55 protein-coding genes, 1 other RNA gene and 1 pseudogene are annotated in these 55854 nt (G+C 62.0%); 35 read left to right on the plus strand and 22 right to left on the minus strand.

Translation table 11 applies throughout. The features are described 5' to 3' along the window. Window positions 1-89: 89 nt before the first annotated feature. Genes ABID19_RS11860 through ABID19_RS11875 form a run of 4 tightly spaced genes read right to left on the minus strand, consistent with a single transcriptional unit; the run spans window position 90 to window position 4806 of the window. Window positions 90-656 (minus strand): hypothetical protein, encoded by a 567-nt coding sequence (locus ABID19_RS11860; protein WP_354490682.1) that lies wholly within the window; start codon window positions 654-656, stop codon window positions 90-92. Further along, window positions 653-1459, minus strand: a complete 807-nt coding sequence (locus ABID19_RS11865; RefSeq protein ID WP_354491579.1) for an HD domain-containing protein — start codon at window positions 1457-1459, stop codon at window positions 653-655. Before ABID19_RS11865 ends, ABID19_RS11860 begins: the two co-directional genes overlap by 4 nt. Continuing rightward, window positions 1387-2091 (minus strand): HD domain-containing protein, encoded by a 705-nt coding sequence (locus tag ABID19_RS11870; RefSeq protein ID WP_354490684.1) that lies wholly within the window; start codon window positions 2089-2091, stop codon window positions 1387-1389. The genes ABID19_RS11865 and ABID19_RS11870 overlap by 73 nt, the downstream gene beginning before the upstream one ends. 9 nt (window positions 2092-2100) lie before the next feature. Then, the gene (locus ABID19_RS11875) at window positions 2101-4806 is read right to left on the minus strand and encodes an ATP-dependent helicase (RefSeq protein WP_354490686.1); all 2706 of its coding nucleotides are present in this window, start codon (window positions 4804-4806) and stop codon (window positions 2101-2103) included. A gap of 248 nt (window positions 4807-5054) precedes the next feature. Here ABID19_RS11875 and ABID19_RS11880 point away from each other — a divergent pair, with 248 nt between their 5' ends. Beyond that, window positions 5055-7367, plus strand: a complete 2313-nt coding sequence (locus ABID19_RS11880; RefSeq protein WP_354490687.1) for a glucose/quinate/shikimate family membrane-bound PQQ-dependent dehydrogenase — start codon at window positions 5055-5057, stop codon at window positions 7365-7367. A gap of 9 nt (window positions 7368-7376) precedes the next feature. On the opposite strand, the gene ABID19_RS11885 is transcribed toward ABID19_RS11880, so the two are convergent. Further along, window positions 7377-7808 carry a hypothetical protein gene (locus ABID19_RS11885; protein WP_354490689.1) on the minus strand — a complete coding sequence of 144 codons (432 nt, stop codon included), beginning with the start codon at window positions 7806-7808 and terminating at the stop codon, window positions 7377-7379. A gap of 22 nt (window positions 7809-7830) precedes the next feature. After that, window positions 7831-7989 carry a hypothetical protein gene (locus ABID19_RS11890; RefSeq protein WP_354490691.1) on the minus strand — a complete coding sequence of 53 codons (159 nt, stop codon included), beginning with the start codon at window positions 7987-7989 and terminating at the stop codon, window positions 7831-7833. A 275-nt stretch (window positions 7990-8264) separates the two neighbouring features. Here ABID19_RS11890 and ABID19_RS11895 point away from each other — a divergent pair, with 275 nt between their 5' ends. After that, window positions 8265-9170, plus strand: a complete 906-nt coding sequence (locus tag ABID19_RS11895) for a dienelactone hydrolase family protein (RefSeq protein ID WP_354490693.1) — start codon at window positions 8265-8267, stop codon at window positions 9168-9170. Here ABID19_RS11895 and ABID19_RS11900 read toward each other — a convergent pair whose 3' ends face one another. Further along, window positions 9171-10076: an EamA family transporter gene (locus ABID19_RS11900; RefSeq protein WP_354490695.1), complete on the minus strand. Its 906-nt coding sequence runs from the start codon at window positions 10074-10076 to the stop codon at window positions 9171-9173. It abuts the gene before it with no gap. Between the two features lie 89 nt (window positions 10077-10165). Here ABID19_RS11900 and ABID19_RS11905 point away from each other — a divergent pair, with 89 nt between their 5' ends. Beyond that, a complete protein-coding gene (locus ABID19_RS11905) occupies window positions 10166-10639 on the plus strand; it encodes an Lrp/AsnC family transcriptional regulator (protein WP_354490697.1) in 474 nt (157 codons plus the stop codon). Here the strand turns inward: ABID19_RS11905 and ABID19_RS11910 are convergent. Next, entirely contained in the window at window positions 10636-10833 is a 198-nt protein-coding gene (locus tag ABID19_RS11910; RefSeq protein ID WP_008876617.1) for a hypothetical protein, read from the minus strand. The genes ABID19_RS11905 and ABID19_RS11910 overlap by 4 nt on opposite strands. Before the next feature lie 254 nt (window positions 10834-11087). After that, window positions 11088-11573, minus strand: a complete 486-nt coding sequence (locus tag ABID19_RS11915) for a thioesterase family protein (protein ID WP_354490700.1) — start codon at window positions 11571-11573, stop codon at window positions 11088-11090. Window positions 11574-11671: 98 nt separating this feature from the next. Between ABID19_RS11915 and ABID19_RS11920 the strand changes: the two genes are divergently transcribed. The 3 genes from ABID19_RS11920 to ABID19_RS11930 all read left to right on the plus strand — a co-directional run bounded on the left by ABID19_RS11920 (window position 11672) and on the right by ABID19_RS11930 (window position 17748). Next, window positions 11672-13084 carry an FAD-binding oxidoreductase gene (locus tag ABID19_RS11920; protein WP_354490702.1) on the plus strand — a complete coding sequence of 471 codons (1413 nt, stop codon included), beginning with the start codon at window positions 11672-11674 and terminating at the stop codon, window positions 13082-13084. A gap of 106 nt (window positions 13085-13190) precedes the next feature. After that, the gene (locus ABID19_RS11925) at window positions 13191-13712 is read left to right on the plus strand and encodes a hypothetical protein (protein ID WP_354490704.1); all 522 of its coding nucleotides are present in this window, start codon (window positions 13191-13193) and stop codon (window positions 13710-13712) included. A gap of 103 nt (window positions 13713-13815) precedes the next feature. Next, window positions 13816-17748 (plus strand): AsmA family protein, encoded by a 3933-nt coding sequence (locus ABID19_RS11930; RefSeq protein WP_354490706.1) that lies wholly within the window; start codon window positions 13816-13818, stop codon window positions 17746-17748. 76 nt (window positions 17749-17824) lie between these two features. On the opposite strand, the gene ABID19_RS11935 is transcribed toward ABID19_RS11930, so the two are convergent. The 4 genes from ABID19_RS11935 to ABID19_RS11950 all read right to left on the minus strand — a co-directional run bounded on the left by ABID19_RS11935 (window position 17825) and on the right by ABID19_RS11950 (window position 19675). After that, complete coding sequence (locus tag ABID19_RS11935) at window positions 17825-18055, minus strand: ribbon-helix-helix domain-containing protein (RefSeq protein ID WP_352932268.1); 231 nt, start codon at window positions 18053-18055, stop codon at window positions 17825-17827. A 20-nt stretch (window positions 18056-18075) separates the two neighbouring features. Next, window positions 18076-18321, minus strand: a complete 246-nt coding sequence (locus tag ABID19_RS11940) for a DUF4169 family protein (RefSeq protein ID WP_354490708.1) — start codon at window positions 18319-18321, stop codon at window positions 18076-18078. An 18-nt stretch (window positions 18322-18339) separates the two neighbouring features. Continuing rightward, window positions 18340-18870, minus strand: coding sequence for an SspB family protein (locus ABID19_RS11945; protein WP_354490710.1), 531 nt, complete (start codon window positions 18868-18870; stop codon window positions 18340-18342). Between the two features lie 118 nt (window positions 18871-18988). Next, entirely contained in the window at window positions 18989-19675 is a 687-nt protein-coding gene (locus ABID19_RS11950) for a TetR/AcrR family transcriptional regulator (RefSeq protein ID WP_354490712.1), read from the minus strand. Between the two features lie 164 nt (window positions 19676-19839). On the opposite strand from ABID19_RS11950, the gene ABID19_RS11955 reads away from it, so the two are divergent. Beyond that, window positions 19840-21045: a multidrug effflux MFS transporter gene (locus tag ABID19_RS11955; protein WP_354490714.1), complete on the plus strand. Its 1206-nt coding sequence runs from the start codon at window positions 19840-19842 to the stop codon at window positions 21043-21045. Window positions 21046-21075: 30 nt separating this feature from the next. Here ABID19_RS11955 and ABID19_RS11960 read toward each other — a convergent pair whose 3' ends face one another. Then, window positions 21076-21657, minus strand: a complete 582-nt coding sequence (locus ABID19_RS11960; RefSeq protein WP_354490716.1) for an AAA family ATPase — start codon at window positions 21655-21657, stop codon at window positions 21076-21078. Window positions 21658-21798: 141 nt separating this feature from the next. Beyond that, window positions 21799-22157, minus strand: a transfer-messenger RNA (tmRNA) gene (gene ssrA / locus ABID19_RS11965). A gap of 168 nt (window positions 22158-22325) precedes the next feature. On the opposite strand from ssrA, the gene ABID19_RS11970 reads away from it, so the two are divergent. The 6 genes from ABID19_RS11970 (at window position 22326) to ABID19_RS11995 (ending at window position 26908) form a co-directional block, all read left to right on the plus strand. Beyond that, window positions 22326-22637: a DUF2853 family protein gene (locus tag ABID19_RS11970; RefSeq protein WP_352932198.1), complete on the plus strand. Its 312-nt coding sequence runs from the start codon at window positions 22326-22328 to the stop codon at window positions 22635-22637. Window positions 22638-22785: 148 nt separating this feature from the next. Next, the gene (locus ABID19_RS11975) at window positions 22786-23580 is read left to right on the plus strand and encodes a thymidylate synthase (protein WP_354490718.1); all 795 of its coding nucleotides are present in this window, start codon (window positions 22786-22788) and stop codon (window positions 23578-23580) included. Between the two features lie 269 nt (window positions 23581-23849). After that, window positions 23850-24647 (plus strand): molybdate ABC transporter substrate-binding protein, encoded by a 798-nt coding sequence (gene modA / locus ABID19_RS11980; RefSeq protein ID WP_435528716.1) that lies wholly within the window; start codon window positions 23850-23852, stop codon window positions 24645-24647. Window positions 24648-24663: 16 nt separating this feature from the next. Next, window positions 24664-25368, plus strand: a complete 705-nt coding sequence (gene modB / locus ABID19_RS11985; RefSeq protein WP_354490720.1) for a molybdate ABC transporter permease subunit — start codon at window positions 24664-24666, stop codon at window positions 25366-25368. Further along, window positions 25365-26477, plus strand: coding sequence for a molybdenum ABC transporter ATP-binding protein (modC, locus tag ABID19_RS11990; RefSeq protein ID WP_354490722.1), 1113 nt, complete (start codon window positions 25365-25367; stop codon window positions 26475-26477). Before modB ends, modC begins: the two co-directional genes overlap by 4 nt. 89 nt (window positions 26478-26566) lie before the next feature. Beyond that, entirely contained in the window at window positions 26567-26908 is a 342-nt protein-coding gene (locus ABID19_RS11995) for a winged helix-turn-helix domain-containing protein (protein ID WP_352932193.1), read from the plus strand. A 35-nt stretch (window positions 26909-26943) separates the two neighbouring features. Here the strand turns inward: ABID19_RS11995 and cobF are convergent, their stop codons facing one another. Beyond that, window positions 26944-27720 carry a precorrin-6A synthase (deacetylating) gene (cobF, locus tag ABID19_RS12000; protein WP_354490724.1) on the minus strand — a complete coding sequence of 259 codons (777 nt, stop codon included), beginning with the start codon at window positions 27718-27720 and terminating at the stop codon, window positions 26944-26946. Between the two features lie 129 nt (window positions 27721-27849). On the opposite strand from cobF, the gene ABID19_RS12005 reads away from it, so the two are divergent. From ABID19_RS12005 to ABID19_RS12030, 6 genes are all read left to right on the plus strand, one after another. Continuing rightward, window positions 27850-28863: a DUF4424 domain-containing protein gene (locus ABID19_RS12005; RefSeq protein WP_354490726.1), complete on the plus strand. Its 1014-nt coding sequence runs from the start codon at window positions 27850-27852 to the stop codon at window positions 28861-28863. Beyond that, on the plus strand, window positions 28863-29381 hold the full coding sequence (locus tag ABID19_RS12010; protein ID WP_354490728.1) for a dihydrofolate reductase: 519 nt from the start codon (window positions 28863-28865) through the stop codon (window positions 29379-29381). Before ABID19_RS12005 ends, ABID19_RS12010 begins: the two co-directional genes overlap by 1 nt. Before the next feature lie 143 nt (window positions 29382-29524). Next, complete coding sequence (gene hflK, locus ABID19_RS12015; protein WP_354490730.1) at window positions 29525-30628, plus strand: FtsH protease activity modulator HflK; 1104 nt, start codon at window positions 29525-29527, stop codon at window positions 30626-30628. Next, entirely contained in the window at window positions 30628-31572 is a 945-nt protein-coding gene (gene hflC / locus ABID19_RS12020) for a protease modulator HflC (protein ID WP_354490732.1), read from the plus strand. The genes hflK and hflC overlap by 1 nt, the downstream gene beginning before the upstream one ends. Before the next feature lie 6 nt (window positions 31573-31578). Then, entirely contained in the window at window positions 31579-31767 is a 189-nt protein-coding gene (locus ABID19_RS12025; protein WP_352932178.1) for a DUF2065 domain-containing protein, read from the plus strand. 149 nt (window positions 31768-31916) lie between these two features. After that, window positions 31917-33431 carry a DegQ family serine endoprotease gene (locus tag ABID19_RS12030; protein ID WP_354490734.1) on the plus strand — a complete coding sequence of 505 codons (1515 nt, stop codon included), beginning with the start codon at window positions 31917-31919 and terminating at the stop codon, window positions 33429-33431. 45 nt (window positions 33432-33476) lie between these two features. Here the strand turns inward: ABID19_RS12030 and ABID19_RS12035 are convergent, their stop codons facing one another. Both ABID19_RS12035 and serB read right to left on the minus strand, forming a co-directional pair. Beyond that, window positions 33477-34049: a GNAT family N-acetyltransferase gene (locus tag ABID19_RS12035; RefSeq protein ID WP_354490736.1), complete on the minus strand. Its 573-nt coding sequence runs from the start codon at window positions 34047-34049 to the stop codon at window positions 33477-33479. Further along, window positions 34046-34948, minus strand: a complete 903-nt coding sequence (serB, locus tag ABID19_RS12040; RefSeq protein ID WP_354490738.1) for a phosphoserine phosphatase SerB — start codon at window positions 34946-34948, stop codon at window positions 34046-34048. Before serB ends, ABID19_RS12035 begins: the two co-directional genes overlap by 4 nt. On the opposite strand from serB, the gene miaA reads away from it, so the two are divergent. Continuing rightward, a complete protein-coding gene (miaA, locus tag ABID19_RS12045; RefSeq protein ID WP_354491583.1) occupies window positions 34938-35906 on the plus strand; it encodes a tRNA (adenosine(37)-N6)-dimethylallyltransferase MiaA in 969 nt (322 codons plus the stop codon). The two genes, serB and miaA, sit on opposite strands and share 11 nt — an antisense overlap. A gap of 104 nt (window positions 35907-36010) precedes the next feature. After that, window positions 36011-36802: a GGDEF domain-containing protein gene (locus ABID19_RS12050; protein WP_354490740.1), complete on the plus strand. Its 792-nt coding sequence runs from the start codon at window positions 36011-36013 to the stop codon at window positions 36800-36802. A 75-nt stretch (window positions 36803-36877) separates the two neighbouring features. On the opposite strand, the gene ABID19_RS12055 is transcribed toward ABID19_RS12050, so the two are convergent. Next, window positions 36878-38716 carry an ATP-binding protein gene (locus ABID19_RS12055; protein WP_354490742.1) on the minus strand — a complete coding sequence of 613 codons (1839 nt, stop codon included), beginning with the start codon at window positions 38714-38716 and terminating at the stop codon, window positions 36878-36880. Between the two features lie 154 nt (window positions 38717-38870). Between ABID19_RS12055 and ABID19_RS12060 the strand changes: the two genes are divergently transcribed. The 4 genes from ABID19_RS12060 to ABID19_RS12075 all read left to right on the plus strand — a co-directional run bounded on the left by ABID19_RS12060 (window position 38871) and on the right by ABID19_RS12075 (window position 41120). Beyond that, the gene (locus ABID19_RS12060; RefSeq protein WP_354490744.1) at window positions 38871-39437 is read left to right on the plus strand and encodes a helix-turn-helix domain-containing protein; all 567 of its coding nucleotides are present in this window, start codon (window positions 38871-38873) and stop codon (window positions 39435-39437) included. 4 nt (window positions 39438-39441) lie between these two features. After that, window positions 39442-39750, plus strand: a complete 309-nt coding sequence (locus tag ABID19_RS12065) for a hypothetical protein (RefSeq protein ID WP_354490746.1) — start codon at window positions 39442-39444, stop codon at window positions 39748-39750. A gap of 49 nt (window positions 39751-39799) precedes the next feature. Continuing rightward, window positions 39800-40327, plus strand: coding sequence for a GNAT family N-acetyltransferase (locus ABID19_RS12070; protein WP_354490748.1), 528 nt, complete (start codon window positions 39800-39802; stop codon window positions 40325-40327). Window positions 40328-40595: 268 nt separating this feature from the next. Then, a complete protein-coding gene (locus ABID19_RS12075) occupies window positions 40596-41120 on the plus strand; it encodes a DUF1269 domain-containing protein (protein WP_354490749.1) in 525 nt (174 codons plus the stop codon). A 45-nt stretch (window positions 41121-41165) separates the two neighbouring features. Here ABID19_RS12075 and ABID19_RS12080 read toward each other — a convergent pair whose 3' ends face one another. After that, window positions 41166-42968 (minus strand): NAD(P)/FAD-dependent oxidoreductase, encoded by a 1803-nt coding sequence (locus ABID19_RS12080; RefSeq protein ID WP_354490751.1) that lies wholly within the window; start codon window positions 42966-42968, stop codon window positions 41166-41168. A 489-nt stretch (window positions 42969-43457) separates the two neighbouring features. Here ABID19_RS12080 and ABID19_RS12085 point away from each other — a divergent pair, with 489 nt between their 5' ends. From ABID19_RS12085 to ABID19_RS12125, 9 genes and pseudogenes are all read left to right on the plus strand, one after another. After that, window positions 43458-45239, plus strand: coding sequence for an acetolactate synthase 3 large subunit (locus ABID19_RS12085; protein WP_435528717.1), 1782 nt, complete (start codon window positions 43458-43460; stop codon window positions 45237-45239). An 84-nt stretch (window positions 45240-45323) separates the two neighbouring features. Beyond that, window positions 45324-45896 carry an acetolactate synthase small subunit gene (ilvN, locus tag ABID19_RS12090; protein ID WP_095483396.1) on the plus strand — a complete coding sequence of 191 codons (573 nt, stop codon included), beginning with the start codon at window positions 45324-45326 and terminating at the stop codon, window positions 45894-45896. A 150-nt stretch (window positions 45897-46046) separates the two neighbouring features. After that, window positions 46047-46643, plus strand: a complete 597-nt coding sequence (locus ABID19_RS12095; RefSeq protein WP_354490754.1) for a LysE family translocator — start codon at window positions 46047-46049, stop codon at window positions 46641-46643. A gap of 166 nt (window positions 46644-46809) precedes the next feature. Next, on the plus strand, window positions 46810-48036 hold the full coding sequence (locus ABID19_RS12100; RefSeq protein ID WP_354491587.1) for an efflux RND transporter periplasmic adaptor subunit: 1227 nt from the start codon (window positions 46810-46812) through the stop codon (window positions 48034-48036). Then, a complete protein-coding gene (locus ABID19_RS12105; RefSeq protein WP_354490756.1) occupies window positions 48033-51194 on the plus strand; it encodes an efflux RND transporter permease subunit in 3162 nt (1053 codons plus the stop codon). Before ABID19_RS12100 ends, ABID19_RS12105 begins: the two co-directional genes overlap by 4 nt. 65 nt (window positions 51195-51259) lie before the next feature. Beyond that, complete coding sequence (gene nthA, locus ABID19_RS12110; protein WP_354490758.1) at window positions 51260-51865, plus strand: nitrile hydratase subunit alpha; 606 nt, start codon at window positions 51260-51262, stop codon at window positions 51863-51865. Further along, window positions 51862-52521: a nitrile hydratase subunit beta gene (nthB, locus tag ABID19_RS12115; RefSeq protein WP_354490759.1), complete on the plus strand. Its 660-nt coding sequence runs from the start codon at window positions 51862-51864 to the stop codon at window positions 52519-52521. Before nthA ends, nthB begins: the two co-directional genes overlap by 4 nt. Before the next feature lie 19 nt (window positions 52522-52540). Next, a complete protein-coding gene (locus tag ABID19_RS12120; protein WP_354491589.1) occupies window positions 52541-52894 on the plus strand; it encodes a nitrile hydratase accessory protein in 354 nt (117 codons plus the stop codon). Between the two features lie 223 nt (window positions 52895-53117). Then, window positions 53118-53216, plus strand: a pseudogene (locus tag ABID19_RS12125) (IS481 family transposase); the annotation flags it as partial. Between the two features lie 122 nt (window positions 53217-53338). Here ABID19_RS12125 and ABID19_RS12130 read toward each other — a convergent pair. Continuing rightward, entirely contained in the window at window positions 53339-54028 is a 690-nt protein-coding gene (locus ABID19_RS12130) for a hypothetical protein (protein WP_354490761.1), read from the minus strand. A 256-nt stretch (window positions 54029-54284) separates the two neighbouring features. On the opposite strand from ABID19_RS12130, the gene ABID19_RS12135 reads away from it, so the two are divergent. After that, window positions 54285-55412 carry an ATP-dependent DNA helicase gene (locus ABID19_RS12135; protein WP_354490762.1) on the plus strand — a complete coding sequence of 376 codons (1128 nt, stop codon included), beginning with the start codon at window positions 54285-54287 and terminating at the stop codon, window positions 55410-55412. Window positions 55413-55427: 15 nt separating this feature from the next. Here ABID19_RS12135 and ABID19_RS12140 read toward each other — a convergent pair whose 3' ends face one another. Continuing rightward, window positions 55428-55832, minus strand: a complete 405-nt coding sequence (locus tag ABID19_RS12140) for a SpoIIAA family protein (RefSeq protein ID WP_354490763.1) — start codon at window positions 55830-55832, stop codon at window positions 55428-55430. Between the last annotated feature and the right edge of the window lie 22 nt (window positions 55833-55854).

Below are 55854 nucleotides of genomic sequence, written 5' to 3' on the forward strand. Positions count from 1 at the left end.
AGAGCTGCTTCCGCATCAATGCCTCCACTCGATTCGGAAGCCTTGAATCACAACTCTGCGCTGGCGGGAATCCTAATTGAGTACAGACCCTAGTCAGCAAGGATTTTTTTCTTCCTTGCTTCCTCCAACTTAAAATCAACCTGCTTTGTCGCGTTTTCCGCCTCTGTGATGGTAATATGAGGCTTAAGCTTATTGAGAAGCAGGGCACGGCTATCGACCGGTTGTGACGGGTTATCTCTAGCAATCATCAAAGCTGTCGAAATTCGTTCGAGAGATTTCACGTCTCGATCCCCAACCCACTCAACTACAAAATCGATCTGTTTCTTATTCTTTCTAATTCTTTCTTGATGTTTTTCAAGGAAGCGTTTTCCCCATATTTCTGTTACCTCAAAAGAAGGCCCATATCGATCCTGCAAAACAACAAGAGAAATTAAATTAGCGTTACGCACTATCGCCAGTTCGCTATGAAGATCGAAAGAATAAGGTCCGTGCTTATACAGAATGAATTCATAATCGAGATCATCCACACCAAAATTTCTCAAGATGAAGGCCGTTTTTTGGATATGGGTTTCCCCACACCAGCTACCTCTCGACTTTAGTCGATTTGTTAGCTCTAGTATGATCGATACCCTGTCATCTTGGCCATTGTGCTTCATAGCAGTTCCGTCTGTTTGACTAAATCTAGAGCTTCAGCGCGAGTTTCATCGCGCCACTTTAAGGCATCCCGCAAGATTGATTTACAACAAAAGAGAGAATCCACCTCGATAGAGGGAAGCCCAATAAGGACTGGTGACACTTTCAACGAGGACTGAATGGAATTATCATACATCTTTACAGGAAAATCGGGGGCGGCTGCCTTGGGCGGTATGTAGTCATGTCTAATTAAATTTGAATCAAACTTATTTTTGGCAAGATCATATAGTTTTTCACCTGGGCGAAGAACCCCGCCTATCTTGTCGCCAGGGCTAGTTGCATAAAAAAGTCGAAAATGCTCCCGCTTCTCAATCCTGCAGGCATGTAGGTGAGATGGGTTCGACGCATCGATCGAAGCTTTTCGAATCGCTGAAATTACCTCAGCATCGCACATTGCAAGGTGATCCTCCAAGGCGGTGGAAAAAAGGCCGCCTTCCAACCAGGAGTTTAGAAAATCAATCAGATGAAGATCATAAACTCGCCGAATTGGATGGAGATAGACCTGCTTATACATAAAATGCCGCGCGAGCATTAGCGCTTCCGACGATTCCAGGCCTCCGTTTTCCAGTCCTAGGGCTGGCTCGTCTGACCCTTGATCTTGTCTCGGCAATATTCTTAGCGTGTTAATAAGTCTATTGTGGTCAAAATTGCCGTACTTTACCCCTGCATGATAGGAATCTCTAAGGAGATAATCTATCCGGTCAGCCCCAAAAGCGTCGCCGATGATAATTTCTGATATAGTATAGTTTCCCAGGTTGAGAAGGATAAGTCTTTGGCCTTCTTTGGGCCGACTGCCAACCTAACGATATCGTCGGCACGGAGGGGAGGGGTCATTCTTTCCCAAATGGCTTGCATCTCAGCAGACCTAATCAATGAAACAGTTATCTGCTCATGGTCAAAGCCCTTTGGTAGAAGTTTGTGTTCTGCCGCATGTGAAAAAGGGAGATGACCTACATCATGACAGAGCGCTGCCATGCGCAGAACAGACCGCCAATAGCGAAGAGCATCCGTGTCGGGCACGATGTCTCTCACTACGGAATGAACAATGTTTTCAGAACTTGTCACAATATCGAATATTCTTGACGCCAAATCCATGACGCCGAGCGAATGCTCGAATCGGCGATGGGTAGCTCCCGGGTAAACCAAATATGTAAGAGCGAGCTGATGAATGTTGCGCAGGCGTTGGAATGGCCGTGAATCTATGACGCTCCGCTCATCTGTGCGAACGCTGATAAAAGTATGAATAGGATCGCGAAACTCGTGGTGATGTTTCATTGTTTGCCGACGCGGATGTGCGAGAGAATCGCACAAGTTCGTATGATAGCCGCGTTCATGGTTTGTTTCACTAAGCAAATCAAGATGGTGAAAAAACCGTTCTAAACTGTTGCTGAAACGCAACCATGCGGGTCACACCGCCGCGACAAACCCATCCAGCACGCGTTTTTGGCCGGCCTTGTCGAAGTCGATGGTCAGCTTGTTGCCTTCGATGGCCGAGATGTTGCCGTTGCCGAATTTTTGGTGGAAGACGCGGTCGCCGACGCTGAAGGCGGACGGCGTGTCGGCGACGGATTTGGCGACCAGTTCGCCGTCGATGGTACGGCCTTTGACGCTAGTGCGGCCGGCGCCATAGCCGGAGTCGGTTTCGCCATAGCCGATGCGCTCGACCTGGTGGCCGGAACGCGAGCCCCAGTTGCGGTCGGTCGCCTCGGTGCGGTTCTTTTGTGCGCGCTGCCAGCCCGGCGTCGCATAGGTGTTGGAGAAGGCGCCGGATTTTTCTGCGCCGACATTGTCGAAACGCGAGGCGCCATAGGGGTTCTGCCTTCCTGCTCCTTGGCCGCCACGGCCCGATGCGAACGAGCCGCCGCCATAGGGATTGCCGTAACCGCCGTAGCTGTTGCCGCCCTCGGCGACCTCGACATGGGCTTCCGGCAGTTCATCGAGGAAGCGCGATGGGATCGTCGACTGCCACAGGCCGTGGATGCGGCGGTTGGAGACGAACCACAAATGCAGGTTCTTCTTGGCGCGGGTCAGGCCGACATAGGCCAGGCGGCGCTCTTCCTCGAGCCCCGAGCGGCCGCCCTCGTCGAGCGCGCGCTGGTGCGGGAACAGGCCTTCCTCCCAGCCAGGCAGAAAAACGGTCTCGAATTCGAGGCCCTTGGCCGAATGCAGCGTCATGATGTTGACGGCATCGAGTTCGGCGTTCTGCTCGGCGTCCATCACCAGTGCTACATGTTCGAGGAAGGAGCGCAGCGACTCATACTCCTCCATGGAGCGGATCAGCTCTTTCAGGTTTTCCAGCCGGCCGGGAGCTTCCACCGAGCGGTCGTTCTTCCACATGTCGGTGTAGCCGCTCTCCTCGAGGATGGTCTCGGCCAACTCGGTGTGCGGCGTGGTCTCCAGTGCTTTCTGCCAGCGCTCGAAATTGGCTGATACCTCGCGCAGTGCGGCGCGCGGCTTCGGCTTCAGCTCGTCGCTCTCGGCAAGTTTGGAGGCGGCCTCCAGCATTGGGATGCGGAGCGCGCGCGCGGTGTCGTGGATCTGGCGGATGGTGGCTTCGCCAAGGCCGCGCTTCGGCACATTGACGATGCGCTCGAAGGCGAGGTCGTCTGCGCCTTGCGCGACGACGCGGAAGAAGGCCAGCGCATCGCGGATTTCGAGGCGCTCGTAGAAGCGCGGGCCACCGATGACGCGGTAGTTGAGGCCGAGCGTGACGAAACGATCCTCGAACTCGCGCATCTGGAAGGACGCGCGGACAAGAATGGCCATGTCGTTGAGATTGTGCTTCTGGCGCTGATAGGCTTCGATGGTCTCGCCGACTGCACGGGCCTCTTCCTCGGAATCCCAGGCGGCGTGGACATGCACCTTCTCGTCGTCCTCAGCGACCCTTTCGGTGAACAGCGTCTTGCCGAAGCGGCCTTCATTGTGGGCGATGAGGTGGGAGGCGGTGCCGAGGATGTGGGCGGTGGAGCGGTAGTTGCGCTCCAGCCGGATGATCGCAGCGCCGGGGAAATCCTTGTCGAAGCGCAGGATGTTGTCGACCTCGGCCCCGCGCCAGCCATAGATGGATTGATCGTCGTCACCGACGCAGCAGATATTTACGGTGGCCGGGCGCAGGTTTCCCTCCCCCTTGAGGGGAGGGTGGCCGGGCGAAGCCCGGCCGGGTGGGGTCCGTGCGGCAGTGCTCGACGCCAAGGTCTTTGATGATTGGGCGGTTCCTTCTGCGGCGACCCCCTCCGCCCGCTTCGCGGGCACCTCCCCCTCAAGGGGGGAGGATTGCGGCCGCTGCGCAAGCAGCCGCAGCCACATGTACTGCGCGGTGTTGGTGTCCTGGTACTCGTCGACGAGGATGTATTTGAAGCGCTTGTGGTATTCCTTAAGCACGTCCGGATTGGCGCGGAAGATGCGGATCGGGTGGCACAGAAGATCGCCGAAGTCGCAGGCGTTCAGCGTCTTCAGCCGCTCCTGATAGGCCTTGTAGAGCTCACGGCCCTTGCCGTTGGCGAAGGCGCGGGCATCGCCCTCGGGAATGTCGGCGGGACCAAGCCCCTTGTTCTTCCAGCCGTCGATCATCTGGGCGAATTGCTTGGCCGGCCAGCGCTTGTCGTCCAGCCCTTCGGCCTGGATGAGCTGCTTGATCAGTCGAACGACGTCGTCGGTGTCGAGAATGGTGAAATCGGATTTCAGTCCGGCAAGCTCGGCGTGTCTGCGAAGCAGCTTCACGCCAATCGAATGGAAGGTGCCGAGCCACGGCATGCCCTCGACATTGCCTTCACCGATCAGGATGCCGATGCGCTGCTTCATTTCGCGCGCGGCTTTGTTGGTGAAGGTGACGGCGAGGATCTGCGAGGGGAAGGCCTTGCCGGTGGCAAGGATGTGGGCGATGCGGGTGGTCAAGACGCGCGTCTTACCGGTGCCGGCGCCGGCCAGCACCAGAACCGGGCCCTCGGTGGTTTCCACCGCCAGGCGCTGCTCGGGGTTGAGGCCGTTCAGATAATCGGGCGCGTTGTTGTGGCCGCTGCGGGCAGCCATGGCGCGCGCAGCAATTCCCGACGGGGCCGAGGGCCGCGCGTTCGGTTCGTCAAAAAAAGGCATATCTTCCGAAAAGCCGGACATCTCCCCCGAATGTAGTGATTCGGCGGCGAAACGCCAGAAGTGTCTCCGTTTTGTTCTCTCTCCAGTCCGTAGACCCACAATCTGGATGAGTGCGCGACCCAAAACGTGAGCCTGCTGTGGGTCCACGCCTAAAACGAGGAGCTTGCTTGACAGAGGAGGCGGGCCGGAGAAAGTTGTGCCCGGGGCAGGAGCGCAATGCCGGGTTGCCCATTGACGCTGCGAAGCGCACCAGTCGAAGGAGTATCATCTTGGCTGTCGTCATCACCTCCCTCATCCTTCTTCTTATCGGCCTGGCGCTCGGCGGCGGCGGCATCTGGTTAGCTTCGCTGGGCGGCAGTTGGTATTATGTCATTGCCGGCATCGCCTTCCTCCTCGCCGGCTGGCTGCTCTACAGGCGCAAATCGATGGCGCTGTGGCTTTACGCGGCGATCGTCATCGGCACGCTCTGCTGGGCGGTCTGGGAAATCGGCTTCGACTGGTGGGAACTCGGTCCGCGCGGCGGCATCATCGTGCTTCTGGCGTTGTGGCTGCTGACGCCGTGGGCGCGGCGCGGGCTCACCGGCCCGGACGGTCGCGCGCCGCTGATACTCGCGGTGCTGGCATCGATCGGCGTTGCCGGCTATTCGATGACGACCGATCCAAAGGATATTGCCGGCCAACTCAACACCGACATGGTGACGCCGACGGCCGACCTCGGCGGCAATGTGCCAGCCGGCGAATGGCATTTTTACGGCCGCACCCAGTATGGCCAGCGCTATTCGCCGCTCGACCAGATCACTCCCGAAAACGTTGCCAATTTGCAGCCGGCCTGGACCTATCGCACCGGCGATGTGAAAGGGCCCGACGACATCGGTGAGACGACCTATCAGGTGACGCCGCTGAAGGTTGCCGACACGCTCTACATCTGCACGCCGCACAATTTCGCCATTGCCATAGATGCAGCGAGCGGCAAGGAGAAATGGCGCTTCGATCCCAAGGTCGGGTTGGACAAGGACCGCCAGCACCAGACGTGCCGCGGCGTGGCCTATTATGCCGATGCCAAAATCGCCGCCGGCCAGCCTTGTGCAGCACGCGTCTATCTGCCGACATCCGACGCCCGGCTGATCGCGCTCGACGCCGCGAGTGGCCAGGTCTGTCCCACATTCGCCGAGGGCGGCACGTTGAACCTGCTCGCCAACATGCCGTATCCGAAGCCGGGCTATTATTATTCGACTTCGGCGCCGCTGATCATCGCCAACAAGATCATCGTCGGCGGCGCGGTCAACGACAATTATTCAACGGAGGAGCCGTCCGGCGTCATCCGCGCCTTCGACGTCGACACCGGCGCCCTGATTTGGAACTGGGATTCCGGCAATCCGGACCAGACGACGCCACTGGCACCTGACCAGACCTATACCCACAACTCGCCCAACATGTGGTCGACGGCGAGCGCCGACGAGAAGCTCGGCTTGCTCTACGTGCCGCTCGGCAACAAGACGCCGGATCAGCTCGGCGCCGGGCGGAGCGCCAATGACGAGAAATTCTCCTCTTCGATCACTGCGCTCGATCTCAACACCGGCCAATTGCGTTGGGTGCGGCAGACCGTGCATCACGATCTCTGGGACATGGACGTGCCGGCGCAGCCGACGCTGGTCGACATCACCACGGCCAGCGGCGTGGTGCCGGCGCTAGTTGGGCCGACCAAACAGGGCGACCTCTATGTGCTCGACCGGCGCAGCGGCGAGCCGATCGTTCCGATCAGCGAAGTGCCGGCGCCGGGCGGCGCGATCGAGGGCGATCATACCTCGCCGACGCAGCCGGTCTCGGATCTGAGCTTCAATCCGAAACCGCTGACCGGCGCGGACATGTGGGGCATTACCATGTTCGACCAGCTGGCCTGCCGGATCGATTTCCTGAAACTGCGCTATGAGGGTCGCTACACGCCGCCGTCGCTGCAGGGCTCACTGGTCTATCCCGGGAATTTCGGCACATTCAACTGGGGCGGCGTGGCGGTCGATCCGGTCCGGCAAGTGATGTTCGGCATGCCGACATACCTGGCGTTCATCTCCAAGCTGGTGCCGCGCGCGGACGTGCCGCCGCCGGGCGATACCAAAGGCAGCGAACAGGGCCTCAACCGCAATGAAGGTGCGCCTTATGCAGTGATATTGAAGCCGTTTCTGTCGCCGCTCGGCATCCCCTGCCAGGCACCGCCCTGGGGCTATGTCGCGGGCGCCGATCTCAGGACCGGCAAGATCGTCTACAAGCATCGCAACGGCACCGTCTACGACATGACGCCGCTGCCGCTGCCGTTCAAGGTTGGCGTGCCGGGCATCGGTGGGCCGATGATCACCGCTGGCGGCGTCGCCTTCCTCGGTGCTGCGGTCGACGACTTCTTCCGCGCCTATGATCTGACGACTGGCAGGCAGCTTTGGCAGACCCGGCTGCCGGCCGGCGGGCAGTCGACGCCGATGACCTACACGGTCGCCGACGGACGCCAGTTCGTGGTCATCGTCGCCGGCGGCCATGGCTCGGTCGGCACCAAGGCGGGGGACTATGTGATGGCCTATACGCTGCCGAAGTAGAGAGTTCTTTCAGAGGCCGAGATGGCCTTTCAGGCTGGGCACCGAGTTGAGCACCTCATTGGTCAGCTCGGGGCCGGCGGCGGTTTCGGCCTGCTGGACCAGCGTCGTGCCGGCCTGGCGGATCTGCGCCATGCTAAGGCCGGACGCTTCGAGCGCCGCGACGCCGTTGACCAACGCGCCGGTCTTGGCGCCGAGAACACCGCCCAGCGCGCCCTGCAGCGATGACAGCAGGCCTCCACCGGAGGCCGCGCCGGGAGCCATGACATCATATTTCTGGGCCAGCCCATCGGCTCCCGGGATCTTGGCGAAGAAGCTGGACAGGGTCGTGCCTTCCGCCTCGTGCTCGAGCACCGAAAAAATGATGCCAACGACCTTTTCCGTCGTTGCCTGGTCGAGGCCGGCTTTCTGTGAGACGGCGTCGACGATATTCTGGACGTCCATGATTTCCCCTCAACCTCGGGTTTCAGTCACTGGTCTTCGAGCGGCCATCGGCAGGCTGACGTCGGTCGCTGCGGACCTTGACCATCGATCGCCTGGTGGCAGCGAAGGCGGCGAAACGCAGCGCCAGCACGGCGGCGGCAAGCACGAACACGCTTGCGAGGATCGGGGTGGGGAAGGTCATGAGTGTTTTCCTTCTTGTCAAAGCCGGCAAAGGCAGGCGAGGTCACCACCTGCAGCTTTCCCTTATATTGTGTCAGGATCGTCAAGATTTACCACCAATTACAAGAAAGTGATGACGGCCTGCGCGTTCGTGTCACGGCTTTCGTGCCGAATGGCCGCCATGGCCAATGCGAGCCAACCGGCGTTGTGAACACCGCATAGCCTCACTCATCCGTGACTGGACCACGCGGGCTTCTAGCCTATCTTGCGCGTGTTGCCGAAGCAGAGGAGAGCGCCATGACAAAACCGGTCCCTGCCAGCTCAGCCGTCACACGGCCTGCCATTACCCAGGCAATGATCGACGCCTATGACGAATACACGCATTTGACGCTCGACCGGCGGCGCTTCATGGAACAGCTGACCAGGCTTGCCGGATCAGGCGCGGCAGCCGCCGCAATCGCGCCGCTGCTGGCAGCGAATTCAGCCCGGGCGGCAATCATTGCCGAGGACGATTCACGCGTGACCGGCGAGGACATCAGCTACCCCGGCAGCGGTGGCGAGATGAAGGGCTATCTGGTCAAACCGGCCGGCCAGTCCGGCAAGCTCGGCACCGTCATCGTCGTGCATGAGAACAGAGGGCTCAACCCGCATATACGCGATGTGGCGCGACGCGTGGCGCTTGAAGGATTTGTGGCGCTGGCTCCTGACTTTCTGTCGCCGCTTGGCGGCACGCCGGCCGACGAAGACAAGGCGCGCGACCAATTTTCCAAGCTCGATCCGGCGCAGACCGTCGCCAATGCGGTCGCAACGGTCGCTTTCCTCAAGGGATACGAGGGTGGCAACGGCAAGGTCGGCGCGGTCGGCTTCTGCTGGGGCGGCGGTACAGTGAACACATTGGCTGCCAACGCGCCGGATCTGGCCGCCGCCGTCGCCTATTACGGCATGCAGCCGAAGGCCGAGGATGTGCCGAAGATCAAGGCGGCGCTGCTGCTGCACTATGCCGGACTCGACACCCGCATCAATGCCGGTATCGACGCCTTCAAGAAAGAACTCGATGCAGCCAAGGTCGAATACACGGTCTATGTTTATGAAGGTGCCAATCATGCCTTCAACAACGACACGTCAGCGGCCCGCTACGACAAGAACACGGCGGACCTCGCCTGGGGCCGGACGAGCACCTTCCTCAGAGAAAAGCTTGCCTGATCAGGCGTTTGCCGGTTTGTGGAAAGCGACGCCGGCCACCACCAGGGCGATGCCGAGGCAATCGGTGGAGCTGGGTATCTGGCGGAGCACAATGACGCCGATCAGCGTGGCGGTGACCGGCAGCAACGACAGCATCAGCGCGAAGCTCGATCGCGGCAGCCGCGACATGGCGAGCTGGTCGCAGATATAGGGGATGACCGACGAGCAGATGCCGACGCCGATGGCGGCGATGAGCAGCGGCGGCGCCGAGAAAGCCGGCAGCGCATCGGTGAAGCCGATCGGCAGCACGATGAGCAAGGCGACCGCCATGGCGGCACCCAGGCCGGCGATGCCGCCGCCGGCGCCGGCGCGGGCGACGCGGTGGCCAAGCACGATATAGCCAACGAACAGCGCGCCGTTGAGGAAGGCCCAGAACAGGCCGATCGGGTCGCTTGACCATTTGACGTCGATCAGCAGCAGGGTGCCGATGACCGCGACGGCGAGGGCGGCGAGATTGCGCGGGCTTCTGACGCCGACCAGCGCGACGCCGATGGTGCCGACGAATTCGATCGCCGCGACCAGCGAGATTGGCAAGCGGTCGAGCGCCAAGTAGAACGAGCAATTCATCACGCCGAGGCAGGCACCAAAGGCGACAAGCAGCAATCGTGTCGGCCGGTCGGCGCGGGCGAAGATCGTCCAGGGCCGGGTCAGCGGCGCAAAGACCAGGGCGGCCGTGACGATGCGCAGCCAGGCCATGCCGAGCACGCCGACATGCGGGAAAAGCAGCACGGCGAAAGCCGGCCCGAGATAATGGAACACGGCGCTGACGCCGAACCAGACATGCGGCGGCAGCGAGGTCGCCAGCTTGCCAAAGGCCGGGCCAGCAAGGGAAGGCATTGCTGCGGGGGCTTGCGTTCGATCTTCCATGCCATAATTATCGCAGGCGATCTTTCCGGTTTATATGGGTAATGATCGGCCAAGGAGGCGATTACTTTTCCGATGCCTAGGAGCTTTCGTTGAAACGCCTTCGAAACGAAAATGCCGACCTGGATGCGGCGGATCTGAAAATCCTGCGCCTGCTGGAAAAGGATGCGCGCACCAGCACCGCTGAACTGGCTCGCTCGGTCGGCCTGTCGGCGCCGAGCGTGGCCGAGCGCATCAAGCGGCTGCAGGAGAGCGGCGTGATCGGAGCCTATACGGTGCGGATCAACCCGGCGGCGCTCGGCATGAAGCTGTCGGCATGGCTGCGGATCAGGCCGGTGCCCGGGCAACTGGCTGTGGTGGCCGAGATCATCCGCGACTTGCCGGAAATCGCGCAATGCGACCGGGTGACCGGCGAGGACTGTTTCATCGCGCTGGCGCATGTCGGCTCGGTGGCCGAACTCGAAAGGGTGATCGACCGCATCATTCCGTTTGCGATGACCAACACCGCGATTATCCAGTCGTCACCGGTGGTGGCGCGTTCGCCGCTGGATGCGCTGAAGCGCTAGGCATGCCCGCGCTTCGAGCGCGCCTGTTTCAGGATGGCGCGCCAGCGGATCATGGCGAAGGGGATCGGCTCGTTGTTGTTGGCGATGTGAAAGATCTCGTTGTTGAGGTTCTTCAGCGAGCGCCAGAAATCATAGTCGCTGATGCGTGGATCAGCTGCCAGCCTGTCCGCCTCGACCTTGATGTCGGTTTTCATGCACGTTCCCCGAACCGCTTCCGCCCAGCCGCCCGTATCACAACTCGATAGGGACGGTTTTCAACCGCCGTGCTGAGTCGTTCAACGACTCAATTCGGCTTGTTCACGTTAAAACCTCGGTAAGGTTAACGGCGGCCGGGTCGCGGTTCAAGCCGGCTTGCGGGCTAGTGCCAATGGCTTATCAGGGCATAGTGGCTTTGGGGTAACGGTATAAATGAAAACAAGGGCTTAAAGCGGACGCCGAAAAAACCTCTTCAAACGCGGCGCGCCTTGATGCCGATGGAACGGCCGGCGCGCTCCGGCATCGGCAGCGCAGCATGAGCGGCGCGCATGGCCTCGATCTTGGTCAGCACGTCGGCCGGGAAGGGCGCCACTTTCGGCCCTGACATGTCGACATGCAGCGACAATGATTCGGAAGTGGCGGCGAGCCAGCCGTCGACATGGCGGATTTCTTGGTAGGCTCTCAGCCGCTTTTCGTCATGATCGAGGAGCTGGAACGAGACATTGACCTTGTGGTCGAGATGCAGCTCCCTGACATAGCAGACATGGACCTCGGCCGTGTAGATGGTCAACCGCCGCTGCTTCACATAATCCAGCCCCATCCCCATCGTTTCGAACGCTTCGTCGGAGCAGCGGTCGAACAGCACATTGTAATAGGCCATGTTGAGATGGCCGTTGTAGTCGATCCAGTCGTCCTCGATGCCCATGGCACGAGAGACGAAGGGGGTGGGGATGGACATCGAAAACTTCCTTCTCGCTGGACAGAGCGTGGTCGGTGAGACTACGCATCCATAAACGAATAACGAGAGTGGGCGCTGGTCCATTCGCGGAGGAATCGATGGCTCTGAGCGACCTCAATCCGGTCGAGCGCAACGAAGAAGGGATCGCCGCCGTGCTTGGCATCCTCAAGCAGCGGCTCGGCGAGCGGTTCCAGACCGGCGAGGCGATCCGCACCCAGCACGCGCATACCACCACGTACATTCCGACCCAGGCGCCGGATGGCGTGGCATTTCCGGGGACGACGGCGGAGGTGCAGGAGATTGTGACGGCCTGCGCCGCGCACCGCGTGCCGGTGATCGCCTTCGGCGTCGGTTCCTCGCTGGAAGGCCACACCAACGCGCCGGGTGGCGGCATCTCGTTGGACACGTCGCGGATGAACCGCATCCTCGCGGTCAACCCGCAGGATCTCGACTGCACCGTCGAGCCCGGCGTGACGCGCGAGGATCTCAACCGGCACCTGCGCGACACCGGCCTGTTCTTTCCGATCGATCCGGGCGCCAATGCGTCGCTCGGCGGCATGGCGGCGACGCGAGCGTCGGGCACCAATGCGGTGCGCTACGGCACGATGCGCGAGAATGTGTTGTCGCTGACGGCGGTGATGGCCGATGGTGAGACGGTGGCGACCGGCAAGCGCGCAAAAAAGAGTTCGGCCGGCTATGATTTGACGCGGCTCCTGATCGGCTCTGAAGGCACGCTCGGCATCATCACCCAGCTGACCCTGAAGCTGCAGGGCATTCCGCAGGCGATCTCCGGCGGCGTCTGTCCGTTTCCCAGCGTCGAAGCGGCCTGCAATGCGGTAATCGCGACGATCCAGATGGGCATTCCGGTGGCCCGCATCGAACTGGTCAATGCGCTGCAGATGCGGGCGATGAAAAGCTATTCGAAGCTCGACTATCCGGAGAGCCCATGCCTGTTCGTCGAATTTCATGGCAGCGACGCCGGCGTAGCCGAACAGGCCGAAACCTTCGGCGCCATCGCGAAGGAGTATGGCGGCGGCCCGTTCCTGTGGACCAGCGTCGCCGAGGAGCGGACAAAACTGTGGAAGGCCAGGCACGACGCCTATTGGTCGTCGCTGACGCTCAGGCCCGGCGCCAAGGGCCTGTCGACCGACGTCTGCGTGCCGATCTCGCGCTTTGCCGAATGCGTCACGCAAACCGAGGCCGATATTGCCGAAATGGGGCTGATCGCGCCGATCGTCGGTCATGCCGGCGACGGCAATTTCCATGTGCTGGTGCTGATGGACGCCGAGGATCCGAAGGAAATCGCGGCGACGGAAGAGTTTGTGGCGCGGCTGAACATGCGGGCGATCGGCATGGATGGAACCTGCACTGGCGAGCACGGCATCGGCCAAGGCAAGGTCGGCTTCCTGCGCCACGAACTTGGCCACGGCGTCGACATCATGCGCACGATCAAGCAGGCGCTCGATCCGCAAAACATCATGAACCCGGGAAAGATCTTGCCTGCCGACTAGTGGACGAAGATCGAAATGGTGCTCGGCTTGACCGCACCACCATTTGGACCGAGACTCCAAAGGACATGAGGTTTGAGGCAGGCGTCGCAGACGGAGGAATGGTGTCATGGCGATTTCACGCAAGGAAGAGGCTCGGGCGCTGAGCGCCGACGAACACGGTCTCGTCGAGAAGTCGCACCATCCGGCAGTGCAGGGCCTTGCCGACGCCGAGCTTGCCGGTCTGGTCAAGCTGTTGCGGGAGCGGCGCGATAAGGCGCAGGGCGAGGCGCATCGGCGCCGCCGCGAGATACGCGGCAAGGGTGCGCCAAAAGGAGCCGTCGCCTCGAAAGCCGACGGCGGCTCGCAGTTGAAACTCGAGGTTTTGGCGATGGCCATGCGGAGGCTTAATGGCGAGGCCGAACGCCGCCGCCAGTTGGGGGCGCGTGTTTCGCTGGTCGACAATGCACGCAAGGCGCTGTCCATGAAGCAAGGTGCGGCGGCAGACGGTCCCGAGTTCAACACGCGTACCGCGCACAAAGGCATGCGGGCGGTGGTGAACGAGAGGGCGCCGAACCTGGTTCGGCCGATGGAACTCGGCCGACAGCGCAAGGCGGCCAAAGTAGCGCAGGCAAAGCGCGACGCACGCTGAGTTTCCGCGCGCCGGAAGCCGGCCGGTTTGAGAAATTGCCACTTTATCGACACGCGGATGCGGGTAGAGTGCGGCTGATTTTCAATCAACCGTTTTGGAGCTGATGCTCGCACGCCTGTTCGTGATCTTCGGTGGCCTTTTCGTGCTGGTGCTGTGTGCGGCGCTGGTGGTGCCGTATTTTATCGACTGGACGGGCTATCGTGCCGATTTCGAGCGTGAGGCGAGCGCCATTCTAGGCCGCAAGGTAACCGTTCAGGGCGATGCGACGGCAAGGCTGCTGCCGTTTCCCTCGCTGACTTTCTCGAACGTCACCGTTGCCGGTGGCCCGGCCGGCCGGCCGGCAATGACCGTCGAGACCTTTTCGATGGATGCGGAACTGGCGCCCTTCCTGAGCGGCGAAGTGTTGATCTTCGACATGCGGCTGGTGCGGCCGAAGGCGACGATCGACATTGCCGCCGACGGCACGGTCGACTGGGCGATACGGCCATCATCGCCCTTCGATCCCGGCCAGATCTCGATCGAGAAGCTGACGGTGACGGACGGAGAGATCGCGCTGCGCCATGCCGCCGGCGGGCGCAGCCACCTCATGTCCGAGATCAACTCGACGCTCTCTGCTAAATCGTTGGCCGGACCTTGGCGGCTGGATGGGTCGCTGCGGCTCGACGGCCTGCGCAGCACCGTCATCGCGTCCACCGGCAGGGCTAGCGGCGATGGGCAGATGCGGCTCAGGCTCAAAGCCAATCCGGATGCTTATCCGCTGGTCATCGAGGCCGACGGCAATGCCGGTATCGTCGATGGCGCCGCGATCTATTCGGGTCAGTTCAAGGTCGCAAATTTCGATAGGAATGTCGCCGACAAGAGTTCGGCGCAGGTTGATGGCATGGGCGGCGAGACGATGAAGCCCGGCGCCGGCAAGCCGGACCCGGGGTTCAGGCTGAACGGCAAGTTCTCGCTCGACCACCGGAAACTTGGTGTCGACGAATTCCGCTTCGAGACCGGCCCGCTCGACAATCCCTACACCGCCGACGGCAACGCTGCCGTCGACCTTGGGCCGAACCCTCGCTTTTCGATCGAGGCCGATGGCGCTCAGGTGCAGTTCGATGAGGCCGTCGGCGCAGCGGCCGGCACTGGGTTGACGCTGTCGGCGCGTGTCGCGGCGCTGGAGCAGGCGCTGCTCGATTTGCCGAAGCCGACCATACCCGGCACCGTCGAGGTGAACCTGCCGGCGGTGGTGGCCGGCGACACGACGGTTCGCGACGTGCGCCTTTCAGCCGAGCCGGCCGCTGACGGCTGGTCGGTGAAGTCGCTGGCCGCGACGCTGCCTGGCCGCGCCAAGCTGGAAGCAAACGGTATGCTCAGCGTCGGAGATCATTTCGGCTTCACCGGTTCGCTGCTTCTGGCTGTGGCGCAGCCTTCGGGCTTTGCTGCCTGGCTGTCGAAGGATGTCGACGAAGCGATCCGCCGACTGCCGGCCGCCGGCTTCAAGGCCAAGGTCGAATTGAGCGACAATCGCCAGGCTTTCAGCGACCTTGAGCTCGTTCTTGGCAAGGCGAAATTTTCGGGCCGTATGGATTCCAGCCAGCCCGACGACGCCAGGCCGTCCGTGCTGATGCGGCTCGAAGGCGGCGAGCTCGATGTCGACGGGCTCGCTGCCTTCGCCTCCATCTTCATCAGCGACAAGGGCGCCAACCGTTTTTCCGACCGCGACCTCGATTTCCAGATCAAGGCCGGGCCGGTCAGTGCCGGCGGGCTGACCGCCGATACGGTCGATACGGCGCTCAGATTGCGCGACGGGCTGCTCGAAATCGACCGGCTTTCGCTCAGTGGGCTTGCCGGCGCCTCGATCAGCGCCACCGGCCGGATCAAGGATTTCCCGGTGAGCCCCACCGGCAAGCTCGACGCCTCCGTTGTCGCCGTCGACCTCAAGCCGTTGGTCGAGGTCGCGGCGCGGCACTATCCGGACAATGCGGTGCTGAAGGGATTGGCGCGGCGTGTGGCGGCCTATCCCGAGCTGTTCCAGGACGCGCGCGTCGATCTGGTGACGAGTGCCGCCGCCAATGGCGACGGCACGACGGGACTAGCATTGAGCGCGCAAGGCAAGGCAGGCGGTTCGGCGTTTTCGGCATCGCTGTCCGGCAAGGGGACGACCGATCGGCTGCTCGAAGCGCCCGTGTCGCTGACCTTCAACGCCAGGAATACCGACGCCACCGCGCTTCTGGCGCTTTACGGCCTGCCGGCGCTGCCGCTCGGCATGCTTGGCGAGGCGACCACCGACGTCGCGGCGAAAGGCACGCTCGGCGGCGGCATGGCGACGAGCTTCGACCTCACCGGCAACGACTTCAAAGCCGGTTTCTCTGGGACGGTCGCCGGCACGCCACAGGGACCCACCGCCAAGGGCAAGGTCAGCCTGGAAGCGGCCGACATCGAGCCGTGGTTGATGACGACAGGCGTCGGCCTGCCGGGCATGGGGACAGGCAAGTCGACGTGGATTGCGGCCGACGCCGACTTTGGCAACAGCCTTCTGGTGCTGTCCGGCGTCAGCGGCTCCATCAACGAAGCGGCGATTTCCGGTGACGTCAATGTCGACGTCAAGGACGGGCTGCCGCATCTTACCGGTGCGCTGGCGCTCGATGAGCTGGATTTCGACCCGATGGCGGTGATGCTGTTTGGCGACCAGGCTTTACTGGGTTCCGGCGGGGCTTGGCCAACCACCCCATTCAGCCAGAAGCCGAGCCTGCCGTTCACCGCCGAACTCGACCTGACCGCAGCATCGCTGGTCGCCGGCGCTTTTGCTACGGCCTATGACGCGGCGTTTTCGCTGAAGCTCGACCAGGAAGGTATCCGCGTGTCGGACCTCACGGCAAAGTTCTCCGGCGGTGCGCTTTCCGGTCTGTTCGAGCTGAAGAACAATGACGGCACCGGGCTTTTCTCCGGCCAGATGAAACTTGCCGGCGCCGATCTGGCCACCGTGCTGCCAGAGGCCGGCATCAGCGGTCGCGGTGACTTCTCGGCGACGCTCTCGACCAGCGGCAAATCGGCCGATGCGATGGTTGCGGCGCTGTCCGGTTCCGGCACGGCGGCGCTGAGGGGCTTGACCATTGCCGGCGTCAATCCGAACGCGTTTGGCGCTTTCATCGCCAAGGCCGACACGATCGGACGCGATATCGATGCGGCCAAGACCGCCGGCTTCGCGCCGCAGATCGCCGCAGACGGCAGTTTTCCGGGTGGGGATACCGACATCGCATTCACGATTGCCGGCGGTAGACTGAGAGCACCGCCGGTCAATCTTGAAAATCCGGCGGCGACGCTGTCCGCCGACATCACGGCGGACCTGAACGCCAGCACGGTCGTAGCCAGCGGTTCGATCACTTATCGGCCTGGCGACGAAGCGCTGGTCGGCTCCGATCCGACTGTCAATTTTAACGTCGCCGGGCCGTTCGGCGCCGCGAAGCGGGAATTCGACAGTGAGCCGCTGGCGCAGTTCCTGACCCAGCGTGCACTGGAAAAGGAGCAGCAGCGGGTCGAGGCCATGCAGGCGGCACTGCTTGAAAAACAGCGATTGCGGCGCGAGGCGCGTTACTACGCCGCCCTGCAGGCCGAGCGCGATAGAGCAGCCGAGGAATTGCGCAAGCAGCAGGAAGCGGCACGGCTGCAAGCCGAGGCAGATGCCAAGGCGAAGGCTGAAGCCGAGGCAAAGACCCAAGCCGAAGCGGAGGCGAGGGCTGAGGCCGAGGCGGACGCAAAGGCCAAAGCGGATGCCGAAGCGAGGGCCAAGGCGGCTCAAAGGGCCGCCGAAGAGGTGGTGAAGGCCGAAGAACAGCAACGCCGGAAGGCGGAAGAGGCGATGCGGATCGCTTCAGAAGAAAAGGCAAAGCTCGAGGCCGAACGCAGGGCCGCCGCGGCGCGAGCCCAGAAAACGGAGCGCGCGCCTCAGCCGCCGGCCAATGACAACCCGCAGCCAGCAGAATCCGCACCAAAGCCCAAGCTTGAACCTTCGTCGATCGACAATCTGCTGAAGTCGCTGGGCGGGGGGTAGATCTACCTGTAGCTACTAAGAGCCCATGCCGATAGGGTCGGGACGCTGACGCTGACCTTCGGTTCGGGATCATGATCTACAAAGAACCTTTTATCCCTTGCTTCGCCCATTCCAGGACGTAGAGCCTGAGCGCCGATGACAGGTTGGCATCGCGCGGCCGGGCCCCGTCAATTTCGGCGACGAGGGCGGCGAGCGTCAGTTTGCGAGCAGCGGCGATGGCGACGAGATCGTCGAAAAACGGTTTTTCGAGCGAATAGCTGGTGCGATGGCCGCGAATGGTCACCGAGCGTTTCTCGACCGGGCTCACCGGACCTGACTCATTCCATCTCAACCATCGGATTTATCCGGAAACCGTGGCGCAGTTTTCGGTCCGATGCTCGGGGAATCCGCATCGCCCGAGACTTCGCGGCGATGGCCGGCGACGAATTTTTCTGCCTTGTCGGCGATCAGACGCTCACGCTCCCGGTCGGCCTTGGAACGGCCGTGCAGCGTCCGGTTCTGTTCGGCCAGGCGCTCCTTTTCCGTCCGTGCCTTCTGCTTGCGGGCCTGGCGGAGATTGACGATATCGGCCATGTCGCGCGGCCCGTCGGATCACTTCTTGCGGAAGGCGTCGAGCGACACCACTTCGGCGCCCTTGGCGGCGGCGTCGGCCACGGCAGGCTTCTTTTCGGCCTCAGCGGTCTTCTTCTTCTCCGGCTTTTTCTCGGCGACAATGGCCAGCGGCTCGGAAGCCGGCTGGTCAGGCTGTTCGTCTGCCGAGGTCTCCGTCTTCACGTCGAATTCGAGTTCGAAATTGACGGACGGATCGTAAAAGCCGCGCACGGCCGAGAACGGGATTTCCAGCTTTTCCGGCACGTCGGAGAAGGACAGCCCGACCTCGAAGCCGGTGTCGGTCACCTTCAGGTCCCAATACTGGAACTGGATGACGATGGTCATCTGTTCGGGATAGCGCTCGCGCAAGCGCGAAGACACGCGCACGCCCGGGGCGCCGGTCAGGAACGTGATAAAGAAATGATGGTTGCCAGGGAGGCCGGTGCGCGCGACCTCGGCCAGGACCTTGCGCATCACGCCGCGCAACGCCTCCTGGGCCAGAATGTCGTAGCGGATATGGTCGTCGGCCATGTAGCTGTCGGGTTCCGTTGAATCGTCCGCATAGCTGTAATCAAGCTTGAGCGCGGCGTAAACCGGATATAGACGCCGGCAGCGCAGATGCGAGAGGTCACACCTCAGATTTGATCACTCAGGCGCTGGTGACCGCGCCTTGTTTGCTCGCATCCGCCGGCTGCCGCTTGCCGAAGGCGCGCAGGAAGGTGCGCACGCCATGGGTCGCCGATTGCAGCACCTCGTCGTCATCAGGCGTGCCGCCGAGCATGAAGGTCGTCTGCAATTCGGCATTGGCAAGGGCCAGGAACTGGCGAGCCGCGACATCGGGATCATCGATGTCGAGGAAACCGGCGTGAGCGAGGCGGGCAAAACGGGCGGCGATCGCCGGCCATGTCCTGCCCGGTCCCTGTTCGCGCCATTCCGCGAAGAGTTCGGGATAGCGTTCGCCCTCGGTCTGGATCAGCTTGCGCAGGAATTTTCCGTCGCGGCTACAGACACAGTTGTGGTTCATCCGCACGGCGAAGGCGATCAGATCGGCTTCAAGATCCTTCGGCTGGTCGGGAAAGGTGGAAATCGTAGCGAAGATGCCGGTATTGCAACGCTCGGTGAGGTCGCGGACGATGGCGACGAAGAGTTTCTCCTTGTCGCCATGGTGGTTGTAGATCGTCTGGCGCGAAACGCCGGCTTCGGCGGCGATCATGTCGATGTTGGCGCCGGCGAAGCTTTCGCGGCAGAACACCTCGCCGGCAGCATCCATGATGGAGACGCGCTTGGCCTCGTGGCCGCGTGGCGGGATGGTGTCAGGAGAAACGTTGACTTTCATAAAAACTATATAGAGGTGATTGACGAATTGGACAAGAGTGTCTAAATTTATGGACTTAGATTGAAGAGGTTCCCGCCGCAGAAGAAGTCGGAATTCCAGGGGATGGAACGTCCTAGGATTACACGCCGGTCGGCGGCAAACCAGATTTGAAAGAACCTGCTACCATGAATCCCCAATTCCTCCGCATCGCGGTCGTGCTCGGCCTGTTGTCCGCGATCGGCCCGTTCGCCATCGACATGTATCTTCCGGCGCTGCCTTCGATCGGCGAGGATCTGCAGGCCAGCACCGCTGCCGTGCAGATGAGCCTGCTGATCTTCTTTCTGTCCATGGGTTTTGGACAGATCGTCGTCGGACCGATCTCCGACATGGTCGGGCGCAAGCTGCCGCTCTATGGCGGCCTCGCGCTGTTCATGGTCGGCGGCATCGGCTCGGCGCTGGCGCCCTCTGTCGAATGGCTGATCGCCTTCCGTTTCCTGCAAGGGCTCGGCGCTAGCGCGGGCATGGCGGTGCCGCGCGCCATCGTGCGTGACCTGCACACCGGCACCGACGCTGCCAAGCTGATGTCGCTTTTGATGCTGGTGTTTTCGGTCTCGCCGATCCTGGCGCCGCTGACCGGCAGCGTCATCATCGAGAATTTCGGCTGGCGTGCCGTGTTCTGGACGGTGACGGGTGGAGCCGTGCTTGCCACCATCCTGCTGGCGACCTCGCTGAAGGAGACGCGGCCGGTCGAGGCGCGTGCAGGCAGTTCGTTCGGCACCGCGCTCTCCGCCTATCGCTTCCTGATGGGCGACCGCAACTTCCTTGGCCTGGCGTCCATCGGCGGCTTCGGGATCGCAAGCTTCTTCGTCTATCTGTCGAGCTCCTCCTTCATCCTGATCGACCATTACGGGCTGTCGCCGTCGGTCTACAGCGTGTTCTTCTCGATCAACGCGGTCGCCTTCATCGGCATGTCGCAGTTGACGGGGATGCTGGCCGACCGGTTCGGGCTAAGGCCCGTGGTGCGGGTCGCGGTGGTCGGCTATGCGACGACAATGGTGGTGCTGTTCGCGGTGATGGCGTCCGGCGTCGACCGGCTCGACGTGATGGCGGCGCTTCTGTTCGTCGGCTACGGGTTCCTCGGCTTGGTGATCCCGACGACTTCGGTGCTGGCCATGGAGGAGCATGGCGCGATCGCCGGCACGGCGTCGGCTTTGATGGGCACGCTGCATTTCGCCATCGGTGCGGTCGCCATGGGCATTGCCGGCATCTTCTTCGACGGCACGCCGCTGCCGATGGTGGCCGGCATCACGCTTTGCGCGGTGATCTCCTTCATGCTGGCCAAGGTTACGCTCGGCCGTGGACGGGAGATTGTCGAAGCGCCTGCCGAATAAGCACTGCTATCGGCGACAGCTAAGGCCGGGTCATTCCCGGCCTTTTTGACTTCTGACATCAAGCGACAAGCCAGCCTTGGCGAAGATAAAACGCAGTCGCGCCTCGACGGGCGCCAAGGGCAACGGGACCAGCTCATAGCCCAATTCCGTGTAGACTTCGGCCAGCGCATGATAGGTGCGTTCGGCCTCGTCGAGGGTCTGCTTTCGCTCGCTGTCCTGCCGAAAAATTTCTGGCCAGGGTGGTGCGATGAAGACATGACTGGCGTAGCGGAAGCGTTCGGCGGCGTTTCTGATATGGTCCGGCACCGGCAATCCGGTGAGCCTGATATAGCCAAGCGTGTCCGGCACGCCGCGATCGAAGAAGACGGGACCGTTCTGTTCGAACGCAGCGTGATACGAACGCATCTCCCATGACAGCATCAGTTCGGCGAACAGTGCCGGATCGCGCCAGGGCAGGGCCGGCCCTCCTATCGCCAACTGCTCGCGGATGATGCCGCGTCCTGCTTCGGGCGAGGTTGCAAGGCCGGCGGACCGCAAGGCTTCGATCAATGTGGTCTTGCCGGAACCCGGGCCGCCGGTCAGCACGAAGAATCGATCGGAATCGTTTTGCATTTTCAGTCCTTGTGATGAATGCAGCGGCCGCTTTGTCAGCAAACAGCTTCACGGCTGGGCGCAGGGCAAGGACGTGCGGCCAGCAAACCTGCTGCCGTTACATATCGAGGGGGAGAAAAAGTGGGGGGATCGAAGGGGAGAAATGGAGGTTTCTGTTGCCAGGTACCTCCGAACCCCGCCTAGAAGTGCGAACCACTAGGGCTTGAATTGAAGCTATCGCACCGCTTACGCGGCGAGACGTGCTTCCGCATAGTTGTCGTTGGCAACTATAAGTTTAGCCCGATAACGGTGGTACAATGCCGGGCAAAAGTACGATCTTTACACCTTCGTCGATCCTATTTCGCCCCCAGCAAAAGCCGCTCTTCGACAAGAGCGGTTTTTGGTGGAGGCGCCGGGTACCGCCCCCGGGTCCGAACGGCTTATTTCATCGCCTGTTTATCGCCATAGTCGGTCGAGCCGACCAAGCGAATATAGGGACTGGTCGTGGAAAATGAAAGGCCGGAATGGCGGTTTTGTACCCGGGTCAAACTGCATGTTGGAGGGTTGACTCGGAAGCGGTCTCAACCGAAGCTTTGCGATGGTGAGGAGTTACCGACCTAGCGCATATCTTGCGGCAGCGCGCCACAACCCTCATCACCGGATCCGTGGCGCCGACGAGGGGAAATTTGATGGCCGATTATCTCGCAGACGTGAAGAAATACGACGCCGCGGCAAATGCCGACGCGGTCGCCAAGATCGTGAAGCATTTGGGCATTGCGCTGAGGAATCGGGATTCCTCGCTGGTATCCTGCACGGATCCCAAGGAACTCGATCGCGTCAAGGCAAACTGGGTTGCCAAAAAACTCGGCATCACCGACGGCAGCAAGGCGGACGCGGCCATCGAAAAGACCTGCAAGGCGATGGAGGCCGACAACACCAAGAGCCGAGTGACCTTCTACTACCTGGTCGCCAAGGACCTGGGCAAGCTCGGCGCGCTCTGAACAATCGTCCCGCATCAGTCGGAATGCTGGCGCGATTTTCGCGCCAGCCCGTAGCCGGGGTATCTTGTCCGAACATTCTGCGCTTTGATGTGTTCGGCCCGCAGCCAGTCGGTTATGATAACCGGTAACCCGAATCGAGCCGAAGCCGATGCGCCAATATCTCGACCTCCTGAAGCACGTACTGGAAAACGGCGCCGATCGCGGCGACCGCACCGGCACCGGAACGCGCTCGGTATTCGGGTACCAGATGCGCTTCGACCTTGCGCGCGGCTTTCCGGTCACCACCACCAAGAAGCTTCACCTGAAGTCGATCGTGCATGAACTTCTGTGGTTTTTGGCCGGCGACACCAACATCAAATATCTTAACGACCACGGCGTCTCGATCTGGGACGAATGGGCCGACGAGAATGGCGACCTCGGCCCGGTCTACGGCAAGCAATGGCGCTCCTGGCCGGACGGCCATGGTGGCGCCATCGACCAGATTGCGAACCTCTTGAAGGAGATACGCAAGAATCCTAATTCCCGACGGCTGATCGTTTCAGCGTGGAACCCGGCCGAAGTGGAAGCCATGGCGCTGCCGCCCTGTCATTGCCTGTTCCAGTTCTATGTCTCCGAGGGCAGGCTTTCCTGCCAGCTCTACCAGCGTTCCGGCGATATCTTTCTCGGCGTGCCGTTCAACATTGCTTCCTATGCGCTGCTCACCCTGATGGTGGCGCAGGTGACGGGGCTGAAGCCCGGCGATTTCGTCCACACGCTAGGCGATGCTCATCTTTATGCGAACCATTTCGAGCAAGCGCGCGAACAGTTGCAGCGTACCCCCAAGGCGCTGCCGACGCTGTGGATCAATCCGGAGGTGAAGGACCTCTTTGCCTTCCGCTTCGAAGATTTCCGTCTGGAAAACTACCTCGCCGATGCGACAATCAAGGCGCCGATCGCGGTGTGAGTCGAAAACAGCGGGCTTTAATCGACCCTGTCTCGAAATCGCTCGGCTGCTGTCCGCCCGTCGATGTCCGCAACATCCGATTGACCCAAGGTATCGGCCGGTAGCGTCGCGCTGTATCCACCTCAATTGATCGCGAGCGGTGGCAGCGCCATTGGCCGGGCCATTGTCCGGGCCAAGTCTGGCAAAAAGCCTTCCCTTGTTATATCCATGTGGATATATCGATTAGCAGACTGCGCTAATCGAATTTTCAAAGCCCCGGGGAGAGTTTCATGCTGGTTCGCAAGGGTTTCGGATTGAAGGCGGCCGCCATTGGCGGTTTCACGACGATGTTGATCGCCGCTATGCCGGCTGCCCACGCGGATGACAGACTGATCGTCTTCGCCGCGGCGAGCATGAAGAACGCACTGGACGCCGTGAACACAACCTGCGAGGCCGATGTCGGCGAAGCTGCAACCGTTTCTTATGCGGCAAGTTCCGCGCTGGCCAAGCAGATCGAGAGCGGCGCTCCGGCCGACGTCTTCATCTCGGCCGATCTCGACTGGATGAAATATCTCTCCGACAAAAAGCTGACCAAGCCCGACACGGAAGTGAAATTGCTCGGCAACCAGATCGTGCTGGTAGCGCCGAAGGATTCGTCGGCCGAAACCAGGATCGAAAAGGGTTTTGACCTTGCCAGGCTGGTCGGCGACGGCAGGCTTGCCATGGGCGATTTCAAGGCGGTGCCGGCCGGCAAATACGGCAAGGCGGCACTTGAATCGCTTGGCGTCTGGTCCTCGGTGGAAGGCAAGGTGGCGCAGGCCGAGAATGTGCGCGCAGCACTCAAGCTGGTTTCGACAGGCGAAGCAGCGCTCGGCATCGTCTACGCCACCGACGCCCATGCCGAGCCCGGCGTCAAGGTGATCGGCACCTTCCCGGAGGATTCGCACCCACCGATCGTCTACCCGGTTGCCCAGACGGCGGATTCGAAGGACAAGGATGCGCCGGCATTCCTGAAATGCCTGCAGTCCGCCAAGGCAGTCGCGCTCTTCAAGGCGCAGGGTTTTACGGTTCTGACGCCGAGCAACTGAGGCACGACGCCGAGAGATGAATTGGTTGCTGGACCTCACTCCCGACGAATGGAATGCGGTCCGGCTGTCTATCAAGGTGGCGACGGTGGCGATGATCGCCAGCCTGCCGCCCGGCATATTGATGGCGCTTGTGCTTGCCCGTGGACAATTCTGGGGCAAGACGCTGCTTAACGGGCTGGTGCATCTGCCGCTGATCCTGCCGCCGGTGGTTACCGGCTATCTGCTGTTGCTGTTTTTCGGCCGGCGCGGCCCGGCCGGCGCCTTCTTCGCCGAGCATTTCGGCATTGTTTTCTCTTTTCGCTGGACGGGTGCCGCACTCGCCTGCGCCATCATGGGCTTCCCCTTGATGGTGCGGGCGATCCGGCTGTCGATCGAGGCGGTCGATCGCAAAATTGAGGCGGCGGCCGGAACGCTCGGCGCCAGTCCGCTGTGGGTGTTTGGGACCATCACGCTGCCGCTCATCCTGCCCGGGCTGATCGCCGGTGCGATCTTGTCGTTCGCCAAGGCGATGGGCGAATTCGGTGCGACGATCACCTTCGTTTCCAATATTCCCAACGAAACGCAGACGCTGCCGTCGGCGATCTACACGTTCACGCAGGTGCCGGGCGGCGATGCCGGCGCCCTCAGGCTGACGCTGATCTCGATCGTCATCTCGATGGCAGCACTTGTCGCATCGGAGGTGCTGGCGCGGCGCGTCGGCAAGCGGATGGACGTCGAATGACTGTAATGGTCGACATCAGCCATCGGCTTGGTGATTTCGGGGTCGAGGCTCGCTTTGAGAGCGCCGGGCGGCTGACCGCGCTGTTCGGGCCTTCGGGCTCCGGCAAGACGTCGCTGATCAATATGATTGCAGGTCTGATCCGGCCCGACAAAGGGCGGATCGAGGCTGATGGCCGTGTGCTGGTCGATACGGATGCGGGCCTGTTCGTGCCGAAGCACAAGCGCCGCATCGGCATGGTGTTCCAGGACGCGCGGCTGTTTCCGCATATGAGCGTGGCCAGCAATCTGCGCTACGGCCGCTGGTTCACGCCGTCGGCAGAACGCTATGCGGATATGAATGCGGTCGTCGACCTGCTCGGCATCGGTCCTTTGCTCGACCGGCGTCCGGCAAAGCTCTCCGGCGGCGAGAAACAGCGCGTGGCGATCGGCCGGGCGTTGCTCGCCAGCCCGAAAATGTTGCTGATGGACGAGCCGCTGGCCTCGCTCGACGAGGCTCGCAAGGCGGAGATCCTGCCCTATATCGAGCGGCTGCGCGACGAGACGAAAATCCCGATCGTGTATGTCAGCCATTCGATCTCGGAAGTGGCGCGGCTGGCAAGCGACGTGGTGGTGCTGGCGCAAGGTAAAGTCGCTGCTTGCGGCCCGACCGGGGCGATCATGCAGCGGCTCGACTTGTTGCCGGCGGAAGAGCGCGGCGAGGGCGGCGCGGTGCTGGATACCGCGGTGCTGCGCCACGACGAAGTCTTCGGCATGACCGTGCTTGGCTCGGCGGCGGGCGAGATCCGCGTGCCGCGTCTGGCCACTCCGGTCGGTGCGCCGGTACGCATTCGCATCCGTGCTCGCGACGTGATGATCGCCACCGAACAGCCGACTGGCCTCAGTGCGCTCAACATCTTGCCGGGCACGATCGTGGCGATAGAGCCGGGCGGGGGACCTACGGTCGAGATCGGCATCGACTGCAATGGCGCAACCGTGCTTGCCCGAATCACCGAGCAATCGCGACAGACGCTGAAACTTCGGCTCGGCCGAAAGGTCTACGCGGTGGTCAAGACGGTAAGCTTCGACCGGGCGAACACGAGCGCCGGCCTGCCTGTCGAGGCGGAGGGATGACCGCTGATGATCGTCGCTATATCGATTTGGAATAGCGGTATTGCTGGAGAGGTTCTAGTATGGCTGCGGCGTGATTGCGGAGGAGTGGAATGCCGTCGCTGAGCTTGCGGATAAACCTCGATCCAGACGGCCGCATCGGGCCGGGCAAAATCGAGCTTCTGGAGCAGATAGCCGCCTTCGGTTCGATCTCGGCGGCGGCGCGCGGTATGGAAATGTCCTACAAGCACGCCTGGGATCTGGTCGAGGACATGAACAGGGTGTTCGGCAAGCCGCTGGTCGCGGCGCAGACCGGCGGGAAAAAGGGCGGCGGCGCCCAGTTGACCTCGGTGGGGCTTGCGGTGGTCAGCCGCTTTCGCGCCATCGAACGGGCTGCGGCTTCGGCGGCGGAAACGCATATGGAGGCATTACAGGCGGAAATCGACGCTGGGTGAGGTCGGTGGAATTTGTACCGGCCGAGCGTAACCCCTTATTCCTCCTCCGGCTCGCCGGGCTTGCGCAGCAGATACGTATCCATGATCCAGCCCTTTTTCCGGCGGGCTTCCTCGCGTGTCTTTGCGATTTCGTCGCCGACGTCGCCGAGGCGGCCGGAAATGAGGATCTCGTCGGATGTGCCGAGATAGGCTCCCCAGTGGATGACGAGGTTCTTGTCGTCCAGCGTGTTGAAGGCGCATTTGCCGTCCAGCATGACGACGGTGCTACCGGCATTATCGGGCAAACCTTCCTCGGTGAGCCGGCGGCCAGTAGTGATCTGAACCGCATCGCCGATGCGATTCAGCGCGGTTCTGTGGCTGGCGGCGAGCGCCTGAACAGCAGTGATGCCGGGAATGACGTCCAAAGCGAATTCGACATTGCCCCTGAGGCGCACGCGCTCGAGGATGCGCAGCGCGCTGTCGTAGAGCGAGGGATCGCCCCAGATCAGGAAGGCGCCGCAGCCATTTTGCGAAAGCTCATCGCGGATCAGGCCCTCATAGATCGCAGCGATCGCCTCGTGCCAGTCGTCGACGGTCGAACGATAGGAAGGCGCCGGCTCGGCCCGCACCGGCACGTCGAACTCGACGCGACGCGAGTTTGGGTTGGTGACGAATCGGTCGCAGATCTGGCGGCGCAGTTCTGCGAGATCGTTCTTCTTCGCGCCCTTGTCGGGAATGAACAGCACCTCGGCGCGGTTCAAGCCGTCGATGGCCTGCACGGTCATATGGTCGGGATTGCCGGCGCCGATGCCGATAACAAGAAGCTTGCGCATAGGCGAACTCCTGCCCGATCCGAACGTCGGTGTCCAGACAAGCCATGGCTGTGCGCAAGCGCGGAAGGGCTTTGAAGCGCGACATCGAAACGGCTAGAGTCATGCCGGTATTTCGCCAAGGGAGCTTCCATGTTCCGTTATCTCCTGACCGCAGCGCTGGCGCTCCCGGCCACGCCCGCATTCGCCAATGATTCGATCGCCGAATTGGGAACGGGCGGCCTGATTCTGTCGCGCAGCGACGCCGTCGCTATGGAGAGCGAGGATCTCTACATCTCGCCGGAAAAGGTGACGGTCGACTATGTCTTCCGCAACAACACCGACAAGGACGTCGACGCGATCGTCGCTTTTCCGATGCCCGACATCGAAGGCGACCCCAACGAGATGCCGGCGATCCCCGACGGCCAGAGCGACAATTTCCTCGGCTTCGAGGTGACGATCGACGGCGTGGCGGCAAAGCCGCAGCTCGAGCAGAAGGCGTTTGCGCTCGGCATCGACATCGGCGCCGATTTGAAGGCGCAGAACGTGCCGTTTTACCCGTTCGGCGACGCGGCCAAGGCGGCATTGGCAAAGCTGCCGCAAGCGGTTGCCGACGACTGGGTCGATCGTGGCCTCATCATCGAGGACACCGCCGACGATGGTTCGGGCATGAAGACCGTCTATGTGCCGTTCTGGCAATTGCGCTCGACCTATTGGTGGCGCTCGACCTTTCCCGCCAACAAGGCAGTCCGGGTCGCTCATCGCTACAAGCCGAGCGTCGGCGGCACGTCCTCGGTCAGCTTCTTCTATGACGGCCAGTTCCAGGGCCAATATGCCGCCTACAAGACCCGCTACTGCATGGACCAGACGTTCGAGAATGCGATCCGCAAGGCAGCGAAGGGCAATCCCGATGGTACTCCGAAACATTTCGAAAACCGCATCGCCTATATCTTGACCACTGGCGGCAACTGGGCGACGGGCACGATCGGCAAGTTCAAGCTGACCGTCGACAAGGGCGATCCGAAGAACCTGGTCTCGTTCTGTGGCGAAAACGTCAGGAAAGTCGGGCCGACGCGTTTCGAGATGACGGCAGAAAATTTCTATCCCGAGCGCGACATCGACATTTTGCTGCTGGTGCCTACCGGTGGCGATGGGAGCGGCGGCTGATGGATGTCGCGATCTATGTCGCCATCGCCGAAAACGGCGTGATCGGGCGCGATGGCGGGTTGCCGTGGCGGCTTTCCAGCGATCTCAAGCGGTTCAAGGCCGACACGATGGGCAAACCTATCGTCATGGGTCGCAAGACCTATGAAGGCATCGGCCGGCCTCTGCCTGGAAGGCTCAACGTCGTGGTGACCCGCGACAAGGCCTGGCGCGCCGAGGGCGTCGAAGTCGTGCATTCGCTCGACGAGGCGATCAGTCTGGCGAAGGTGCGCGGGCGCTGCATGGCCGGCGCCGACGAAATCTGCGTTATCGGCGGCGGCGAGATTTATGCCCAAGCGCTGCCGCTGGCCGACCGCTTGCATGTCACCCATATCCTTGCCGCGGTCGACGGCGACGCGCATTTCCCGCGGATCGATCCGGATTCGTGGCGCATCGTCCGCTCGCAGGACGTTCCTGCCGGTGAAAAGGACAGCCATGCGACACGCTATTCGGTTTACGAGCGGCGCCGCGACGTGCATTGAAGGACGATAAAAGGGTCGCGACGGTCCAAAACGGACGGCGACGACAACCGATCGCGTTGAAAGCGTGCTGTCGCGTCCCTATAGAAGGACGATACTGGATTTTGCGTCGTCAGGCCGGCGCGTGAGGGAGCGAAAGGACATTCATGCCCTGGAATGACAAAAGCGGCGGAGGCGGCGGCCCGTGGGGCGGCGGCAACAATCCAGGACCCTGGGGGCAGGGACCGAAGGGACCCAGCGGTCCGCAGGGCTCGCCTCCCGATCTCGAAGACATCATCCGGCGCGGCCAGGACAGATTGCGGCGTGCTTTGCCGGGAGGCGGTGGCGCCAGCCCAGCCGTGTTCGGGCTGATCGCGGCAGCGCTCGTCGTGCTGTGGGCGTTCAAAGCCGTCTATACCGTGCAGCCGGACGAGGTTGCGGTCGAACTCAGATTCGGCGTGCCAAAGGCGGAGCTCTCGCAGCCCGGCCTGCATTTCCATTGGTGGCCCATCGAAACGGTCGAAACCGCCGTCATCGCCGAGCAACTCGTCGATATCGGCGGCGGCACGACCTCCGGCAACGGCTCAGGCCTGATGCTTTCTGGTGACCAGAACATCGTCAATGTCCAGTTCTCTGTCGCCTATCAGGTGTCCGATCCGAGGGCCTATCTGTTCGATGTGTCCGATCCCGACGGCATGCTGCGGCAGGTCGCCGAAAGCGCCATGCGCGAAGCCGTCGGCCGTCGGCCGGCGCAGGACATCTTCCGCGATGATCGCGAGGGCATTGCGGCTTCCGTGCGCGAAATCATCCAGACGACGCTGGACGGCTATAAGGCCGGCCTGAACGTCAACGCGATTTCGATCGAGGATGCCGCGCCGCCGCGCGAAGTGGCCGACGCCTTCGATGAAGTGCAGCGGGCCGAGCAGGACGAGGACAAGTTCGTCGAGCAGGCCAACCAGTATTCCAACCAGAAACTCGGCCAGGCGCGCGGCGAGGCCGCACAGATCCGCGAGGAGGCGGCCGGCTATAAGAACCGGGTCGTGCAGGAGGCCGAAGGCGAGGCGCAGCGCTTCATCTCGGTCTATGACGAATACGCCAAGGCGCCTGACGTGACGCGCCAGCGGCTTTATCTGGAAACGATGGAGAGGGTTCTGAAGGATTCCAACAAGGTCATTGTCGAGCAAGGCAACGGGCAAGGGATCGTTCCCTATTTGCCGCTGCCGGCATTGCAGCAAAAGGCGCCAGCGCCGGTCCTCGGAGGAAACCAGTGATGGCCAACCGTCTTCCCATCATTGCCGTCATCGCCGCGGTTCTCCTGTTCCTGCTCTATTCGTCCGTCTTCGTCGTCAATGCTCGCCAGCAGGCGCTGGTGCTTAGGTTCGGCGAGATCGTCGACGTCAAGAGCCAGCCGGGTATCTATTTCAAGGCGCCGTTCGCCTTCTTCGATGCCGATAGCGTGCAGTTGATCGAAAACAGGGTGCTGCGCTTCGACCTCGACAACATCCGCGTCCAGGTTTCGGGCGGCAAGTTCTATGAGGTGGACGCCTTCATCGCCTATCGGATCTCGGATCCGCGCGTGTTCCGCTCCGCGGTGTCCGGTCAGATCGAGCTGGCCGAGGCACGGTTGAGGACGCGTCTCGACGCCGCCTTGCGCCGTGTCTACGGTCTGCGCGACTTCGAGGCAGCGCTCTCGGAAGAGCGAGCCGTGATGATGCGTGAAGTGCGCGATCAGCTGAGGCCCGACGCTACATCGCTCGGCCTGCAGATCGAGGATGTCCGCATTCGCCGTACCGATTTGACGGCGGAAGTCTCGCAACAGACATACGACCGCATGAAGGCTGAGCGTCTGGCCGAAGCCGAGCGGCTGAGGGCGCGCGGCAACGAGGCGGCGCAGCGCATCAGGGCTCGCGCCGACCGCGAAGTGGTGGAGATCGTCGCCGAGGCACGGAGGGAGTCTGAAATCCTGCGTGGTGAAGGCGAAGCTCAACGCAGCGCCACCTTCGCGAACGCCTACCAGCGCGATCCGGCCTTCTTTGATTTTTACCGATCGATGAATGCCTACGGCACGGCGCTGAACAGCACCGGAACGACGATGGTGCTGTCGCCGAATTCGGAATTCTTCCGTTTCTTCCGCAATCCCGCCGGCGGGGATACGCCGGCAGCGCCGCCCGCAGCACCTGCTGCACCGGCAGCGCAGCCAGGCACCGGCCAGTAACGGCCGGTGCAGGATTTTCTGGCAGCAATAGGCCTGGTTCTCGTCGTAGAGGGCCTGGTCTATGGCGGCTTTCCCAACCTTGCCAAGAAACTTGCCAGCGAAGTTCTGACAACGCCGGAGAATGCGCTGCGGATCGCCGGGCTGGTCGCAATCGCCGTTGGCGTCGGCCTCGTCTGGCTGGTGCGCGGCGGATAACGTGATCGGTCTATGATTTCGGGATAACGCAGGATTTATCCTATGCCGATAGCCATAGCCGCAAACGTGCCGTATTTCTTGCCAACATGGCTCGACGCTGCGTTTTCGGCGAGGCGCTTTTCTTTTCAGAGACACCGGGAGACTTCTCGATGACATCCAACAGCTTTTTGCGCGCGGCGAGGCGGACGTTCACTTCGGGTGCAGCAGCACTTCTTATCGGCGCCTTTACCGTGCCGTCGCTGGTGACGCCGACAATCGCTGCGGATGGCCCGGCCTCGGTCGCCGATCTCGCGCAGGGCCTGCTGGGTGCCGTGGTCAACATATCGACCTCGCAGAGGGTTAAGGGCACCGAGGGGCCTGGTGCTGTGCCGATGCCGCAGCTTCCGGAGGGCTCGCCCTTTCAGGATTTCTTCGACGACTTCTTCAAGAACCGTCCCGGCGAACAGGGCGATCGCTCGCAAAAGGTGCAATCGCTGGGCTCCGGCTTCGTGGTCGATGCCGAGCAGGGCATCGTGGTGACGAATAACCACGTGATCGCCGATGCCGACGATATCGAAGTGAATTTTTCCGACGGCGTGACGCTGAAGGCGACACTGGTCGGCACTGACACCAAGACCGACGTTGCGGTGCTGAAGGTCGACCCGAAAGGGCACAAACTGACCGCGGTGAAATTCGGCGATTCCAGCAAGATGCGTGTCGGTGACTGGGTGATGGCGATCGGCAATCCGTTCGGCCTCGGCGGCACCGTGACTGTGGGCATCGTGTCGGCCCGCAACCGTGATATCAATTCCGGTCCCTATGACGATTTCATCCAGACCGATGCCGCGATCAACCGCGGCAATTCCGGCGGACCGCTGTTCAACAGCGCCGGCGAGGTGATCGGTATCAACACGGCGATCATCTCGCCGTCCGGCGGCTCGATCGGCATCGGCTTTTCGATTCCCTCGCAGCTGGCGTTGGGCGTCGTCGACCAGCTCCGCCAGTTCGGCGAGACGCGGCGCGGCTGGCTCGGCGTGCGCATTCAACCGGTGACGGAAGATATTGCCGAAAGCCTCGGCATGGCGACCGCCAAGGGCGCGCTGGTCGCTGGCGTCATCAAGGGAGGGCCGGTCGACAACGGCACCATCCTGGCGGGCGACGTCATCATCAAGTTCGACGGCAGGGACGTCAATGAAATGCGCGACCTGCCGCGCGTCGTCGCGGAAAGCTCGGTCGGCAAGGCTGTCGACGTGGTCATCGTGCGCAAGGGGGTCGAGCAGACCGTAAAGGTGACGCTCGGCCGGCTCGAAGATGGCGAAAAGCTTGCCAGCAGCGAGGACGGCAACGCCGATCAGGACAATGGCGACAAGGCGCCTGCCGTTGCGACGGCCGCCGTGCTCGGCATGACCATTGGCGAGCTCAACGACGAGACGCGGACGAAATTCGGCATCGCCGCCGAAGTCTCCGGCGTGGTCATCACCGAAGTCAGCAAGGATTCGGCCGCTGCCGAACGCGGCATCCAGGCCGGCGAGGTGATCACCGAGATCGCCCAGGAATCGGTCGCCACACCCAAGGATGTCATGGACCGGATTGCTGCATTGAAGGAGCAGGGTCGCAAGAACGCGCTGCTGATGCTGGCATCGAAGTCCGGCGAATTGCGGTTTGTGACGATCCGGATGGATTGAGTCCGGTAAGGCCTGCAGAGCTTTGATTTTAAGGGAAAAGGGCGGCTAGCGAGCCGCCCTTTTTCTTGCCGGCCAATCCCTGCGCGAGAGCCTGTAGAACACATGCCGCTTCAGCCTGGCATGGCTGTCCGGAATGCCGGGATGGTCGAAATCGCTGGCCGGGTCGGCGATCATGCCCAGGCGCTGCATGACGGCGGTGGACCGGCTGTTATCCCTAACGGCGAAGGACACGATTTCATCGAGGCCAAGCGTTTCGAACCCATAGGCGAGCCAGGCTTCGGCCGCCTCGGTGACGTAGCCATGGCCCCAGAATTCGGGCGCCAGCCGCCAGCCGATCTCGACTGTGCCGGCCGGCAGGAAGGGCAAATGGTCGGTGTCGAGGAGGCCGACGAAGCCGATGCATTGGCGCGTTTCAATTATCTCGGCGGCAGCGAAGCCATAGCCATCCTCGGCAATCCAGGCGCGGAACTCGTCCATTTTGGCGTCCGCGGCAGCGCGGTCGCGGCGAAATGGAAAGAACTCCATGACGCGTTCGTCGGAATTGATCCGGTGGAAGAGCTCGCGGTCGCGGTCCTCCCAGTTGCGCAGGATCAGGCGCTCGGTGCGGATCGGCGTCACGCTGCAAATTCCTCCTGCCGGTAACCTTGCAGATAGAGAAGCGCGGTCAGGTCGCCGTGGTCGATGCGGAATTTTGCCTCCGCTGCCACAACCGGTTTGGCATGAAGCGCCACACCGGTGCCGGCAAGGCGGATCATGTCGAGGTCGTTGGCGCCATCGCCGACGGCAATGGCGTCCGCGGTCGTCAGCCCGAGGCGGGCCGAAATCTCGAGTAGCGCTTCGGCTTTCGCGGCGCGCCCCAGGATCGGCTCGGCCACCAGCCCGGTGAAGCGGCCATTCAGCTCGAGCAGGCTGTTGGCGCGGTTCTCCTGAAAGCCGAGCATGGCGGCAATGCGTGAGGTGAAGACGTTGAAGCCGCCCGACACCAGTGCAGTCCATGCACCGTTAGCCCGCATGGTCTGGACAAGCGCGCGGCTACCGGAGGCCAGCGTCAGGCGGTTGGCGATGATGCGGTCGACCACCGCAGCGTCGAGGCCTTTCAGCAGCGCCACTCGCTCACGCAAGGCCGGCTCGAAAGCGATCTCGCCGTTCATCGATCGCGCCGTGATGGCGGCGACGCGATCCTTGACCCCGATCTCGTCGGCAAGCTCGTCGATGCATTCCTGGTCGATGACAGTCGAATCCATATCGGCGATGAGGATTTTCTTTCGCCGTCCCTCGGCCTGCTGAACGATCACATCGACCGGCTCGGCAGCGAGCACGGCGCGCAGGCTGGCGGTCGCTTCAGCGGCTTCGGCCCCATCGGGCAAAGCGAATTCGCAAGCGATGCCATCGGCCAGCCAGCGAACAGTGCTTGCGCCGACCGACCCTGACGCCATATTCGCAAGCGCCGGCGACAATGCGCGGCCGGCGGGATGGGACACAAGCGTGGCGATCAAGGGCGTGGCGATCAGCGGCATCGAAAATTCCGGCGGGCAGGCGGACGAAGGCCGCGTTAAGAACGCGATCCTGATAGCCGGGCCAACTGCCAGCGGCAAGTCCGCCCTTGCGCTCGATCTCGCCGAGCGCAAGGGCGGCGTCATCGTCAACACCGATTCCATGCAAGGCTACTCGGTACTCGACGTGCTGACGGCGCGGCCGACCGCTGCCGAGCTCGCCCGCGTCCCGCATTATCTCTATGGGCATGTCCATCCCTCCACCGCATATTCCACCGGCGCCTGGCTGCGCGACGTGACGAAGCTGATCGACGAGGGCACGTTCTTCGAACGGCCGGTGATTTTCGTCGGCGGCACCGGGCTTTATTTCCGGGCGCTTGTGGAAGGCATTTCGGAAATGCCCGACATTCCGCAGCAGGTCCGCGACCGCTGGCGCTACGAACTCCAGGAGCAGGGCGCAGCCAAGCTGCACCGCATCTTGATGCGCGAGGATTCCGCGGCCGGGATGATGCTGAAGCCGACCGACGGCCAGCGCATCGTGCGGGCGCTGGAGGTGCTCGACGCATCGGGCCGTTCCATTCTCAAATGGCAGGCGGCGAGAGGCCGATCGCTGATCGACAGGGACAGCGCACGCTTCTTGGTGATCGAACCGGATCGGGCGGCGCTGGTGGAGCGGATCGGGGCGCGGTTCGACCGCATGCTGGAGAAGGGTGCGCTCGATGAGGTCAAGCAACTCACCAGTCTTGGTCTTGATCCCGATTTGCCGGCGATGAAAGCGATCGGCGTTCGCGAGCTCCAGGCCGCAATGGCCGGGGAGCTGAGCTTTCCCGAAGCGATCGAGCGCGCAAAGATTGCGACGCGACAATATGCCAAGCGCCAGGCGACCTGGTTCAGGCATCAATTGGGGCCGGAATGGGTGAGACAGCGCCCCGGTGATCGTGTGGAATCCACGATCTCGGATCCGTTTTCCGGTGCAACCTGAAAAGTTGATCTGGAGGGGAGACTTCCCGTCGAAGTTGTCCTAATTAACCCTCCGTAAGGTCGTCCGTGCCATAAGGTCTGTGGGAATTTTCCAACGGGGAGCAGATGCGTTTTCACAAGGCGGAATCAGCCTTTTTCGTCTTCATCTTCGTAATCCTGGCCGCCGGCCTGGTGACGCTTCACGCCTATGGGCTTCTGCAGGCCTTCGCGGCCGAGATCGATACGCCTTCCGGGATTGAGAAGATCGTCTATCTCAACAAGCTGTTGTTTGTGACCGGCGTTCTATTGGCGACTGCGCTGTTCTTCGGCATTTTCTTTATCTATCCGCTGATCCGCAGGCAGGCTACGGAAGAAGGCAAGTTGCGCGCCATGACGGTTTCGCTCAGCGCCCGTTCGGAAACGCTGGAGCATGCGGCACTGACCGACAGCCTGACCGGCATGCAGAATCGGCGCTATTTCGACGATGCACTGAAGGAATATCTCGAGGAATTCGGCCGCATCGAAAAGCCGGTCGGGCTGATGATCCTTGATCTCGACCATTTCAAGCAGGTTAACGACACCCATGGTCATGATGTCGGCGACGAGGTCTTGCGGGCGGTCGCCAGCTGTCTCAAGGACATGACGCGCTATCACGATGTGGTGGCTCGGCTGGGTGGCGAGGAATTTGCGGTGGTCACGCCCAATATGGACGCCGAACTTCTGGCCAAATTCGCCGAGCGCATTCGCAAGGCGATCGCCAACATGTCGATATTGTCAGGCAATGTCCGCCTGAAGATCACCACCAGCGTGGGCCTTGCCGTCTGGGACCGCAAGGAAACCGCCGAAGAGTTCTATCGCCGCGCCGATCGCCAGCTCTATGAGGCGAAGAGGCAAGGCCGAAACCGCGTCTGCGCCTGAAATCCCGTCACTAAATTCGTGATGCTGGCCGTCTGACGTAAAATCTGTCCGGCGGAAGGACGTAGTGGCGCCGGCTCAATCGTTCTGCGGGCGCAGGCCGAAGGTTGCCGGTTTCAGGCCATAGCGCATGTCGAAATCGTCGTCCAGCTGGACGCGTGCGACAGTCGGGGCAGGTGGCTTGCGATAGTTGGGATCGCCGGCCTGCCGGCTGGGTTCCACGACTTCGGCGAAAGCCATCGCCTGCTGCGGTTTCGGCACGTTGCGCAGCCTTTCGACGATCGCCACCAGGTCGACATCGTTGCCGACATCGGACAGCACGGCTTCCTCACGCTTGGCCGTGCCGGGGATCAGATCCTCGGACAACTTTTCGAATTTCAGCCGCATGGTCGTTGCCACCCCTTCGCCGAAGGCGATGGCTTCGCGCTGGCCCATGGAGGACAGGAACGCCAGCGTCGAGGCCGAGGAATCGGCGATCGCCGAGCGGATGATCGCCTGGTCCTGCTCGTTGGCAAGCCGCATGGCAAAAAAGGTCGAGCACTGCGACAGGATGGTGGGATCGAGCTCGCCCGGGCGCTGGGTGACGACGCCGAGATAGCAGCCATATTTGCGGCCTTCCTTGGCGATGCGCGACAGCGCGTGCCGGGTCGGCGCGAAACCAAGGCGCGGATCGGCCGGCATGTAGCGGTGGGCTTCCTCGCACAAGAACAATAGCCGCAGCCGGCCTTCGCTCCACAGCGCAAGGTCGAAGGCCAGGCGCGCCAGCACCGAGCAGACCGAATTGACCACTTCCGACGGCATGCCGGCCATCTCGAAGCAGGTCACCGGGCGGCCGTGATGCGGCACGCGAAAAATGTTGCCGATCGTCTCGTGGATGGTGTCCTCGATCAGGCGCGAACCGAACATGAAGCGGTAGCGCGGATCCGCAGCCGCCGATTCGATGCGCGTCCTCAGCGATCTGAGAGTGGGACGGTCGTTCCTGCTTTCCAGCAACCCCATGCGCTCGTCGATCTGCTTGAGGAGGTCGGCAATGCGGTAAGGCACCGGCGTGTCCGCGGTCAGCGCGTCGGTGCCACGCCTGAGAGAGGTGCCCGAGTTCGGGTTGCGGTACAGGCTTTTGGCGGCGGGGATGAGATCGCGCAAGACATCGACTTCCTCCGGCACGGTCTCACGCCCACGAAACAGGACTTCGGCAAATTCCTCGAGCTTGAACATCCAGAAGGGTAGGTCCAGCGTCGTCGAATCGATCCTGACGCAGTGTTCGGGCAAGGAGGCAGCGAACTCGTTGTGCGGATCGAGGATGAGGACGCGCAGGTCGGGCCGGGCGGCGATCGACTTGCGCAAAAGCAGCGAGACGGCGGTGGACTTGCCGACGCCGGTGGTGCCGACAATGGCGAAGTGGCGCGCCAGCGTGTCGTCGATGGCGATGTTGGCGTCGATCGTCTCGTCCTGCGACAGCGTGCCGATGGTGATCGAGTGGCGCCCGGCAAGGTCGTAGACCGCCTGCAGGTCGCGGCTGCGGATGCGATGGGCGATGGCGCCGATATGTGGATAGCAGGTGATGCCGCGGTCGAAAACCGGCTTGGCGCCGGGCCCGACGCCGTCGCGCACCTCGCCGATGAGTTCGATGCTGACCTCGATCGGGTTCTGGCCCTCATTGCTCCAGGCGCGATCCGACTTGCCGATCCCGTAGACCAGGCCGACGGTTCGCGTGGTGCCGAGGTTGATGGAAATCATCTTGCCGACGGTCCATTGGCCGGTGACCGTGCCTTCGGCATCCTCGGCATAGGCGCTGATGGTGGCGCGCGCGCCGTCGCACTGGACGACATTGCCCAGAATGCGCTTGTCGTTCTGCTCGGCTGTTCGGCGCTCCTGCGTTGTCGGTTCTCCGATGGAGGCTTGGCGTTCGACAAACATGAGCAGGCTGTTTCCCATTTCCCCAGGAGATCGACGTTACATCGGCGGGGTTAAGGCGGGGTGAGGTCGAATGGTGTAGCGGGTGTTAAGCCATTCGCGAAAATTGAACCGATCGCCCCCTTGCTCCAAAGCAGAATTTCGATATACCGGATGAATGACTGATATTGCGAACGATCTCTCCTCAAGCATCGGCAGGAGAATACGCTCCGAAAGAGCATTGAGGGACTGGTCGCTGGCGGAGCTCGCGGACCGCTCCGGCGTGTCGAAAGCCATGCTCAGCACGATAGAGCGCGGCAAGACGAGCCCGACCGCCACACTTCTGGTGCGCATCGCGGCGGCCTTCGGCATGACGCTTTCCACCCTTATCGCGCGGGCGGAGCTGCAAGGCGGCGGGCTGCTTCGCGAAGGCGATCAGCCGGTCTGGCGCGATCCCGCCACCGGCTATATCAGGCGGCATCTTTCGCCGGTCTCGGACATGCCGCTCGAACTGATCCGGGTCACATTGCCGGCGGGGGCCAAGGTAAGCTTTCCGGCGGCGTCCTATGCCTTCATCAGACAACAGATATGGCTGATTTCCGGACGACTGGAATTCACCGAGGGCGATATCGTGCACGGTCTCGAACCGGGTGACTGCCTTGCGCTTGGCGCGCCGACGGATTGCACCTTCCATGCTCCTGGACCGTACGCCGCCGACTATCTGGTCGCGTTGGCAAGGGGCTGAGGCAATGGCGCGCCGTCCAAAACGCACCGATAATGGCGGGCCGCCTCTCGACGATTATGATGGCCCGCCGTGGGGCAAGGGCGACCCTTACATCTTCCTTGCCTGGCAGGCTGCGCATGCCAAGGCGTGGAAGGCGCCGAGCCGCGACGTGATGCTGATGCGAATGGAGAAGGCCGAGCGGCTGGGCCTGACCTATGAGGAATATACGCTCGAAATCCTGGAACGCGGGCTGCATCTGCAGCCAAAGGACACCGATCGCATTGCCGCGATCAAGGCAGTACGAAAGCGACGCCGAGTCAGTGGTCTTGATTGACGGCTGGAACACGTCGATCGTTTCATAGCGGTCAAAGGACATCCCACGCATGAGCTCCATCGAAATCAAGGCCCTGAGCCAAGCTGCGGGAGCCCAAGCAATGCTGGTCGATATGCTGATCCAGACGGTCGCGGCCGGTGGATCGGTCAGCTTTATGCATCCGCTGTCGCCGGAAGCGGCAGGCGCCTTCTGGACCAAATCGCTTGTGGCGGCGGCAAGACGCGAACGAGCGGTGCTGGGCGCCTGGGACGATGAGGTTCTAGTCGGCACCGTCACCTTGCTGCTCGACTGTCCCCCCAACCAGCCGCACCGGGCCGAGATCGCCAAGCTGATGACCCGCGTCGCTCGTCGCGGCCAAGGGGTGGCGACTCGCCTGATGCAAGCGGCCGAAAGCCTCGCTGTCGAGAAAGGCCGCACGCTGCTGGTGCTGGACACGGCGGCCGAGGACGGCGCTTCCGGCCTCTATGAGAGACTGGGATTCACGCTGGCCGGCGAGATACCGGACTATGCATTGAAGCCGCATGGGGGACTGACCGGTACGCTTATCTACTGGAAGCGCATCGGCCAGACCCGGTGACGGCTCGGCTGTCGCAAGGCCCCGTTTGATTTTTCTACAGATAATCGCACGGGTAAGTATCTCGAATAGCATGGCCGGGCAGATAGACAGTTAAGTGCTGCTTCGAGTATCTTTCGGCCTTTCCCGGTGTCGCCCTACGGCCGTCCGAAGATGCGCCGTGCGCGCATCGCCGGTTGAGGGACGCGAAGCACAAACAATACCTGTCACGAAGATTTCGTAGGATGCAACAAAACTGCCGAGCATTTGCAAGCCAACAGGGAGCTATTCCATGTCCGATTTGATCGCCATCGTCTATTCGACCGAAGCCAAGGCGGAAAAGGTGCGCAAGCGGCTGTTCGAATTGCAGAAGGAATACCTGATCGAACTCAGCGATGCGGTGATCGCGGTGAAGCAGGAGAGCGGCGACGTCAAGCTCAATCAACTCTTCAACCCAACCACCGCTGGAGCGGTCTCCGGCAGCTTCTGGGGGCTCCTCGTCGGAATGATCTTCCTTATGCCGGTCGTAGGGGCGGCGGTTGGCGCGGCCTCGGGCGCACTTGGCGGCGCGCTGAGCGATTTCGGCATCAACGACAAGTTCATGAAGGAACTCGGGTCAAGCCTGCAGCCCGGCAACGCGGCACTGTTCGTGCTGGTCCGCAAGATGACAGCCGACAAGGTGCTCGAGGATCTGAAAGGATCGGGCGGCATCGTGCTGAAAACCTCACTCGACCACACCAAGGAGCAGGCCCTGCGCGACGCGCTGGCAGCCACGCAGAACCAGCCGGTATCCGCACCCGACTCTCCTGCCGCCTGATTAGGCGCGGCATTCGCCGCACCTCGCTTCCGTACTATCGCGCTGCTATCCCTTGTGATGGACCTGCTGCAGCCCATAGACCGGCGTTGCGATGCCCTCGTGCCGGGCCTTCAGCTGCAGCGACAGGAACTGCGAATAGTGGCGTGACTGGTGCAGATTGCCGCCGTGGAACCATAGCGCTTCCTGTTGCGTCGGCTTCCACATATTGCGCAATTCGCCCTCCCAGGGGCCGGGATCCTTGGTAGTGTTGGAGCCGAGACCCCAGCATTTCCCGACCTTATCGGCAACGTCCCTGGATATCAGGTCGGCCGCCCAGCCGTTCATCGAGCCATAGCCGGTGGCGTAGACGATGAGGTCGGCCGGCAGGTCCGATCCGTCACTAAGCAGGACCGAATGCTCCTGGACCTCCTTGACCTCGACGCCGCTTTTCAGCTTGATCGAGCCGTCGATGATGAGGTCGGAAGCGCCGACATCGATGTAGTAGCCTGAGCCGCGCCTGAGATATTTCATGAACAGGCCGGAATCGTCATCGCCCCAGTCGAGCATGAATCCTGCCTTTTCCAGCCCCTCGTAGAATTTGGCGTCTCGCTTCTTCATCTCGGCGTAGGCCGGGATCTGGAATTCATGCAGGATCTTGTAGGGCAGGGACGCAAAGATGAGGTCGGCCTTGGCCGTGGTCATCCCGCCTTGCACGGCTTTCTCCGAGTAGAGCGAACCCAGTCCGATTTCCATCAGCGTGTCGGATCTGGAGATATGGGTGGTCGAGCGCTGCACCATGGTGACATCGGCGCCGGCCTCCCAAAGGGCTGCGGCGATGTCATGGGCTGAGTTGTTCGAGCCGATGACGACGGCGCGCTTGCCCGCATAGGCATCGGGGCCGGGGTGCTTGGAAGAATGGTGCTGATCACCCTTGAAGTTGTCCATGCCCTTGAATTTCGGCATGTTGGCCTTGCCTGACTGTCCCGTCGCCAGCACCAGCTGCTTCGGCTTCAACGTGATATCTTTGCCGTCGCGATAGACGACGACCGTCCATTCCTTCTTCTCGTCGTCATAGGTGGCGCTCTTTGCCTCCGTGGAGGACCAATAGTTCAGCTCCATGACCTTGGTGTACATTTCCAGCCAATCGCCGATCTTGTCCTTGGGCGAGAAGACCGGCCAGTTCTTCGGAAAATCGATATAGGGCAGATGATCGTACCAGACCGGGTCGTGCAGGCAGAGCGACTTGTAGCGCTTGCGCCATGAATCGCCGGCGCGCTCGTTCTTCTCGACGATGATGGTCGGCACGCCGAGCTGCCTCAGCCGAGCGCCTAACGCGATGCCGCCTTGGCCGCCGCCGATGATGAGCGTGTGGGGCTGCGTCTTGAAGCCGAGTTCGGCGGCCTCCTTTTCGCGCTCCTCCTTCCAGGTCGGCCGGTTTTTTCCGTGCCCGTGCTTGGCGCCCATCGGCCGGGCGAAACCGGCGGGTTCTTCGTAACCCTTCAGCTCGACCATGGTGGTGAGCAGCGTCCAGATCTTGCCGTTCTTCAGCCTGATATGGCCGAAGCCGCGCGCCACCTCCGTTTCGAAGCTGATCCAGCCTTCGAGCAGCCCATCGCTCTCGCTGGCGTCTTCGCCCTTGGCGATTGCCCAGTTTGAAGGCTTTGTCTTCGCCAACTGGCTCATCAGCATGTCGCGCACCTGGTCGCGACCTTCCATGGTCTTGATGTTCCAGGTGAAGGTCACCAGGTCGCGCCAGTAGCAGTCTTCCTGAAAGCACCCGACCGCCTTGTCGATATCACCGGCGGCAAGCGCTGCGCCGAATTGGTCGAGCAGGTCGGAGAGTTTCTTGGTTGGGGCCTTGTCGAGCATCAATTTCCTCCCGTGAAGTCCTGGTCGTCATAGTGGCTTTGCCGGACCCTCCCAGCCCGGCTGGCCGAGTATCGCGGCAAACTATGCGCCACGTCACGTCGTCAAATAGTTTGGCGTGGTTTCAATGGCTTATCGGGACGATCATGGACTCTGGTCCTGCCGGCGGTCGTATCGGAACGGTGTCTTGTGGCGGAAACAGCTGACTCAATGCGATGGTGATCGACCGGCCCGTCGGATACGGCCAACGGGTTCAACCCTTTTGGTCTCGTGCACATTGGCCGTTGACAGCGGCGCAAAACCAATTCTATTGTCCGCCACCATGAAAAAGGCACTCATTCTCGTAGGAAAGCGCGTGGGCAAGGCGGTGTAACCGCCGGGCGAAAACCTCCCATGCGCAAGACACAGGCTCCCTCGGGGGCCTTTTTTATTGCCCAAAACACGACTAAACGACCAGCAATCGCCGATGGCGGACAGTACGGGACCAGACCGATGAGCAGTGGACAGAACGAACGGCGCGAAATGACCGGCGCCGAAATGGTGGTGCAGGCGCTGAAGGACAATGGCGTCAAGCATGTTTTCGGCTATCCGGGCGGCGCGGTTCTCCCGATCTATGACGAAATCTTTCAACAGGACGATGTCGAGCACATCCTCGTCCGTCACGAGCAAGGCGCGGGTCATGCGGCGGAGGGCTATGCGCGCTCGACCGGCAAGGCCGGCGTCATGCTGGTGACCTCGGGGCCGGGCGCCACCAATGCAGTGACGCCGCTGCAGGATGCGCTGATGGATTCGATCCCGCTGGTCTGCCTGACCGGTCAGGTGCCGACCTCGCTGATCGGCTCGGATGCCTTCCAGGAGTGCGACACGATCGGCATCACGCGGCCCTGCACCAAGCACAATTGGCTGGTGAAGGACGTCAACGAGCTCGCGGCAATCATCCACGAGGCGTTTCATGTCGCGACGACAGGACGTCCCGGTCCGGTCGTCGTCGACATCCCGAAGGATGTGCAGTTCGCCAAGGGCATCTATGTGCCGCCGCAGACGGCGCCGCGCACGAGCTATCAACCTAAGGTCCAGGGCGACCTGGAAAAGATCAAGGCGGCGGTCGAACTGATGGCGGCCGCCAAAAAGCCGATCCTCTATACCGGCGGCGGTGTGATCAATTCCGGCCCGGAAGCCAGTCATCTGCTGCGCGAACTGGTCGACCTCACCGGCTTTCCGATCACCTCGACGCTGATGGGTCTTGGCGCCTATCCGGCGTCGGGCAAGAACTGGCTGGGCATGCTCGGCATGCATGGCACCTACGAAGCCAATATGGCGATGCATGATTGCGACGTCATGGTCTGCATCGGCGCGCGCTTCGACGACCGCATCACTGGCCGGCTCACGGCGTTCTCGCCGAACTCGAAGAAGATCCACATCGACATCGATCCGTCGTCGATCAACAAGAACGTCCACACCGACGTGCCCATCATCGGCGATGTCGGCCGGGTGCTGGAGGATCTCGTGCGGCTGTGGCGGGCGACCGCCAAGGCCGACAAGAAGGCGCTTCACCCGTGGTGGGAGCAGATCGCGAAATGGCGGGCGCGGGATTCGCTCGCCTACAGGATGAACCACGACGTGATCATGCCGCAATACGCCGTCCAGCGGCTTTACGCGCTGACCAAGGACATGGACACCTACATCACCACCGAGGTCGGCCAGCACCAGATGTGGGCGGCGCAGCACTATCATTTCGAGAAGCCGAACCGCTGGATGACATCGGGTGGGCTCGGCACGATGGGCTACGGCCTGCCGGCGGCGCTCGGTGTGCAAATCGCGCACCCGGATGCGCTGGTCATCGACATTGCCGGCGATGCCTCGGTGCAGATGACGATGCAGGAGATGAGCGCGGCGGTGCAGCACGACGCACCGATCAAGATCTTCATCCTCAACAACCAGTACATGGGCATGGTGCGGCAGTGGCAGCAGCTTCTGCACGGCAACCGGCTGTCGCATTCCTACACGGAAGCGATGCCGGATTTCGTCAAGCTTGCCGAAGCCTATGGCGGCCACGGCATTCGCTGCGAGAAGCCGGACGAGCTGGACGACGCGATCAAGGAGATGATTTCGGTGAAGAAGCCGGTGATCTTCGACTGCCGCGTGGCCACACTTGCCAACTGCTTCCCGATGATCCCGTCAGGCAAGGCGCACAACGAGATGCTCTTGCCGGACGAGGCGACCGACGAAGCGGTGGCCAATGCCATCGACGCCAAAGGCAGGGAACTGGTGTAGCGCGCAAGCCGAGGCAGGGCTTGTCTAGAGAAGCCGTGCGGAAACAGATAATTAGCTCAAAAGTTTGAAATCGAGATTCATGTCATGAACGCACAGCTTCAACCGACCGGTTCCGCTTACTTCATCGCCAAGGAAACGGAAAAGCCGGAGACCCACACGCTCTCCGTGCTGGTCGACAATGAGCCGGGCGTGCTTGCCCGGGTTATCGGCCTGTTTTCCGGACGCGGCTACAACATCGAGAGCCTGACGGTTTCCGAAACCGAACATGAGAAGCACCTGTCGCGCATCACCATCGTGACGCGCGGCACGCCGCATGTGTTGGAGCAGATCAAACACCAGCTCGAGCGCATCGTTCCGGTGCACCGTGTCGTCGATCTCACCGTGCGCTCGCACGAGCTCGGCCAGGACCGGCCGCTTGAACGCGAACTCGCGCTGGTGAAAGTGGCCGGCACGGGTGAGGCCCGCGTCGAGGCGCTGAGGCTGGCCGATGCCTTCCGCGCCAGCGTCATCGACGCCAACACCGAGCATTTCATCTTCGAGATCACCGGCAAGGGCTCCAAGATCGACCAGTTCATCGCCATCATGAAGCCGCTCGGCCTGGTCGAAATTTGCCGCACCGGCGTGGCGGCGCTGAACCGCGGTCCGCAAGGGATGTGATCGTCCTGCGCTTGGGTCCAGTGCTTCGGCGCCGACTGTAGTTATTCCGTCGCCTTGATCCTGATCTTCTGGCCCGGCTGCCGCCGTGAGGTGGGCCTTTGTGCGTCTGAGGTAAAAGGACAATATTGCTGACCTGCCTGGGAGGAAGCCATGACCCTCGACGCATTCCTTGCCCTGCTGGTCTATGCCTTCGTGACTTCGATCACGCCTGGTCCGAACAACTTCATGCTTTTGGCTTCCGGGGTGAATTTCGGTTTCACCAAAACCATTCCGCACATGCTGGGCATCAGCATTGGCTTCCTCGTGTTGTTGCTGGCCGTCGGCTTCGGTCTCGGCGCCGTGTTGACGGCATTTCCGGTGCTGCACACCGGGTTGAAGATCGCGGGCGGCGCGTATTTGCTTTACCTCGCCTGGAAGATCGCCATGTCGCGTTCGCTCAGCGGCAAGGGCGAGGCCAAGGCGCGACCGATGCGTTTCATCGATGCGGCAGCGTTCCAGTGGGTCAATCCCAAGGCTTGGGTCATGGCGATCACCGCCATGGCCGTCTACGCCAATCCGGAGCACCCGTTCTTGTCGGTGGCGTTGATCTCGATAGCCTTCACCATCGTCAACCTGCCGAGCGTTTCGGTGTGGGCAGGTTTCGGCACGGCGCTGCGCGGTTTTCTATCGGATCCGGTGCGGCTGAAATGGTTCAACATCGCCATGGGCGTGCTGCTAGTTGCTACGCTGTGGCCGATGCTGCGGTAGCTGTCGTTTTATTGTGCACTGCACATTAAATCTTCGTAATGCCGGCTTTTGGCACTTTTCCGCCTTCGGCGCCTTCTATCTATCTGATGCACCCGCGGCACGAGGCTGCGAGTTACGCCAAGAAATGACCACCGAACCACGGCGTGTCGGACAGAAGGCTTTGATGATGCGTGGAAAGATCGTGCTTGCGATCGCCTGTCTTGTCGCGGCTGGACTCTACCTTTCGCCTGCTGCAACGGACAAGCTCCGGCAGGTGCTGTCAGCGGGGCAGGCGGCGCCTGACGAACCGGCGGCCGCCGCAAATGCCGCACATTCGACTGCGGTGGTTGCCGCCATCGCTTCGACGGCCGACTTCCCAATCCGGCGCTACGCCATCGGCTTCGTATCCTCCCCCGCCGTGGTCAGCGTGAACGCACGGATCTCGAGCCAGATCACATCGATCGCCGTCAAGGACGGCCAGATGGTGAAGGCTGGCGACCTTCTGTTCTCGCTGGACGATCGCGCTCTGAAGGCGCAGCTGGCCCGTGACCAGGCGACGCTCGCCAAAGACCTAGCACTGCTGGCCAGTGCCACGGCCGATCTTGAACGCGCCAAGAATCTTGTCGCCAGGCAGGCCGGCACGCAGCAAACCTATGATCAGGCGATCGCCGCGCAGAAGTCCGCCGCGGCCACGGTCGATGCCGATAAGGCGACGATCGATGCGGACGAGGTCCAGCTTGGCTTTGCCACGATCACGGCGCCGATTTCCGGCAGGCTTGGCGCGGTGAACGTCGCAATCGGCGATCTGGTCACCACCAGCAACGGCAACAGCACATCGACCCCGCTGGTGGCCATCACCCAGATGGACCCGCTGCAGGTGAACTTCAGTCTTCCGGAAAGCGATCTTGCCCTTTTACACAAGGCACTGGCGACGCCAAGGGAAGGCGCTGTCACGCTGACCAGGGACGGCAACCCGACGCCGGTCGGCAAGGGAACCCTCGATTTCGTCGATTCCAGCGTCGACACCGCCTCCGGCACGATCGCAACGCGGGCCAGCGTGCCCAATGCCGATCTTTCGCTGTGGCCGGGCCAATATGTGAATGTCATGCTCGATGCCGGCATCATGCCGGAAATGACCTCCGTTCCCACGGTTGCGGTCCAACCCAGCCAGAAGGGGCCGTTCGTCTATGTGATCAAGCCTGACAACACGGTGGAGATGCGGCCCGTGCAGGTCGCACTGACCGAAGGCGACAACAGCGCTGTCGGCGAGGGGCTAAAGAGCGGCGAACGTGTCGTCGTCGAGGGTCAGACAAAGCTGAAGAACGGCTCGCCGGTCCGCGAAGCCGAAGCTTCGGCCGGGCCTAGTGATCAAGCGTCTCCTAGGGTTGCCGAGACTGGCGGGCCGTCCCCATGATCTCCGAATTCTGCATCCGCAGACCCGTCGCCACCCTGCTCATGTCGTTTGCGCTCGTGCTGGGCGGGCTGTTTGCCTACAAGTTCCTGCCGGTTGCCGCCTTGCCGAGCGCCGAGTTTCCGGTGGTCAACGTGTCGGCCTCGCTGCCGGGCGCCTCGCCGGAAACCATGGCGACCTCGGTGGCGACGCCGCTGATCAAACAGTTCGCCACCATCGCCGGCATCGATTCGATCTCGACGACCAGCTCGCTCGGCCAGACCTCGATCGCCATCCAATTCGTGCTCGACAGGGATATCGATGCAGCCGCCGCCGACGTGCAGGCGGCGATCGCGAGAACGCAGCGGCAATTGCCGCCCGAGATGACCAGTCCGCCGAGCTACCGCAAGGTCAATCCGGCCGATGCGCCGATCCTGCTGATGTCGCTGGTCAGCGACACAGTTCCGCTGACCGATCTCGATGCCTTCGCCGAGAATGTGATCTCGCCGTCGCTGTCGACTGTCGAGGGTGTGGCGCAGGTCTCGATCTTCGGCCAGCAGAAATACGCCGTGCGTGTCCAGATCGATCCGACGGCGCTCGCCGCACGCGGCATTTCGATCGACCAGCTCCAGACGGCAATCGCCTCGGCCAACAGCAACACGCCGCTCGGCGTGCTGCAGAACGACAAGCAGCAGCTGACGATCACAGCCAATACTCAGCCGACCAACGCGGCGGGATTTTCCAACATCATCATAGCCACCAGGAACGGCCATCCGGTGCGGCTCGGCGAGGTGACCCGCGTCATCGATTCGGTCGAGACCACGACGACAGCCAGCTGGTACGACGGCACCCGCGCGATCATCATGGCCGTGCAGCGCCAGCCCGATGCCAACACCGTCGACGTCGTCGATCGCGTCAAGGCGATGCTGCCGTCGTTCCAGGATCAAATGCCGGCAGCGGCCAGCATACAGTTGCTCAACGACCGCTCGACCTCGATCCGCGAGGCGGTCGACGACGTCCAGTTCACGCTGCTGCTCACCATCGCGCTGGTGGTGATGGTGATCTTCCTGTTCCTGCGCCGGGTAACGGCGACGATCATCCCGGCGGTGGCGGTGCCGATCTCGCTGATCGCCACGCTCGGCGCCATGTTCCTGTTTGGCTTTTCCATCGACAACATTTCGCTGATGGGCCTGACGCTGGCGGTTGGCCTCGTCGTCGACGATGCGATCGTCATGCTGGAGAACATTTTTCGCCACATGGAGGAGGACGGGCTCTCGGCGCTTGACGCTGCGCTCAAGGGTGCGCGCGAAATCGGCTTCACCATCATCTCGATTTCGATCTCGCTGGTGGCTGTGTTCATACCCGTGCTTTTGATGGGCGGAGTGATCGGCCGCATCTTCAACGAGTTCGCGGTGGTGGTGACGGTCGCCATACTGGCGTCGATGTTCGTATCGCTGACGCTGACGCCGATGCTGTGCTCGCGGCTTCTGTCGGTGAAGGCCGAGCGCGAGGCAGCGCAGGATGGAGGTCACAGGCACAATGACTTCATGCGGTGCTATGACTGGCTGCTGACCCGCTGCCTGCGGCACAGTTTCCTGGTTTTTCTCGTCTTCGTCGGGACGGCCGCGCTGTCGGTCTGGCTGATCCAGACCTCGCCGAAGGGCTTCTTCCCGCAGGAGGATATCGGCCAGATTTCGGCGACGACCACCGCGCGCCAGGACATTTCGTTCGACGCCATGGTGAAGCTGCAGGGGCAAGTGGCTGATGTCTTTACCCATTCACCTTACGTCTCGCATGTAGGGTGGTCGGTAGGCAGCGGAAACAATGCGCTCAACCAGGGCCAGCTCTTCGTGCAGTTGAAGGACAAGAGCCAGCGCCCCAACATCGAAAAGGTACTTTCGGATCTGCGGCGACAGCTGGCCACTGTCCCGGGCATCGAAACCTTCATGCAGCCGGTGCAGAATCTGCGGCTCGGCGCGCGCGCTTCGGCCAGCGCCTATCAGTTCGTCGTGCAGGGTCTCGACATCGGCGCGGCGGACGTTTGGGCGCAGAAGCTCACCGACGCGATGTCCGCCGACCACAGCGTCTTCACAGATGTCACCAATGATTTGCAGAATAACGCCTTGCAGGCGTCGCTGGTGGTCGACCGCGACAAGGCGGCGACGCTCGGCGTCGACACCGATACGTTACGCTCCAGCCTCTATGGCGGTTTCGGCACCGAGCATGTATCGACCATATTCGGTTCGGCCGACAGCTATGACGTGGTCATGGAGCTCGACCCGAGAATCGAGTGGTCGCCAGAAAGAATGCTGGCGATCAAGGTGAGAACGGCCAGCGGCAGTCTGGTACCGCTCGGCGCTTTCGCTCGTGTCGATCGGACCGCCGGCGCCTTGACCGTCAATCAGCTCGGCCAGCTTCCGGCGGTGACCATCTCCTACAATCTGCCGCAGGGTGTCGCGCTCGGTGACAGCGTGGCCCGCATCAATGCGCTGAAGGAAAAGATCGGCATGCCGGCGACGATCTCGACGACCTTTTCGGGCACGGCGAAAACGTTCCAGGATTCGCTTGCCAATCAGGGCCTGCTGATCGGCGGCGCGATCCTGACCATCTACATCGTCCTCGGCATCCTCTACGAGAGCTTTATCCACCCGCTCACCATCCTGACCGGACTGCCGTCGGCGGTGCTCGGCGCGCTTGTTGCGCTACGGCTTGCGGGCATGGACCTTTCGGTGATCGCGGTTATCGGCATCCTGATGCTGATCGGCATCGTCAAGAAGAACGGCATCATGATGATCGACGTCGCGCTCGAACTCAGGCGCGAAGGGATGTCGCCGCTCGAGTCCATCCACAAGGCCTGCCTGATGCGCTTCCGGCCGATCATGATGACAACGCTGGCGGCGCTGATGGGCACGATCCCGATCGCGCTCGGCACCGGCGCCAGCGCCGAATTGCGCCAGCCGCTCGGCGTGGCAGTGGTCGGCGGACTGGTCGCTTCGCAAGCGCTGACGCTGTTCGTCACGCCGGTCATCTATGTCTACATGGAGCATTTTTCCGGCTGGCTTGTCGGGCTGTGGCCGAAGCGTCGGGACGAGCAGCTACCGGTCGAAGCCGTCGACCAGCCGTCGCTGTTCGACGGCGGAGAAGCATTGAAGGGCGAGCCGCAGAAGGCGGCAGCGGAATAGAAGCGGATAGGCTGGCCCAAGCCGCGGCGCTTGCGATGGGATGCTTGCAGCCGTAGTTTACTGCCATGTCCCACAATCACGACCACGATAACGAGCTTGATCCCTTTGCCGCCCGGGTGCGCGCGCTGGAGACGATCCTCACCCAGAAAGGGCTGATCGATCCGGCCGCGATCGACGTGATCGTCGAAACCTACGAGACAAAAATCGGCCCGCGCAACGGTGCCAAGGTGGTGGCGAAGGCGTGGGTCGATCCTGACTTTGCCGCCGTGCTGAAAGGCGACGCCACGGCTGCGATCGGCTCGCTCGGCTACACCGGCCGGCAAGGTGAGCACATGCAGGCCGTGTTCAACACGGCAGACACGCATAACCTCGTCGTCTGCACGCTGTGTTCGTGCTACCCGTGGTCGGTGCTTGGGTTGCCGCCAGTTTGGTATAAGGCGCCGCCCTATCGTTCGCGCGCGGTGATCGATCCGCGCGGCGTGCTCGATGAATTCGGACTGACGCTGCCGGCGACGACAAAAATCCGGGTATGGGATTCCACCGCCGAGCTGCGTTACCTGGTCGTGCCGATGCGGCCTGATGGCACCGACGGCTGGAGCGAGGAGCGGCTGGCGGATCTGGTGACGCGCGATGCGATGATCGGTACGGCTCTGGCGAAGGAGCCGGCATGAACGGACCGCATGATCTCGGTGGGCAGATGGGGTTCGGGCCGGTCGCACCCGAAAAGGACGAGCCGTACTTCCATGCCGCCTGGGAAAGGCGGGCACTGGGTGTGACGCTCACCGCCGGCGCGATGGGTGCCTGGAATATCGACGAGAGCCGGCATGCGAGGGAATCGCTGCACCCCGCCGACTACTATGCCTCGAGCTATTATGAGATCTGGACCAAGGCGCTGGAAACCTTGCTGAAGCGACACGGCTTCGTCAGCGATCGCGATCTGGCCGCGGGCAAGGCGGTCGATCCAGCGGCGACGCCGAAGCGGGTGCTGAAAGCCGAAAACGTGCCTGATGTGTTGGCCAAGGGCGGCCCCTGCGACCGACCGATCGCCACGCCGGCGCGGTTCAAGGCAGGCGATCTGGTGCGCACGAAGAATTTTCACCCGATCGGCCACACACGGCTGCCGCGCTACGCCCGCGGCAAGCAAGGCGCCATCGAGGCGGTGCGTGATGGTTTTGTCTTCCCAGACACCAATGCGCACGGCCAGGGCGAGAACCCGCAATGGGTCTATACGGTGGTTTTTGACGGCGCGGAGATCTGGGGCGAGGGCGCCGACCCGACGCTGACCGTGTCGATCGACGCCTGGGAGAACTATCTTGAGCCGGCGTGAGGCGAAGTCACGCGCTGCCATGCTGCCTGCGGGCGTCGATGCACCGGTATTCGCCGAGCCGTGGCAGGCGGAAGCCTTCGCCATGACGGTTGCGCTGCACGACAAGGGCCTGTTTTCCTGGAGCGAATGGGCGGACGCCTTGTCTGCCGAGGTCAAAAAACCGGGTGCCGCAAGCGACGGCCATGACTATTACGAGCACTGGCTCGCGGCGCTGGAAAATTTGCTGTCGGCCAAAGGCGTTGCAGGCAAGGGCGACGTCGATACGCTCGCTGCCGCCTGGGAACGCGCCGCGCATGCAACGCCCCATGGCAAGCCGATCCTGCTCGAGAACGATCCCAGGCCGACCGAAGGTCGTGGCGGGCCGGCCGGCTAGATCGCAGCAATCCCGTTCGCTCTGTTCATGTGCAGGCAGCCAGAATGGCGTTGATCGAAATCGCCGTCGATCGCCAGGATGCGCTGATACTCGACGGTGAACTCGAAACTATGGTGCGAAGGGCAGCTGCGCTGTTGCAGGCCGTCTAAGCCGCCTTCGACTTGGGCGCCTCTCGCCATCCTAAGCGGCCATCTGTCGCCTCTATCTTGCCCTTTGCGAGAGCTGGTACAAGAGCCGCGACCAACTGCGCCAGCACCTCACCGATTTCGTCTCAGCCTATAATTTCGGCGGCAGACTGAAGACCTCCAAGGGCCTCACGCCCGGCGGCCGTCGCCTACCCTACGCCGCCCGTTGTGGCGTTGTTGTTCCCGCTCTCGGCGTTCTTGCGTGCGCGGCTGGCTGGGATTGTGATATGCGCCCACCCGATCCGACGCGACTTACTGCCTACCATGTATCCCGGTAAAGCCTTTCAAGAACCGACAGGCACTTACCCCGGTTAACACGGCCAGTCTTGAAGACCAGACTACGGCCGATACGGACGGGGGCGTAGGCGAACTCCTCGACGAGCGTGTAGTTTGGCCGGTGCTCATAATCATCATAATCATCGATTATGACCGTTGCTACCTTTCCGCTTTCAGAGAAATGCAATAGCGTCGATAGCGCACAGGCCGCCCGAAACCGACCGTCGATGAGAATCACGTCTGGCAGCGCGCTCATCTTTAGCCATGGCGCCTCGGCGTAATCTCTCCATTTTCGCGAATACCAAGGGCGGATTGGATGGCCCCATCTTCCGGTAAGCCCGGTATCCGCGAAGATCATGTTAGGAGCCGGGAGGTCGAGGCTGGCAATCTTCCTCTGAACTGCCCTGAGAAACTTCTTGTCGGATTCGACCGAACAGACAGGCCCGCGCACCGTCTGCGCCGCAAGAACTGTCGACCCGCCGGACCCGAATTCGAGATAGGAACTGGCCTTGGCCATCTCGGTCTTGAGAAGATCGAATGTGGCGTCGTCCAGATGCGGCACGCCTGAAATGTCGAAGTCGTTCCGCGCTTTCCACCACAGAAATCGAGCTTCTCCAATGACATATCGTGCTGGCTTTGCCAGTTCGAGAGCTACTTTCTTAAGCCGCACCATTTGCCCATCCCTTAGTCACTCGGATGGACGCCGCATGGGCCCGGTGTGTACTTTCCACCGGACGGGCCCCGGCAGTGTCGACCCTCCGGCTTTCAATATGAAGGCCTTCATGACCTTGCACATCGGCCGATCGAATGAAATGCTCACCCGAGTGCAGCGTGCCTACTAGGCTTGCTTGCCGTTCCGATCGTCTTCGGTTTCGATGCCGGTGGCCGTCGGCCTTGTCTTTCCCTCGCGAATCCGGTCTCTCGCGCTGATGGAATTCTCTCCTCAACAGGACGATGCGCTGAAAGCGGTAGCCAACTGGCTCAAGACCGGAAAGCCGCCGCTCTTCCGGCTGTTCGGCTATGCCGGCACCGGCAAGACGACGCTGGCGCGCTATTTCGCCGAACATGTTGACGGCCAGGTGCAGTTCGCTGCCTTCACCGGCAAGGCGGCGCAGGTGCTGCGTTCCAAGGGCGCGGTCAATGCCCGCACCATCCATTCGCTGATCTACCGGCCGAAGGGCGAGGAATCGGTGGCGGACGAGGTGACCGGCAAGACCTCGATGTCGCCAACCTTTTCGCTCAACCGGCAAAGCCCGATCTCGCGGGCCAAGCTCGTCGTCATCGATGAATGTTCGATGGTCGATGAACAGCTTGGCCGTGACCTGATGAGTTTCGGCACGCCGATCCTTGTTCTCGGCGATCCCGGCCAGTTGCCGCCGATCTCGGGCGGCGGTTTCTTCACCGACCATGAACCGGACATTCTACTCACAGAAATCCACCGCCAGGCGCGCGACAATCCGATCATCCGGCTGGCGCTCGACGTGCGCGAGGGGCGCGAATTCATGCGCGGCGACTATGGCACGGCGCAGGTGATCGGCAAGGAAGACGTCACTCAGGACCTAGTGCTGAAGGCGGACCAGGTGCTGGTCGGCACGAACAGAACGCGGCGTCGCTATAATCAGCGGCTTCGCGAGCTGAAGGGGTTCAATGCCGATTATCCCCAAGCAGGCGACAAGCTCGTCTGCCTGCGCAACGACCCGGCCAAGGGGTTGCTCAACGGCTCACTGTGGAAGGTGATGACCTCGTCGCGCGAGACGGTGAAGCCCGGCATCAATTTGCTGGTCTCACCGGAGGAGGACGATCCGGACCGCGGCGTCGCCAAGATCAAGCTGCTCAAGGCGGCGTTCGAAGATCCGGACGCCGACATTCCCTGGCAGCAGAAAAAGCGCTTCGACGATTTCGACTATGGCTACGCGCTGACCGTGCACAAGGCGCAGGGATCGCAGTGGAACGAGATCGTGCTTTTCGACGAAAGCTGGGCGTTCAAAGAAACCCGCCAGCGCTGGCTCTATACCGCGATCACGCGTGCGGCCGAGCGGCTGACGATTGTCAGATAGGCGGATCGGTCGAGCTCACCGAGGAGCAATTGGTCTGGCGCCGAGCCATTCCCAGGCGGATGCTTCGTCCGCTGCTTCGAAATGCCTGAGCTCGACCGGCGAGGAAGCAGACAGCAAGCTCCGCGCGTCGGGTACCCAGTTCGGCTCGCCGACCGCCGCGCAGCGGCCGACATGCTCCACGGCATGAGCCGTGCCCTGTTCAAGCGTTTCGTCCGACACATCGACCCAATCGACGCCATCATGATCGATCAGGCGCACCAGCACGTCGATTTTCGGGTGCAACGCGTATGCCGCCTCCAGCAAACCGAACAGGTTCTCCGCGTCGGCTCCCGTTACATGGCCGACGACATCGATGGCGAACAGGTCGTCGCGGTCGGTGTCAATGCGGCGAACCGCAGGCACGGCTTCAAGATAATTCACGGGGTCTTCCTCTTGCTGGACA

This window comes from Mesorhizobium robiniae (assembly GCF_040545535.1).
GTDB lineage: Bacteria > Pseudomonadota > Alphaproteobacteria > Rhizobiales > Rhizobiaceae > Mesorhizobium > Mesorhizobium robiniae.

What these genes read in the sequence shown, in the direction of transcription:
- ABID19_RS11860 (WP_354490682.1), bottom strand. Translation starts at nt 656, where the DNA reads ATGAAGCACAATGGCCAAGATGACAGGGTATCGATCATACTAGAGCTA.
- ABID19_RS11875 (WP_354490686.1), bottom strand. Translation starts at nt 4,806, where the DNA reads ATGTCCGGCTTTTCGGAAGATATGCCTTTTTTTGACGAACCGAACGCG.
- ABID19_RS11885 (WP_354490689.1), bottom strand. Translation starts at nt 7,808, where the DNA reads ATGGACGTCCAGAATATCGTCGACGCCGTCTCACAGAAAGCCGGCCTC.
- ABID19_RS11890 (WP_354490691.1), bottom strand. Translation starts at nt 7,989, where the DNA reads ATGACCTTCCCCACCCCGATCCTCGCAAGCGTGTTCGTGCTTGCCGCC.
- ABID19_RS11895 (WP_354490693.1), top strand. Translation starts at nt 8,265, where the DNA reads ATGACAAAACCGGTCCCTGCCAGCTCAGCCGTCACACGGCCTGCCATT.
- ABID19_RS11900 (WP_354490695.1), bottom strand. Translation starts at nt 10,076, where the DNA reads ATGGAAGATCGAACGCAAGCCCCCGCAGCAATGCCTTCCCTTGCTGGC.
- ABID19_RS11910 (WP_008876617.1), bottom strand. Translation starts at nt 10,833, where the DNA reads ATGAAAACCGACATCAAGGTCGAGGCGGACAGGCTGGCAGCTGATCCA.
- ABID19_RS11915 (WP_354490700.1), bottom strand. Translation starts at nt 11,573, where the DNA reads ATGTCCATCCCCACCCCCTTCGTCTCTCGTGCCATGGGCATCGAGGAC.
- ABID19_RS11920 (WP_354490702.1), top strand. Translation starts at nt 11,672, where the DNA reads ATGGCTCTGAGCGACCTCAATCCGGTCGAGCGCAACGAAGAAGGGATC.
- ABID19_RS11925 (WP_354490704.1), top strand. Translation starts at nt 13,191, where the DNA reads ATGGCGATTTCACGCAAGGAAGAGGCTCGGGCGCTGAGCGCCGACGAA.
- ABID19_RS11930 (WP_354490706.1), top strand. Translation starts at nt 13,816, where the DNA reads ATGCTCGCACGCCTGTTCGTGATCTTCGGTGGCCTTTTCGTGCTGGTG.
- ABID19_RS11940 (WP_354490708.1), bottom strand. Translation starts at nt 18,321, where the DNA reads ATGGCCGATATCGTCAATCTCCGCCAGGCCCGCAAGCAGAAGGCACGG.
- ABID19_RS11945 (WP_354490710.1), bottom strand. Translation starts at nt 18,870, where the DNA reads ATGGCCGACGACCATATCCGCTACGACATTCTGGCCCAGGAGGCGTTG.
- ABID19_RS11950 (WP_354490712.1), bottom strand. Translation starts at nt 19,675, where the DNA reads ATGAAAGTCAACGTTTCTCCTGACACCATCCCGCCACGCGGCCACGAG.
- ABID19_RS11955 (WP_354490714.1), top strand. Translation starts at nt 19,840, where the DNA reads ATGAATCCCCAATTCCTCCGCATCGCGGTCGTGCTCGGCCTGTTGTCC.
- ABID19_RS11960 (WP_354490716.1), bottom strand. Translation starts at nt 21,657, where the DNA reads ATGCAAAACGATTCCGATCGATTCTTCGTGCTGACCGGCGGCCCGGGT.
- ABID19_RS11970 (WP_352932198.1), top strand. Translation starts at nt 22,326, where the DNA reads ATGGCCGATTATCTCGCAGACGTGAAGAAATACGACGCCGCGGCAAAT.
- ABID19_RS11975 (WP_354490718.1), top strand. Translation starts at nt 22,786, where the DNA reads ATGCGCCAATATCTCGACCTCCTGAAGCACGTACTGGAAAACGGCGCC.
- modA (WP_435528716.1), top strand. Translation starts at nt 23,850, where the DNA reads ATGCTGGTTCGCAAGGGTTTCGGATTGAAGGCGGCCGCCATTGGCGGT.
- modB (WP_354490720.1), top strand. Translation starts at nt 24,664, where the DNA reads ATGAATTGGTTGCTGGACCTCACTCCCGACGAATGGAATGCGGTCCGG.
- modC (WP_354490722.1), top strand. Translation starts at nt 25,365, where the DNA reads ATGACTGTAATGGTCGACATCAGCCATCGGCTTGGTGATTTCGGGGTC.
- ABID19_RS11995 (WP_352932193.1), top strand. Translation starts at nt 26,567, where the DNA reads ATGCCGTCGCTGAGCTTGCGGATAAACCTCGATCCAGACGGCCGCATC.
- cobF (WP_354490724.1), bottom strand. Translation starts at nt 27,720, where the DNA reads ATGCGCAAGCTTCTTGTTATCGGCATCGGCGCCGGCAATCCCGACCAT.
- ABID19_RS12005 (WP_354490726.1), top strand. Translation starts at nt 27,850, where the DNA reads ATGTTCCGTTATCTCCTGACCGCAGCGCTGGCGCTCCCGGCCACGCCC.
- ABID19_RS12010 (WP_354490728.1), top strand. Translation starts at nt 28,863, where the DNA reads ATGGATGTCGCGATCTATGTCGCCATCGCCGAAAACGGCGTGATCGGG.
- hflK (WP_354490730.1), top strand. Translation starts at nt 29,525, where the DNA reads ATGCCCTGGAATGACAAAAGCGGCGGAGGCGGCGGCCCGTGGGGCGGC.
- hflC (WP_354490732.1), top strand. Translation starts at nt 30,628, where the DNA reads ATGGCCAACCGTCTTCCCATCATTGCCGTCATCGCCGCGGTTCTCCTG.
- ABID19_RS12030 (WP_354490734.1), top strand. Translation starts at nt 31,917, where the DNA reads ATGACATCCAACAGCTTTTTGCGCGCGGCGAGGCGGACGTTCACTTCG.
- serB (WP_354490738.1), bottom strand. Translation starts at nt 34,948, where the DNA reads ATGCCGCTGATCGCCACGCCCTTGATCGCCACGCTTGTGTCCCATCCC.
- ABID19_RS12050 (WP_354490740.1), top strand. Translation starts at nt 36,011, where the DNA reads ATGCGTTTTCACAAGGCGGAATCAGCCTTTTTCGTCTTCATCTTCGTA.
- ABID19_RS12055 (WP_354490742.1), bottom strand. Translation starts at nt 38,716, where the DNA reads ATGTTTGTCGAACGCCAAGCCTCCATCGGAGAACCGACAACGCAGGAG.
- ABID19_RS12060 (WP_354490744.1), top strand. Translation starts at nt 38,871, where the DNA reads ATGACTGATATTGCGAACGATCTCTCCTCAAGCATCGGCAGGAGAATA.
- ABID19_RS12065 (WP_354490746.1), top strand. Translation starts at nt 39,442, where the DNA reads ATGGCGCGCCGTCCAAAACGCACCGATAATGGCGGGCCGCCTCTCGAC.
- ABID19_RS12070 (WP_354490748.1), top strand. Translation starts at nt 39,800, where the DNA reads ATGAGCTCCATCGAAATCAAGGCCCTGAGCCAAGCTGCGGGAGCCCAA.
- ABID19_RS12075 (WP_354490749.1), top strand. Translation starts at nt 40,596, where the DNA reads ATGTCCGATTTGATCGCCATCGTCTATTCGACCGAAGCCAAGGCGGAA.
- ABID19_RS12080 (WP_354490751.1), bottom strand. Translation starts at nt 42,968, where the DNA reads ATGCTCGACAAGGCCCCAACCAAGAAACTCTCCGACCTGCTCGACCAA.
- ABID19_RS12085 (WP_435528717.1), top strand. Translation starts at nt 43,458, where the DNA reads ATGAGCAGTGGACAGAACGAACGGCGCGAAATGACCGGCGCCGAAATG.
- ilvN (WP_095483396.1), top strand. Translation starts at nt 45,324, where the DNA reads ATGAACGCACAGCTTCAACCGACCGGTTCCGCTTACTTCATCGCCAAG.
- ABID19_RS12095 (WP_354490754.1), top strand. Translation starts at nt 46,047, where the DNA reads ATGACCCTCGACGCATTCCTTGCCCTGCTGGTCTATGCCTTCGTGACT.
- ABID19_RS12100 (WP_354491587.1), top strand. Translation starts at nt 46,810, where the DNA reads ATGCGTGGAAAGATCGTGCTTGCGATCGCCTGTCTTGTCGCGGCTGGA.
- ABID19_RS12105 (WP_354490756.1), top strand. Translation starts at nt 48,033, where the DNA reads ATGATCTCCGAATTCTGCATCCGCAGACCCGTCGCCACCCTGCTCATG.
- nthA (WP_354490758.1), top strand. Translation starts at nt 51,260, where the DNA reads ATGTCCCACAATCACGACCACGATAACGAGCTTGATCCCTTTGCCGCC.
- nthB (WP_354490759.1), top strand. Translation starts at nt 51,862, where the DNA reads ATGAACGGACCGCATGATCTCGGTGGGCAGATGGGGTTCGGGCCGGTC.
- ABID19_RS12120 (WP_354491589.1), top strand. Translation starts at nt 52,541, where the DNA reads ATGCTGCCTGCGGGCGTCGATGCACCGGTATTCGCCGAGCCGTGGCAG.
- ABID19_RS12130 (WP_354490761.1), bottom strand. Translation starts at nt 54,028, where the DNA reads ATGGTGCGGCTTAAGAAAGTAGCTCTCGAACTGGCAAAGCCAGCACGA.
- ABID19_RS12135 (WP_354490762.1), top strand. Translation starts at nt 54,285, where the DNA reads ATGGAATTCTCTCCTCAACAGGACGATGCGCTGAAAGCGGTAGCCAAC.